The sequence below is a fragment of the Neobacillus cucumis genome (assembly GCF_016908975.1).
Lineage (GTDB): Bacteria > Bacillota > Bacilli > Bacillales > Cytobacillaceae > Neobacillus > Neobacillus cucumis.
Map to the genome: position 1 here is coordinate 1 of NZ_JAFBEX010000007.1, position 57,671 is coordinate 57,671.

Annotated in this window: 54 protein-coding genes, 1 pseudogene and 1 riboswitch (1 of these 56 running past the window's edge); of the genes and pseudogenes, 26 read left to right on the plus strand and 29 right to left on the minus strand. The window is 36.0% G+C overall.

Going from position 1 to position 57,671, the window contains the following annotated elements; translation table 11 throughout:
- Window positions 1-86: 86 nt before the first annotated feature.
- A complete protein-coding gene (locus JOC76_RS10365) occupies window positions 87-1,229 on the minus strand; it encodes a spore germination protein (protein WP_205177541.1) in 1,143 nt (380 codons plus the stop codon).
- 364 nt (window positions 1,230-1,593) lie between these two features.
- Here JOC76_RS10365 and JOC76_RS10370 point away from each other — a divergent pair, with 364 nt between their 5' ends.
- Window positions 1,594-2,085, plus strand: coding sequence for a hypothetical protein (locus JOC76_RS10370; protein WP_205177542.1), 492 nt, complete (start codon window positions 1,594-1,596; stop codon window positions 2,083-2,085).
- Between the two features lie 207 nt (window positions 2,086-2,292).
- Entirely contained in the window at window positions 2,293-3,738 is a 1,446-nt protein-coding gene (hpaB, locus tag JOC76_RS10375; RefSeq protein ID WP_205177543.1) for a 4-hydroxyphenylacetate 3-monooxygenase, oxygenase component, read from the plus strand.
- A gap of 143 nt (window positions 3,739-3,881) precedes the next feature.
- Here the strand turns inward: hpaB and JOC76_RS10380 are convergent, their stop codons facing one another.
- Window positions 3,882-4,202 (minus strand): hypothetical protein, encoded by a 321-nt coding sequence (locus JOC76_RS10380; RefSeq protein ID WP_205177814.1) that lies wholly within the window; start codon window positions 4,200-4,202, stop codon window positions 3,882-3,884.
- A 254-nt stretch (window positions 4,203-4,456) separates the two neighbouring features.
- A complete protein-coding gene (locus tag JOC76_RS10385) occupies window positions 4,457-5,308 on the minus strand; it encodes an aldo/keto reductase (RefSeq protein WP_205177544.1) in 852 nt (283 codons plus the stop codon).
- Between the two features lie 503 nt (window positions 5,309-5,811).
- On the opposite strand from JOC76_RS10385, the gene JOC76_RS10390 reads away from it, so the two are divergent.
- Window positions 5,812-7,089 (plus strand): ATP-binding protein, encoded by a 1,278-nt coding sequence (locus tag JOC76_RS10390; RefSeq protein WP_205177545.1) that lies wholly within the window; start codon window positions 5,812-5,814, stop codon window positions 7,087-7,089.
- A gap of 562 nt (window positions 7,090-7,651) precedes the next feature.
- Here JOC76_RS10390 and JOC76_RS10400 read toward each other — a convergent pair.
- Window positions 7,652-8,011 (minus strand): winged helix-turn-helix transcriptional regulator, encoded by a 360-nt coding sequence (locus JOC76_RS10400; protein ID WP_205177547.1) that lies wholly within the window; start codon window positions 8,009-8,011, stop codon window positions 7,652-7,654.
- 243 nt (window positions 8,012-8,254) lie between these two features.
- Between JOC76_RS10400 and JOC76_RS10405 the strand changes: the two genes are divergently transcribed.
- The 4 genes from JOC76_RS10405 to JOC76_RS10420 all read left to right on the plus strand — a co-directional run bounded on the left by JOC76_RS10405 (window position 8,255) and on the right by JOC76_RS10420 (window position 10,977).
- The gene (locus tag JOC76_RS10405; RefSeq protein ID WP_205177548.1) at window positions 8,255-9,001 is read left to right on the plus strand and encodes an NADPH-dependent F420 reductase; all 747 of its coding nucleotides are present in this window, start codon (window positions 8,255-8,257) and stop codon (window positions 8,999-9,001) included.
- A 635-nt stretch (window positions 9,002-9,636) separates the two neighbouring features.
- The gene (locus tag JOC76_RS10410; RefSeq protein ID WP_205177549.1) at window positions 9,637-9,978 is read left to right on the plus strand and encodes a PadR family transcriptional regulator; all 342 of its coding nucleotides are present in this window, start codon (window positions 9,637-9,639) and stop codon (window positions 9,976-9,978) included.
- Window positions 9,971-10,453 carry a hypothetical protein gene (locus tag JOC76_RS10415; RefSeq protein ID WP_205177550.1) on the plus strand — a complete coding sequence of 161 codons (483 nt, stop codon included), beginning with the start codon at window positions 9,971-9,973 and terminating at the stop codon, window positions 10,451-10,453. The genes JOC76_RS10410 and JOC76_RS10415 overlap by 8 nt, the downstream gene beginning before the upstream one ends.
- Window positions 10,450-10,977 (plus strand): permease, encoded by a 528-nt coding sequence (locus tag JOC76_RS10420; RefSeq protein WP_205177551.1) that lies wholly within the window; start codon window positions 10,450-10,452, stop codon window positions 10,975-10,977. The genes JOC76_RS10415 and JOC76_RS10420 overlap by 4 nt, the downstream gene beginning before the upstream one ends.
- 354 nt (window positions 10,978-11,331) lie before the next feature.
- On the opposite strand, the gene JOC76_RS10425 is transcribed toward JOC76_RS10420, so the two are convergent.
- From JOC76_RS10425 to JOC76_RS10440, 4 genes are all read right to left on the minus strand, one after another.
- Entirely contained in the window at window positions 11,332-11,769 is a 438-nt protein-coding gene (locus tag JOC76_RS10425) for a VOC family protein (RefSeq protein ID WP_205177552.1), read from the minus strand.
- A gap of 284 nt (window positions 11,770-12,053) precedes the next feature.
- Window positions 12,054-13,160 (minus strand): Ger(x)C family spore germination protein, encoded by a 1,107-nt coding sequence (locus JOC76_RS10430; RefSeq protein WP_205177553.1) that lies wholly within the window; start codon window positions 13,158-13,160, stop codon window positions 12,054-12,056.
- A 5-nt stretch (window positions 13,161-13,165) separates the two neighbouring features.
- Entirely contained in the window at window positions 13,166-14,620 is a 1,455-nt protein-coding gene (locus JOC76_RS10435) for a spore germination protein (RefSeq protein ID WP_205177554.1), read from the minus strand.
- Window positions 14,613-15,677, minus strand: a complete 1,065-nt coding sequence (locus JOC76_RS10440) for a GerAB/ArcD/ProY family transporter (RefSeq protein WP_205177555.1) — start codon at window positions 15,675-15,677, stop codon at window positions 14,613-14,615. Before JOC76_RS10440 ends, JOC76_RS10435 begins: the two co-directional genes overlap by 8 nt.
- A gap of 373 nt (window positions 15,678-16,050) precedes the next feature.
- On the opposite strand from JOC76_RS10440, the gene JOC76_RS10445 reads away from it, so the two are divergent.
- Complete coding sequence (locus JOC76_RS10445; protein WP_205177556.1) at window positions 16,051-16,563, plus strand: CBO0543 family protein; 513 nt, start codon at window positions 16,051-16,053, stop codon at window positions 16,561-16,563.
- Between the two features lie 1,370 nt (window positions 16,564-17,933).
- Window positions 17,934-19,607 carry a hydroxylamine reductase gene (gene hcp, locus JOC76_RS10450; protein ID WP_372441932.1) on the plus strand — a complete coding sequence of 558 codons (1,674 nt, stop codon included), beginning with the start codon at window positions 17,934-17,936 and terminating at the stop codon, window positions 19,605-19,607.
- Window positions 19,608-20,255: 648 nt separating this feature from the next.
- On the opposite strand, the gene JOC76_RS10455 is transcribed toward hcp, so the two are convergent.
- On the minus strand, window positions 20,256-21,566 hold the full coding sequence (locus tag JOC76_RS10455; protein WP_205177558.1) for an ammonium transporter: 1,311 nt from the start codon (window positions 21,564-21,566) through the stop codon (window positions 20,256-20,258).
- Window positions 21,557-21,931 carry a P-II family nitrogen regulator gene (locus JOC76_RS10460; RefSeq protein ID WP_205177559.1) on the minus strand — a complete coding sequence of 125 codons (375 nt, stop codon included), beginning with the start codon at window positions 21,929-21,931 and terminating at the stop codon, window positions 21,557-21,559. The genes JOC76_RS10455 and JOC76_RS10460 overlap by 10 nt, the downstream gene beginning before the upstream one ends.
- A gap of 182 nt (window positions 21,932-22,113) precedes the next feature.
- Here JOC76_RS10460 and JOC76_RS10465 point away from each other — a divergent pair, with 182 nt between their 5' ends.
- Window positions 22,114-23,184, plus strand: coding sequence for a pyruvate kinase (locus tag JOC76_RS10465; RefSeq protein ID WP_205177560.1), 1,071 nt, complete (start codon window positions 22,114-22,116; stop codon window positions 23,182-23,184).
- Between the two features lie 99 nt (window positions 23,185-23,283).
- On the opposite strand, the gene kimA is transcribed toward JOC76_RS10465, so the two are convergent.
- From kimA to JOC76_RS10480, 3 genes are all read right to left on the minus strand, one after another.
- The gene (gene kimA, locus JOC76_RS10470) at window positions 23,284-25,104 is read right to left on the minus strand and encodes a potassium transporter KimA (RefSeq protein WP_205177561.1); all 1,821 of its coding nucleotides are present in this window, start codon (window positions 25,102-25,104) and stop codon (window positions 23,284-23,286) included.
- 240 nt (window positions 25,105-25,344) lie between these two features.
- A riboswitch (cyclic di-AMP (ydaO/yuaA leader) is annotated at window positions 25,345-25,485 on the minus strand.
- A gap of 102 nt (window positions 25,486-25,587) precedes the next feature.
- The gene (locus JOC76_RS10475) at window positions 25,588-26,271 is read right to left on the minus strand and encodes a DUF554 domain-containing protein (RefSeq protein ID WP_205177562.1); all 684 of its coding nucleotides are present in this window, start codon (window positions 26,269-26,271) and stop codon (window positions 25,588-25,590) included.
- A gap of 62 nt (window positions 26,272-26,333) precedes the next feature.
- Entirely contained in the window at window positions 26,334-27,152 is an 819-nt protein-coding gene (locus JOC76_RS10480; protein ID WP_205177563.1) for a MerR family transcriptional regulator, read from the minus strand.
- 183 nt (window positions 27,153-27,335) lie between these two features.
- Between JOC76_RS10480 and JOC76_RS10485 the strand changes: the two genes are divergently transcribed.
- Window positions 27,336-27,779, plus strand: a complete 444-nt coding sequence (locus tag JOC76_RS10485; protein WP_205177564.1) for an exosporium protein C — start codon at window positions 27,336-27,338, stop codon at window positions 27,777-27,779.
- Window positions 27,780-27,898: 119 nt separating this feature from the next.
- On the opposite strand, the gene JOC76_RS10490 is transcribed toward JOC76_RS10485, so the two are convergent.
- The 4 genes and pseudogenes from JOC76_RS10490 to JOC76_RS10500 all read right to left on the minus strand — a co-directional run bounded on the left by JOC76_RS10490 (window position 27,899) and on the right by JOC76_RS10500 (window position 30,455).
- Window positions 27,899-28,675, minus strand: coding sequence for a Cof-type HAD-IIB family hydrolase (locus tag JOC76_RS10490; protein ID WP_205177565.1), 777 nt, complete (start codon window positions 28,673-28,675; stop codon window positions 27,899-27,901).
- Window positions 28,676-28,787: 112 nt separating this feature from the next.
- Window positions 28,788-29,378, minus strand: coding sequence for a DeoR/GlpR family DNA-binding transcription regulator (locus JOC76_RS10495; protein ID WP_239557686.1), 591 nt, complete (start codon window positions 29,376-29,378; stop codon window positions 28,788-28,790).
- Between the two features lie 6 nt (window positions 29,379-29,384).
- Window positions 29,385-29,555, minus strand: a pseudogene (locus JOC76_RS30460) (DeoR family transcriptional regulator); the annotation flags it as partial.
- Window positions 29,556-29,978: 423 nt separating this feature from the next.
- Window positions 29,979-30,455, minus strand: a complete 477-nt coding sequence (locus tag JOC76_RS10500) for a hypothetical protein (RefSeq protein ID WP_205177566.1) — start codon at window positions 30,453-30,455, stop codon at window positions 29,979-29,981.
- A 378-nt stretch (window positions 30,456-30,833) separates the two neighbouring features.
- Here JOC76_RS10500 and JOC76_RS10505 point away from each other — a divergent pair, with 378 nt between their 5' ends.
- On the plus strand, window positions 30,834-30,995 hold the full coding sequence (locus JOC76_RS10505; protein ID WP_205177567.1) for a hypothetical protein: 162 nt from the start codon (window positions 30,834-30,836) through the stop codon (window positions 30,993-30,995).
- An 89-nt stretch (window positions 30,996-31,084) separates the two neighbouring features.
- Here the strand turns inward: JOC76_RS10505 and JOC76_RS10510 are convergent, their stop codons facing one another.
- A complete protein-coding gene (locus JOC76_RS10510) occupies window positions 31,085-32,278 on the minus strand; it encodes an MFS transporter (RefSeq protein ID WP_205177568.1) in 1,194 nt (397 codons plus the stop codon).
- Between the two features lie 599 nt (window positions 32,279-32,877).
- Between JOC76_RS10510 and JOC76_RS10515 the strand changes: the two genes are divergently transcribed.
- The 6 genes from JOC76_RS10515 to JOC76_RS10540 all read left to right on the plus strand — a co-directional run bounded on the left by JOC76_RS10515 (window position 32,878) and on the right by JOC76_RS10540 (window position 36,304).
- Entirely contained in the window at window positions 32,878-33,024 is a 147-nt protein-coding gene (locus JOC76_RS10515; RefSeq protein ID WP_205177569.1) for a hypothetical protein, read from the plus strand.
- A gap of 236 nt (window positions 33,025-33,260) precedes the next feature.
- A complete protein-coding gene (locus JOC76_RS10520) occupies window positions 33,261-33,413 on the plus strand; it encodes a hypothetical protein (protein ID WP_205177570.1) in 153 nt (50 codons plus the stop codon).
- 199 nt (window positions 33,414-33,612) lie between these two features.
- On the plus strand, window positions 33,613-33,987 hold the full coding sequence (locus JOC76_RS10525) for a hypothetical protein (protein ID WP_205177571.1): 375 nt from the start codon (window positions 33,613-33,615) through the stop codon (window positions 33,985-33,987).
- 448 nt (window positions 33,988-34,435) lie between these two features.
- On the plus strand, window positions 34,436-34,579 hold the full coding sequence (locus JOC76_RS10530) for a hypothetical protein (protein WP_205177572.1): 144 nt from the start codon (window positions 34,436-34,438) through the stop codon (window positions 34,577-34,579).
- 204 nt (window positions 34,580-34,783) lie between these two features.
- Window positions 34,784-35,497, plus strand: coding sequence for a hypothetical protein (locus tag JOC76_RS10535; RefSeq protein WP_205177573.1), 714 nt, complete (start codon window positions 34,784-34,786; stop codon window positions 35,495-35,497).
- A 564-nt stretch (window positions 35,498-36,061) separates the two neighbouring features.
- The gene (locus JOC76_RS10540; RefSeq protein ID WP_205177574.1) at window positions 36,062-36,304 is read left to right on the plus strand and encodes a hypothetical protein; all 243 of its coding nucleotides are present in this window, start codon (window positions 36,062-36,064) and stop codon (window positions 36,302-36,304) included.
- 302 nt (window positions 36,305-36,606) lie between these two features.
- On the opposite strand, the gene JOC76_RS10545 is transcribed toward JOC76_RS10540, so the two are convergent.
- The 8 genes from JOC76_RS10545 to JOC76_RS10580 form a co-directional block, all read right to left on the minus strand.
- Window positions 36,607-37,479 (minus strand): YitT family protein, encoded by an 873-nt coding sequence (locus JOC76_RS10545; protein WP_205177575.1) that lies wholly within the window; start codon window positions 37,477-37,479, stop codon window positions 36,607-36,609.
- Window positions 37,480-37,548: 69 nt separating this feature from the next.
- Window positions 37,549-38,115 carry a tyrosine-type recombinase/integrase gene (locus tag JOC76_RS10550; protein ID WP_205177576.1) on the minus strand — a complete coding sequence of 189 codons (567 nt, stop codon included), beginning with the start codon at window positions 38,113-38,115 and terminating at the stop codon, window positions 37,549-37,551.
- 230 nt (window positions 38,116-38,345) lie between these two features.
- On the minus strand, window positions 38,346-39,140 hold the full coding sequence (locus JOC76_RS10555; RefSeq protein WP_205177577.1) for an XdhC family protein: 795 nt from the start codon (window positions 39,138-39,140) through the stop codon (window positions 38,346-38,348).
- Between the two features lie 25 nt (window positions 39,141-39,165).
- Entirely contained in the window at window positions 39,166-40,035 is an 870-nt protein-coding gene (locus JOC76_RS10560; protein WP_205177578.1) for an FAD binding domain-containing protein, read from the minus strand.
- Window positions 40,020-40,481: a (2Fe-2S)-binding protein gene (locus tag JOC76_RS10565; RefSeq protein WP_239557671.1), complete on the minus strand. Its 462-nt coding sequence runs from the start codon at window positions 40,479-40,481 to the stop codon at window positions 40,020-40,022. The genes JOC76_RS10560 and JOC76_RS10565 overlap by 16 nt, the downstream gene beginning before the upstream one ends.
- Window positions 40,482-40,492: 11 nt before the next feature.
- On the minus strand, window positions 40,493-42,649 hold the full coding sequence (locus JOC76_RS10570) for a xanthine dehydrogenase family protein molybdopterin-binding subunit (protein WP_205177580.1): 2,157 nt from the start codon (window positions 42,647-42,649) through the stop codon (window positions 40,493-40,495).
- A gap of 196 nt (window positions 42,650-42,845) precedes the next feature.
- On the minus strand, window positions 42,846-43,445 hold the full coding sequence (locus tag JOC76_RS10575) for a YitT family protein (protein WP_205177581.1): 600 nt from the start codon (window positions 43,443-43,445) through the stop codon (window positions 42,846-42,848).
- 93 nt (window positions 43,446-43,538) lie between these two features.
- Window positions 43,539-44,276 (minus strand): cation diffusion facilitator family transporter, encoded by a 738-nt coding sequence (locus tag JOC76_RS10580; RefSeq protein WP_205177582.1) that lies wholly within the window; start codon window positions 44,274-44,276, stop codon window positions 43,539-43,541.
- A 367-nt stretch (window positions 44,277-44,643) separates the two neighbouring features.
- Here JOC76_RS10580 and JOC76_RS10585 point away from each other — a divergent pair, with 367 nt between their 5' ends.
- The gene (locus JOC76_RS10585; protein WP_205177583.1) at window positions 44,644-45,072 is read left to right on the plus strand and encodes an acyltransferase family protein; all 429 of its coding nucleotides are present in this window, start codon (window positions 44,644-44,646) and stop codon (window positions 45,070-45,072) included.
- A 36-nt stretch (window positions 45,073-45,108) separates the two neighbouring features.
- On the opposite strand, the gene JOC76_RS10590 is transcribed toward JOC76_RS10585, so the two are convergent.
- The gene (locus JOC76_RS10590) at window positions 45,109-46,335 is read right to left on the minus strand and encodes a phospholipase D-like domain-containing protein (protein ID WP_205177584.1); all 1,227 of its coding nucleotides are present in this window, start codon (window positions 46,333-46,335) and stop codon (window positions 45,109-45,111) included.
- Window positions 46,336-46,651: 316 nt separating this feature from the next.
- Here JOC76_RS10590 and JOC76_RS10595 point away from each other — a divergent pair, with 316 nt between their 5' ends.
- A complete protein-coding gene (locus JOC76_RS10595; protein WP_205177585.1) occupies window positions 46,652-47,140 on the plus strand; it encodes a CBO0543 family protein in 489 nt (162 codons plus the stop codon).
- 131 nt (window positions 47,141-47,271) lie between these two features.
- Here the strand turns inward: JOC76_RS10595 and JOC76_RS10600 are convergent, their stop codons facing one another.
- The gene (locus JOC76_RS10600; protein WP_205177586.1) at window positions 47,272-48,429 is read right to left on the minus strand and encodes a PepSY-associated TM helix domain-containing protein; all 1,158 of its coding nucleotides are present in this window, start codon (window positions 48,427-48,429) and stop codon (window positions 47,272-47,274) included.
- Window positions 48,430-48,772: 343 nt separating this feature from the next.
- Here JOC76_RS10600 and JOC76_RS10605 point away from each other — a divergent pair, with 343 nt between their 5' ends.
- The 3 genes from JOC76_RS10605 (at window position 48,773) to JOC76_RS10615 (ending at window position 52,709) form a co-directional block, all read left to right on the plus strand.
- On the plus strand, window positions 48,773-49,870 hold the full coding sequence (locus JOC76_RS10605) for a molybdopterin-dependent oxidoreductase (protein ID WP_205177587.1): 1,098 nt from the start codon (window positions 48,773-48,775) through the stop codon (window positions 49,868-49,870).
- A gap of 407 nt (window positions 49,871-50,277) precedes the next feature.
- Window positions 50,278-50,937: an HlyD family secretion protein gene (locus tag JOC76_RS10610; RefSeq protein WP_205177588.1), complete on the plus strand. Its 660-nt coding sequence runs from the start codon at window positions 50,278-50,280 to the stop codon at window positions 50,935-50,937.
- A gap of 8 nt (window positions 50,938-50,945) precedes the next feature.
- A complete protein-coding gene (locus tag JOC76_RS10615) occupies window positions 50,946-52,709 on the plus strand; it encodes a DHA2 family efflux MFS transporter permease subunit (RefSeq protein ID WP_205177589.1) in 1,764 nt (587 codons plus the stop codon).
- Between the two features lie 439 nt (window positions 52,710-53,148).
- On the opposite strand, the gene JOC76_RS10620 is transcribed toward JOC76_RS10615, so the two are convergent.
- Entirely contained in the window at window positions 53,149-53,349 is a 201-nt protein-coding gene (locus tag JOC76_RS10620; protein WP_042463323.1) for a cold-shock protein, read from the minus strand.
- Between the two features lie 324 nt (window positions 53,350-53,673).
- Between JOC76_RS10620 and JOC76_RS10625 the strand changes: the two genes are divergently transcribed.
- The 3 genes from JOC76_RS10625 to JOC76_RS10635 all read left to right on the plus strand — a co-directional run.
- On the plus strand, window positions 53,674-54,513 hold the full coding sequence (locus JOC76_RS10625) for a hypothetical protein (protein WP_205177590.1): 840 nt from the start codon (window positions 53,674-53,676) through the stop codon (window positions 54,511-54,513).
- A gap of 437 nt (window positions 54,514-54,950) precedes the next feature.
- Entirely contained in the window at window positions 54,951-56,528 is a 1,578-nt protein-coding gene (locus JOC76_RS10630) for a spore germination protein (protein WP_239557688.1), read from the plus strand.
- Window positions 56,529-56,561: 33 nt separating this feature from the next.
- Window positions 56,562-57,671 carry the 5' portion of a Ger(x)C family spore germination protein gene (locus JOC76_RS10635; protein WP_205177592.1) on the plus strand. The gene runs 90 nt beyond the window's last position, so 1,110 of the gene's 1,200 nt are visible here — the first part of the coding sequence; its start codon is at window positions 56,562-56,564; its stop codon lies off the right edge, out of view.

A 57,671-nucleotide genomic window follows, 5' to 3' on the forward strand; every position in this document is an offset into this window, starting at 1 on the left:
CTCCCTTTTTTCAGAAATATGGTCGGACAGTAATTCCGTCAAACTACGGACACCTAATACCGTCAATTTATGGACTATATAATATATCAATAACAAATGATTTTGGCAAAAACGGCAGTCTCTCCGATAGTGATGGTCCCAATTAAAGTAACTAGTAAGGTGGTATTTTTCGGAATTCGTAAAGTGGCTTCAAGAAGAGATTGAAAAATAAATAAAATAAACAAAACCTCCATTACAAACGGCATTAATGTATCAGAACTTGACAATAACTTTTTGTCTAATGAAGAAGGAAACCAACTGCTATGGTATCGAGTAATAGCAATAAAAATAGCAGGCAATATGAGTGCTAAAATCCAACTGAATAAGCGGAATATTCGGCTCCCGAAACGTCCAGCCTTGGAATTATATTCATCTGGTTGCTGAAAATAATGGATAAAGAGACAAGGTACAATCAATACAAAAGGTAAACCATTTACAATAATGACGACTCGTCCCTCATATAATGCTGATACTGTTACATCAGGACGTTCAGACGTAAACACTAACGGAAATAACGTTTTTCTCTCCTCTAACGCATCTTCAATTACACGTGCTTCCAATAAATAAGTAACTTCGATACTTTTAATTTTCCTTTTCACTTCTTTTAGTACCTTTTCATCGACATATCCATCAATATAAAGTAATGCCACATCTGTTTTTGATTCGATTCCAATATGATACGATTCTATTTTTAGTTTCTGTGTCTGTATCAAGTTCTGTAAAAGGTTTAAATTCACCTTTAATTGTTCATTAAATCCAACCATGCTGCCTTTAATCGTTCGTTGCGTATCAGGTTCTGACAGGGACCTTGTTTGCCAATTTGAAACATCTGCAAGAATTCCCTGATTATACCCATCTATTAAAACGAGACATTTCCCTTTTGTCAGACCAGTTACAATCTCAACGATTGAGTCCTCAACGGTTACGTCAATATTAGATAGATGGTCTTTTATAACACTCTCTACATTTTCCATTTTCGTCATTTTTAATAAAGGATTTAAAATATTCTCTTGGATGTTTTGGGTATTTGTTATCCCATCTATATAAAAAATGGCAGCTTCAATTTTTGGATTAACACCGACATTTAAACTTCGTATTTTAAAATTCGATGGACCATTAAATTGTTCTGATAGAACTTTAAGGTTCCTATGTATGCTTATAGATAAGGTTGATCTATCTATTCTCGTCATAACTTGATTCCTTTTTTATCTTTAGTATCACCCACCTTTTCTAAAAATCTGCTTTATATATGATAAAATTCCTTCGCTTATTTAATGTCTTATTTCACTTCTGCAACGTTTGTTTAAAAGTGATTGCTCTCAGTAACAAACCTTGTTGACCTTGCAATATTGTTAGCTTTTGCAATGGTTTTTTCTACATTGACTTTATTTCCATTAGCCCTTACTCATCATCACGATATAAAACATATTCATAAACCTTATGGGCAGGCACACAGTCATATAGGTTTTCACCTACATAATGTACATAAAGTAATTCTGCTGTTTTTCGGGTGATAATTTGCCACCATCTGTATGAAAGAAACGGAGGTATTGTATGACAAATTTTTATTCTTTTCAGGGGACTGTCACCATGATTAGTGATTTTATTACAGGTCAAAATGCTGAAGGAGAAGGCTGTTATAAATTAATGTCTGTAGACAACGGATTGGGAGCAATAGTAAATTTCGTAGTGTCACCCAGAACTTACTTTGTAGATCATGTAATGGTGGCAGTTGGAGATCAAGTGACTGGATATTATGACGGGAATGCACCTACTCTACTTATTTATCCTCCACAATATCCCGCACTCGTTATGGTAAAGAAAGGCCCCTATCAAAATGTTAAAGTAGATCATTTTAATAGTCAGCTGGAAAGTAGTGATGGACGGTTGCGATTAAATCTTTCTCCCTATACCCAAATCGTATTAACAAATGGGCAACCCTTTACAAGAAACCCTGCAAATCGAGATCTCATTGTTATTTATGGTCCATCCACCAAAAGTATCCCTGCCCAAACCACCCCCTATAGAATCATCGTCTTGTGTTAAACGTTATTTTGTAAAAATGACTCTTACAAAAAGATCGTCGTCCATCGTAGGACGATTTTTTTATTTTTACCAGTGATGTGATATATCTTGCCCAATTTAAAAACAAGGCTTTTCCAACAAGAACAAGCAATTAAGTAATCCAATAAACTGATACTAGCTAAACTCGTACATTTCTTTGGACATTTAAAATAAGGAGACGGTAGAAACATGGGTATCATAGACGGCAAGGAATTTATTGAACGGTTAAATAAAATGAAAAATGAAATTTGGTTGGATGGTAAAAAAATTAAGGGGGAAATTTCAGAGCATCCTGCATTTAAAGGAGTTCTTAAGTCAAAGGCTTCCCTTTATGATTTGCAAAATTCTCAGGATATAAAAAATGAGATGACTTTCTTTTCTCAAGAAAATAAAGAACCTATTGGGCTATCTTACTTACAGCCCAAAACGAAAGAGGATTTAAAAAGAAGAAGAAAAATGATTGAACATTGGGCAAGACAGACTCATGGAATGATGGGAAGAAGTCCTGACTATATGAATACAGTAGTTATGAGCTTCGCCACCTCCGCCAACATTTTAAGAGGCAGGGAAAATTGTTTTCCCGAAAATATTCAATCTTTATATGAAAGGGCCATGAAACACGATTTATCGTTTACACATACCTTTATTACTCCGCAAGTAAATCGTTCACAAGTCTATTTGGGCTTTTCGAATGAACCGATTTCCGCAAAGGTGATTGATCGAAATGAAAAAGGATTGGTGATCAAAGGCGCTCGATTACTTGCCACTCAAGGTGGTTTAACGGATGAAGTTTTAGTTTTTTCTGCTCCAAGATTGTTTTTTGATCCTAACGAGGCGTTCGCCTTTTCCATTCCTTCTAATACGGAAGGGCTAAAATTTATTTGCAGGGAATCTTTTGTGGGAGGAGAGTCTGCTTTTAATTATCCGTTAAGTTCACAATATGAAGAAATGGATTGCATCGTCGTCTTTGACAATGTTTTAGTTCCGTGGGACTGCGTCTTTTATTACGATAATGTCGATGCAGCGACAGATTTCCTAGCCGAAAGCTCTTTTTACCAATTTGCCTATCATCAAGTCATAACCAGACAAATTGTAAAAACGGAATTTTTCCTTGGCGTTGCTCAGCTTCTTGTCGAAACCATCAATGTTGGTGAGTATCAACATATCCATGAAAAACTCTCCGAAATCATTATTGGTCTTGAAACCATGAAAGCACTTTTAGAGAAATCAGAAAATGATGCAGAATTGGATGAATGGGGATCAATGCGTCCTAGTCTGATTCCATTAAAAGTGGCTAGTAATATTTTCCCAAAAATATATCCCCGTTTCAGCGAAATTATCCAAATAATTGGGGCTAGCGGAATGATATCTATACCTACGGAAAGCGCGTTTGATTCTGAAATCCAGTTAGATCTCCACAAATATCTTCAAGCAGATGGGTTGAATGCCGAGAACCGTGTAAAACTCTTTCGGTTGGCATGGGATCTTACCATGAGTTCATTTGGTACAAGACAAACCCAATATGAAAGATACTTTTTTGGTGACCCCATTCGATTATCAAGTGCTTTATATAAAGACTATCAAAAAGATAACCATGTTAAAGAAATCAGTAAATTTTTAAATCTAAATAATTAAGAGTGTCTGGTCAAATTGGCATCATACTGTATCTTCCAGTCAAAACTCCGCAACCCTTTTCCTTTCTAACAAGAAACAGGTGTTTCTACAATTGTAGAAACATCCTGTTTCAGAATAACATCATCTGAAACTTTATCATAATTCTAATAATGGTGGTAATACGGGTAGTGGTGGTAGTACGGGTAGTGGTGTGGGTAGCCAAAACCAAGTCCTGGATAATAACCGAAACCTGATCCTGGTCCACCTAAGCCAAGTCCTGGAGAGAAACCAAAACCTGAGCCTGGTCCGCCTAAACCCATACCTGGATAAAAACCTGTTCCTACTCCTGGTCCACCAAATCCAAGTCCTGGTCCATAACCAAATCCTGAACCTGGTCCACCTAAGCCAAGTCCTGGAGAGAAACCAAAACCTGAGCCTGGTCCGCCTAAGCCAACCCTTTCATATGCATCATAATTAGGAAACATATTGATCCTCCTCTTTTATTTTTACAGTAGAGTTTATGCGTTTTTGGGTAAAAGTTCTTGGGCATTTATCATGAATCCAAATTTAAATTGGGTTAATATTTAATCAAATACCCAATTGAATGTTACACAATTAAAAAAAAGTCAATGTCCCTACTATCTTGTTCGAAATAGAAAAACCGAATTTCCTAATTGGAAAATCGGTTTTTTTGGTTCAAAAACGTCAAATATTGCCTAAACAAGTATTTCATAAATCATTATTCATGAATTTTCCATCCGTTTAACACCTTAGCTATATCGGCAGTAAAATGATCAACTATTTCACTTTTTCCTAAATCCATAGTAGCAATGGCTGACATATCTTCATCACTTAAAGTGAAATTCCATACATTAAAGTTTTCAACCATACGTTCTTTATGAACAGATTTTGGAATTGACACAACACCTCGTTGAATATGCCAACGTAAAATAACTTGTGCTACTGTCTTGCCATATTTTTCTCCAATACCAGCAAGTAATTTATTTTGGAAGATATTCTTCTGACCTTCTGCAAACGGTCCCCATGATTGAATTTGTACGCCATATTCTTCCATCACTTTCTTTGCAACTTTCTGCTGGAAGAATGGATGGGTTTCTACTTGGTTTACAGCCGGTACAACTTCATTGTTTAGAATTAAATCAACTAAACGATCCGGATAGAAATTAGATACGCCGATAGCACGAATTTTTCCTTCTTTATAAAGTTCCTCCATTGCCCGCCAAGAACCATAATAATCATTGAACGGTTGGTGAATGAGGTATAAATCAAGATAGTCAAGCCCTAGTTTCTTCAAGGAAACATCAAAGGCTTTTTTTGCATTTTCATACCCTGCATCCTGAACCCAAAGTTTTGTTGTGATAAAAAGTTCTTCCCTTGGAATCCCACTTTTTTTGATGGCTGCACCAACTGCCTCCTCATTCATATAGGCAGCAGCTGTATCAATTAGACGATACCCAGATTCAAGTGCCTCGGACACTGCCTGCTCGCATTGAGCTGGATCAGGAACTTGAAAGACACCGAAACCTAAAATTGGCATTTCGACACCATTGTTTAAAATTACTTTTTGCATATAAAATTCCTCCAGCATTATTAAAATTGTGACAAGTAATGCATGTTCCTGTTGTTTACCATAAAACATAAGCATCCTTGTGCTTGTATAAGCCTATCACCTTCGTGTAACACGAAGTCAACTGGTTTCAAGTAAATTTTATATACATTTTAAGTAGGTATTAAAGTACACATAGTAAAAGAAGTGGCAAAGATACGTTAAACTATTCTGCCCCTTCGCAGAAGCACCCTTATTTTCTACTTTAACAATAGGTCAAGCAAATTTTATATACCCAAATTTAACCAGATGCGACAATAATGCCACTAATCCTATAACAATTGCAATGCTTACTAAAGCAATCGAATCAGGACCCCATTTTTTAGAGTAATAGTATCAATATCTCCAAGCTTTAGAGATTAATTGCGATTGTTTTGAGTTTTTTGCATTAGAACCCATTTTTTTCCCCTGTTTTTATATTCAGTTTCCTTTTATACTAGAATAAGCTTAACAATGAGGTAAACTGTATGGAATATACTAAAAATTTGCTCTTACAAGTAATGATTATTTTGATTCCTGTCTTTTTTTATTCTATGTATTTAACCAATCGTCATCAATTCATCGAAACAAAACGTCAAAAATTAATTTTCAGTTTCTTGGCAATGATTACGTTAGTATTGTGCATGTCCTTCCCAATCTATTCGGATGTAAACGAGCGAAATGATCTACGGTTTGTAGCTCTCATGATAGGTATATTTTATGGAAGTGGATACGTAACAGGTATTGTTCTCACGATCATTTTATTGTTGTATCGTTGGTACTTTGGAGGGACTGGTTTTTATTCAACGGTATACGAAATCTTGTTCCTCTTACCCATGTTTTTTTTAGCATATCCACGTTTCGTCCAGCAGGATCGAGCAGGTCGAATGAAACTGACTTGGATGATAACATTGGGGATGTCCTTGATCTTCATCCTCGTGGATTTGCAGGAGATGGAATTTTTCAGCACACTTCAGGACGTTTTAACGATATGTGTTGCCACCATTGTAACTATATTTCTGATTGAAACCTTAAGGGAAAATACCCAGTTATACATGGAAGCTCAACAGGCGGAAAAATATAAGATACTCGGAGAATTGGCGAGTTCCTTTGCTCATGAAATTCGAAATCCTATGCAGACCAATCGAGGATTTCTCCAGTTACTTCTACAATCGCCAATTTCAGAGACGTATAAAGGGTATGTTGAAATTTGTATAGAAGAAGTGGATCGGGCGAATGACGTGATTACCGAATATCTTTCGCTTGCCAAGCCAGAAGCGGATATGAAAGAGTCAGTCGATGTTTGCGAAACAATACAAACGGTCGTCAATATTCTCTACTCCTATGCTTTAGAACGAAAAGTAAGCATAGACGTTCGACTCCCGGAGCAAGAGTGTGTGATATTGGGTCATCCCCAAAAAGTGAAACAAGCCTTCCTCAATATCATCAAAAATGGCATCGAGGCGATACATCAAGGTGGTACGGTTTCCATTCTCGTGAAACAGGAATCACAGCATGTGGTGATCCAAATCCAAGATGAGGGAGTGGGGATGAATGAAGACGAAGTGAAACGTCTTGGACAACCATTTTATTCTCTGAAAGAAAAAGGAACTGGCATAGGACTCATGGTGAGCTATCGCATTATCGACTCGCTTCATGGAAAAATCATCGTCCAAAGCCAAAAAGGAAAAGGAACCACGTTTACCATTCGGTTCCCTCTCCATAATTGTAAAAATACGCCATTAACTGACAAACATGAGCGTTAGCTAAAAATAAAAGTATATGAACCGACAGGACTTAAAGTGTATTGGATTGTAGATAATCGTACTGAGACAGTTGAAGTGCTTATCTTAAAGGAAAGTGGATATTTTCAACTTCAAGAGTTATATGTAAAGGGAAAGATCTAATAGAAGTAAGTATTTTTGAAGACTTTATCCTCGATTTAAAAAACATATTTCTATAATACAAATTCTAACCATCTATTAGCGTGTCATATCCAAACATGCGAGGCATTCCAATCCCTTGTTTTTCAAAGTATGAAACAAGTTTTCAATCTCGTTTTTCAGATTGGGATAGAGACAGGAAAATGCGGATTTGCAACGCTAAGGAGTTTCAACCTAAAAAAAGCCGATTTCCAATATAGAAATCGACTTTTTTATTTACGCTTCTTTTACTAAAGCACCCAGTTACTTTAAGTACATTTTTTCACAAACTTTTATCGTAAAAGAAAAAGTTGCCTTTGAACGATTTCTCGTCCCACAACTTTTACTTTATCCACCATTTAATTTTTCATTTCTGTGGGGGAAACGATAAATGTACCTCTTGAGTTTAATCTGCTTGCTCCCCAAACTTCTTTCCAAACACTTCCATCAGATCAATAATAGGAATGAATTCTATCCCTTTTGAGGTTAATGAATACTCTACACGAGGAGGAACCTCTGGATAAACATTGCGATTAATTAAGCCATCACTTTCTAGTTCTCGAAGTTGCTTTGTAAGAGAACCTTGTGAAATATCCCCTAAAAAAGCTTTGATTTCACTATATCGACGCTCTTTGGACTTTAAAAACCAAAGAATGAGATATTTCCACCGCCCAGAGAGTATGTTCTGGGTATAGGCAATGCCATATACTTCTCTTTGTTCCTTTATACACTCTTTGTCAAATCCATCCTTACATATTCTAGACACCATTTCACCTGATTTCTACTGTTAAGTACAAAAAAATGTACTACGTCAATTTTTATTGCCTTCTTCCAAAAGAAGAGAAATGATTTTATTCTAGTATATGTAATAAAGATACTCAATACGTTTAAAAAATATTTGATGCTTTGTTTACAGTTTAATAAGAGGTGAATGATTCAGCTGAAAATATGATCTTGTAACGTTAGCAGAGTCATTCTTTGATATACAAATTCTCTAGGAGGAACAATCATGCGATTTGGAATTATAGGTGCAGGACCAATTGGGTCCAATATTTCTAAAAAATTAGTTAAAAACGGGCATAATGTTAAAATTGCAGATGCACGAGGAATTGAACGTTTAGAAGGAAAAGAGCTTGCTGGAACGCCTGTGCTTGTAGAGGATGCAATTAAAAATATTGAAGTTCTTATACTATCTCTCCCTATAAAAGCACTGCCAAGCATTCGGCACATTATTGATCAAGTCGGGGAGGATGTAATCATTATAGATACTTCAAACTATTATCCTTTCAGAGACGGCAAAATTGAAGAAATCGAGAACGGGATTGTTGAAAGTGTCTGGGTTTCAAATCAATTAGGCAGACCTATCATTAAAGCTTTCAACAACTTATTAGCCTATACTTTAGAAAATGAAGGAACATCCGAAGATGCTAGTGGACGAATTGCGATGGCAGTTGCTGGTAATGACCAATCACAAAAACAAGTCGTTATGGACGTAGTAAACGAGCTAGGCTTCGACGTAGTAGATAGTGGTTCTTTAAGTGATTCTTGGAGACAACAGCCAGGAACTCCTGCTTACTGTACGGAGCTAACAAAAGATGAACTAACGAAAGCGTTGAAAAAGGCAAATAAAGAAAAAGCACCATTACTACGGGATAAGGTGATGAAAATGTTTGCAGAACTCCTTGCAGAAAAAAAGGAAGTTGAATTTTCCCATAAAGATATTGTTAATTTAAACAGAGAAATATACAATTCATAAAACAAAAGGTGGACTCGTTAGAGTGCACCTTTTTGTATATTCATATATCCTCATAAAGATATAAAGGTATGTCTTACCTTTTTCCGCCAATAAATCCTAAATAATATTAGTAATACTGAGTGCTTACAAAGGTCCTTCCAGAAGGATCTTATATTTAAAATAACCGAATAATATGTTTGTGTTTTAAAATCCGTCTTACACTAACCTCCAGTTAAAACAACAAGAAAAAAAGACCGCCGCAGCGATTATCATCCTTAACAAAAGCTACCCGTTACTTTAAGTGCAATCCTTCACATTCTAATTTCTTATTAAATCAGTAAAAGACAAAATTCTTAAACCATCAATGTGTTTCTGTCATTCTAAATTATAAGGGAGTTTATTTCAGAGGTGATAACTATGGATTCCTCTTAACAATATCCCCGCTTGTTCTGCCATCACACGAGATGGGACTGTAATTCCATTCTTAAGCTACCATCCAACTAACCCTACGAAAGTTGAACTGAAAAATTGAATAAAAAATTTTTTAAAAAAGACATACTGTTAGTGACATATTACTGTCGATAACAGTATACTGTTATTAACAGTAAATTGTTGCCAAAAAAATTTTACATTTAAATTAGGAGGTTATATATTTCATGAAACATACAGGGAGACATACAGGTGCATTTCTTCTGCTGTTTTTAACAGAAGGAGATAGCTATGGAGGGAAACTCCTGCAGAAATGTGAAGAAGAGCTTCCCATCAATCCAATTGATAGTGCCATTCTTTATCGCACATTAAAAACATTAGAGAAAGAAGGTGCTGTTGAGTCTTATTTGGACACATCTAATCAAGATAAGCTGATAAAAATGTACAAAATTACTACAATTGGAAAAAGAAAATTAGAAGATTTTCAAATAGATATAGAAGAAAAAATGAAGAACTTATCATTTTTCTTAAATAAATACAAAGAATGGAAGGAGTCTAATCATGATTAATGGTGCTATCCTTTACGCTATGGCTATTATTCTTCTCAGTATTTCATTTATCAAAGATCGAAATAAAACAAGAGATGCTCTATTAAAGTCATGGAAAAGCTTTCGTAATATTATACCTGACATGTTATCAATTATGCTTTTCGTTGGACTATCACTATCTATATTAACTCCAACCTTAATTTCTTCAATCATTGGAGAAAAATCTGGATTGACAGGTATTGTTTATTCGGCATTAATCGGTTCTATTGCACTAGTTCCAAGCTTTGTTGTATTTCCTCTTGGACACACATTAGTCCAAAATGGTGCAGGACTCCCTCAAGTGGCTGTATTAATGTCTACATTAATGTCCGTAGGAATCACAACTTTACCTATGGAACAAAAGATATTTGGGCGAAGTTTTGCCTATTCTCGCAACGTATCTGCAGTGGTAATGTCTCTAATATTTTCATATATTATTTGGGTGGTGATGGGATGAATAAATTAAAAGGGTATCGTCTCTTTTTCATTTTATTATTTGGGCTCATTATCCTTACCTTTATAAACCAATCGGTGGGATGGAACGCATTTCAATTAACAGGAAAAAGCATTTTAGATATGCTGTTTCTACTCCCTCCTGTCTTAATTTTCGTAGGTTTGCTTGACAAATGGGTGGAGAAAGAAACACTTATAAGATATATGGGAGAAAAATCCGGCATCTATGGCATTTTGTTCTCCCTATTATTAGGAGTAATTGCAGCTGGTCCCCTCTACGTAGCTTTTCCAATTGCAGCACTATTATTAAAAAAAGGAGCAAGCATACGCTATATTGTATTTTTTTTAGGAGTTTGGACAACTGCAAAATTACCGGTTATTGTATATGAATTTGCTTCATTTGGAGTTAAATTTACACTCATTCACATTTGTTTTGGTTTTTTATTTTTCTATTTAATGGGTATTATTTTTGATAAATTTTATAAGCATCGACAATTGTTAAAGTATGATATAACTAAAGACGTTTAGATTTAGATCGATAAATCTTTAACCACTCAATCCCAGACTATTTTGTAGATGCACCTACAACGGACTATACTGCGTGCAGCAAAAGATTAGAAGATACAGTTTGCACTGATCCTATCTTTGATTCCTCTCTTTGATTCCTTTCTTCAACTAACCTGCCCGTTACTTAAATAAGAAAAAAGCGATTCTTCCTTATTGAAGAATCGCCTCCGTTATTTTTTTAAGTGTAATAAATCACATTCTTGCTAATCTTTTTTTCAGTGTTAACCAATCTTCAGCTTATTTTCAGCCTTACATATCAATTTGTAATACCCTAATAATTCTTTAAAGTTAGGTATTTAAAGTCCCATTCAATATTTATCTGATTTTCTCTGCCAACTCTAAAATAATTCCCTCTGGACCACGCACGTAGCATAACTTATAACTTTCTTCATATTGCTGTATCTCACTGAAGATTTCCGTTCCCTTCTTTTTCAATTTTGCAACAATAGCTTCAATATCTTCAACAGCAAAGCAAATATGTCGGATACCCAGTGTATTTGCAAAAGGTTGCTGAAGATCTTTTTCATCTGACGGCGAATAAAATTTGACTAACTCTATCCATACCTGACCATCTGGCATCCCCAATCCTACACATGCCGTTTTAACATTATTAAGTCCCACTATTCTGTCCAACTGTTCTCCATGCAATTCCCATTCCGCTTGCACTTCCAGTCCTAAATCAAGAAAAAACGCTTTAGCCTCTGAAAGATCATTTACGTTTATACTCACATGATCTAATCTATGGATCTTCATATCTCATACCTCCTATGTTCCTGTTATTATTAATACCTGTATTCGTGTAAGGTTTGTTTGAAATTCTAATTCGCTGAAAACGGTAAAATATCCTTCTTCCACAAATCTGCCCTGTTAGCAGAACAAGAAAAGCGACTGTCCTTATTGAACAATCGTACCAGTTACTTAATAAGCCTTTACGAATCGGAGCTGCCACGTTAATTCAATAACGGCAAGGAAAAGAGACTGCCGAAAAACAGTCCCTTTGTTAGATGCGACTAATGCTGTATCTTTATTGGATTTCATTATTTGTATTTTCCCGATTCTATTATCTTAATATCCACCTTTATATCTTTTACAGCATCCAGATTAAATCTTCTTATCGTACCGATATCCCAATGATTTAAATGATATTTAAAAGACTTTTCACTGATATTCAAGATATCGGTATTCAATTTGTCGCCTTTTTCTAGGGTCGATAGAATATCTTTTTTAATTTTTTTACTTAGTTCGCTTTGCAACTCCCGGTTTGTTTTGTTATCCGAATTTTGGAACAAAGTAGCCTGTCCTTTTATCGCTATCCGATAGGAGGGTGGGTTCCCTTTTAAAACCACAATTTTGGTTTTGGGATTTTTTAATTTTACCGATACTTTTTTCGTTCCAACCCGGACAGAAAATCCTTGGATGCCTTTAGAGAACCACCTGATTCCGCTAAGGTCCTTTTTATTTAACCAGCCTTTGAACTTCTGCTGAGACATGATATACTCTCCGTTTATAATCGCAATCTGTTTTTGTGTTCCTTCAGAAAAATGAGACTTATTAATGGATAAAGTTGGGATCATAATGGTTCCAATCGGTCGGTAATAACGGGAAGTAAATTCATGGTACCTCAGAATAGGCAGCGAATAGTTTTGCTGGATCAACGGTTCTGGTACATGGATAATCGAATACAATTGCGAATAATTAAAAAAGCTCTCCGTTTGGAACAAATCCTTAATATTCTCCTTTGTGCCGAAAACGAATAGGTTATACCGAAGATTTGGCGATTCTCCCATGATATCCATTACATCCGCCATTTTTTCTTTTAGGATCCTTTCGGTTAAGATGATGGCTTGTACATGTCCCAAACTCAATGGCATAGCGGTAGTTTGTTCTAATTCACCATATGCTGTTAAGAGGCTTTCATCCTTCGCTTCCCCGACCAATATCGGCAAATCTTCTATATTGGCTCCTTCCTGTTTAGCAATGTTCCCAAAATTCAATCCTTGAGAAAACACTTCGAATTTCCCATTTTTATAATCAAACCCCAGTGCAGTAATATAGACTTCCCCTTCCAATCTTTTTGCCCCAAAACATCCTGTCACAAGAAGTGACAAGTTAATTAGAATAATGAAAATGATTAGGTTCTTCATAAATACTACTCCTTTTGCCTGGAACGATCCTCAGGCTGATAGGCCTGATTGCGTTTTTTTAACTGCTTATAGGGAAACCTTAGATAGGCTTTTAAGATTTCAGGCAAATTAGGATGGAAAAAGTGGGGAACATATGGCTGTCCAAAACTCTCAAGCGAAAAAACTAAAGTTATAATGGTAAATAAGGATATAAAAAATCCATACATCCCAAAGATAGATGACAGAAATAGGACAAAATACCGCAGAATGACAATATTACCCCCTATATTTTGGTTCACCAATGTATAACCTGAAATCACTGTAATCGATATGATTACCAGCATGGCTGGGGACGTTAATCCAGCCCGGATTGCTGCGTCACCGATAATCAATCCACCTAAAACAGCGACTGTTTGCCCGACAGCTTTGGGAAGCCTAAGACCCGCTTCTTTAAACAGTTCAAACAAGGTAAGCATTATAAATTCTTCCATTGGACTTGATAAAGGAAGCCCGACTCTCGACATGGAAATCGTTGCAAGCAGGGTGTAAGGCAGCTGGTCCGTTTGGAACGTTATCAAAGCAATGAAAAATCCCGGTAAAAATATCGTAGTGAATAATGCCAGGATTCTTAAAATCCGGACAAAACTGATATAAAAAAAGCTAGTGTTCGAATCTTCCGGAGAATATGACAATTGATTCACACTTGTCGGACCAAGCAAGCAGCTAGGACTTCCCTCCACTAGGATGGCAAATCTCCCTTGATTCAAGGAATCCACAACAAAATCCGGTCTGCCAATGTAATCCATTAACGGAAAAATGGAATAGGTTCGGTCATATAGCATTTCTTCCAATTGATTACTGCTGTTTAGAATATCTATTTTTAAGGATCCAAGCCGTTTTTGTACTTCCTCCAAAATGGATGGATTAAGTATATCCTCAATAAAAAGCAATAAAATTTTCGTTTTGCTTCTTTCTCCGATGGTATACTCGATACTTTTTAAGGAAGATGATTTTAATCGTTGACGGATTAAGGCCATATTATCAGAGATATTTTCCACGAACCCGTCTCTTGGTCCTCTTACGGAGGTCTCCAAACTGGATTCTTCCGGGCTCCTCTTTGGTGGATTTGAGACGGAAATAAAATATACATCCTTTGAATCTTCATTAAAAATGACCAATTCTCCGGAAAAAAGCTTTTTCTCTATTTCATTTTTGATAGGTCCATCAACTTTTAGTTCAGTGATTCCCAGGAAGCTGTTTAAACGTTCAATCGTAAACCTTTGTTCCTTCTCCATTACCTCCGTTATTTTAGGGAGGATGGTTTCGTTTATCATATTTGTATTGACGATATTAGGGCAATACAAAAAGGTAAGAGAATGGAAAGAACCGCTCCCTTTATAGGATTTTGTAATGATCACAATATCGGATGAGTTCTTAAACCACTCTTTTAATACGAATGTCGTCAGTTCCTTTTTATTCATGAGCATCACCTTTGATTCGGCTCAAAAGGAGCAATAGTCCAAACGAAAAAAGCAGAAAAACCAGGCTAGCAGGGAAATAGATCGAATACAGAAACGAATAAAAGGACTCGAAATCCCATGGGATGACCACGCTGAACGTTAGCAGGGCATAAAGAAAAGGCAGAAACCAGCGATTCTTTTTGCGAAAAAACAGCTGGTTTACGAGGAACATGCTTAAACATACCCGTATGAAGGCTCCAGAGAACCACTGGTAGATTGACAAAAAATCAAGTCGGGTGATATGGGTGCCAAGTGTCAATAACTTCCACTGTTCATATGCAAGAACTTTCATCTTTGCTGCCTCCTCAGCACCAAATTCAGCGATGCCTCCAATCAATGGACCAAGCGTTAAAAGGAAGATAATGATCGCAACAATCAAGAACATTTTCATTTTGATTCTGTTCTTCAGATAGGGCGTAATGAAAAGAAAATAGATCGTTTCGAAAAGACTAGCACACGTATACACCATTCCGTGAAGGACATGTCTATACCCATGTTCAAAAATTGGAAAGAGCAAGCTATAATCCTTATTTTTCATATTTCCAATTCCCACTAAAAAGCCAAAAATCAAAACAAAAGGCAATAAGAAAAATGCGATAGCACTAATGACTTCAATTCCTTTATGTGTAGCATAATAGCAAAGAATAGCGAATAAAAGCGCGATCATAAAATTGGGGATGTTAAACGTGTAATTCGCATTAGCCCAGTAGATTGTATATTTGAAAGAGATAAACGAAGTCAGAAAGAAATAAATACCAAATATAATACTTATGCTATAGGATATCCAGGGAGGAAATGAAAATATTAAAGTAAAAATGTTTTTTTGTTCGTACTTTTTGTACAGAAAATAAATAAGAATCGTCCAAATGATGAAAGGGACAAAGCTCCCGATAACCGATACCCATGCGTCCCGTTTGGCTGAAGTTAAAACAACAGGATGCAGCAATACATGGACCATAAATCCAGTAGACAGGATGAGTAGAATATACATATGTACTGAATAAATCACCTTTTGCATCACTATAATCCCCTTCGTTGAATGCAACTGTAAAAGGTTAAATTTTAGTAACTTTTCTTTTTAGGCGGACTCCCCTAATTGTATATATCTCAAGGCGGTTACAAAAACCAAATTGCCTATTACGTATCCAAATTATCTTCCCAATCTTAATGAAATTTTATCCATAATAATCAATTCCCGAAGAGGTTTTATTTATTTTCTGAATGCTCTTTCACTAATATGCCCGATAGTCAATAACTGATGGTTAACATTTTTAATCCATTCATCTTTATCGTCTGCAAGTAAAGTATTCCAACCTAAATTTCATGCTTCAATCAAATAATCCTATTTGGGCATACTAAAAAAAAACTAACTTATTTTTTAGGAGATGTGAATGCAAACTTCATTTTCTATCTTTTTTATAATTATAAGTTTATTTTTTGGTGTCTGGAATCGTTGGAAGGAATTTTATCCAACATTATTATTTTGGATTATTGGTCACCTGCTTTACGGCACCTTGCTCAATCATTACAAGTTTTGGGAATTTCGTCCTGTTGGAATTGATAAATTAATTTTCCCTACACATACAATCATTGGTTTAAAAATTGCTTTTTTAACATACCCATTCATAATTCCCGTCTTTTTAGGAAGGCTTCCTAAGTTACTATCCTTTAAAATATTGTGGATTATTTTTTGGTCACTCATTTTTGAAGGAGTAGAGTTTATAGCATATCTTAACAAAAGTATTACTTACAATTACGGATGGTCACTACTTTGGTCTTTTGTATTTAATTTAGTCACCTACATTTTATTAACTATACACCATTGGAAACCTTGGATAGCTTGGTCATTGTCTTTTATAACAATTATTATTTTATTCATTATTTTCCAACCTCCTTTTCCATAATAAATAAAAAAAGCATTTAAATGAATGCTTTTTTCGTTTGCGTAATTCTTTTTCCTGATTCCCTCTATTAAAAATAAAAAGTTCAACAAAAAGGACTGCCAGCAACCCACACTTAAACTCAAGCAATCTTTAGTTGAATAAGGATATGTTAAAGTTTTAATCCCTTGAGATTATTCTCAAAAACAAAGCCTTTTGACCAAGTACCAACAAGAAAATAAGTATCTTCTTCGCTAAATTCTGCAAAACAGGCATATTCCAGTTCTTCAATTTGGATAGGAGTTAAGTCTTCAAATCCTAATATAAGGAACCTATTATTTGAAGTGAGAACAATGTAATTATCATTTGATAAGCGATATGGACAAAATACTCATCGGTACTTTGAACTCCATTTTCGGTTAAATTTGCTCTTTTTAAGACGGTTTTTAATTCAGCGTCCATAATTGTTAATTCATAGTCCTATGAACAAAAATATAAACTTGATGAATTTGCTCATAATATACCAAATCCCAATTTGTTAATCCTAAATTTTCCACAATAGAATAAGAGCGTTCTACCGAAGGGTCTAAAACCTTAACTAACTTATATTTTAAATAATCTTTTACCCCTTCCAAATAACTTAAGGTAAATAAATAGGAATTATCATATGGTATAAACTGATTAAATTCAATATGTGTTCCCTCAAGTTATGTTAAGATCTCATAAATCCCTGTTTCGATGTTAAGAACACAAACCTGTTTTCGATTGTTAATTTTAAGGAAGAAGAAGGGAATTTTGCACTGTTAAATAAACCATTTACTTCTTTACATAAAAAACACAGTTGGCACAATTTGTGTTTACGAGACTAAAAATTTCCAACTTATTAAGACCATTAAATCTACAAAGTCTTTTCAGATAAGTTCGTCGTTTTTTGAAAATTGTAGAGTGTCTGGATTATTTGGCTTTGTAAGCTCTATAACTTTTTCCCAAGTCTCTGTTTCAAATATGACTGTTTTCCCCCCCCATTGCACTCCCCCCTTTATTTTAAATACAGATAATCATAAGCTCATATTTATTTTCAATTAAGGTCCTAAATCTTACTGTTAGCTCCATTAAAACCAAATATTTTGTATTCAACTAAATTTAATTCAAAGCTCCCCCACTTTTCCTTTTTGACACGAAGTGTTCAAATCTTTTTGACTTCTTTTTGAACAGATTCATAAAGAACTCCAAATTTAAAAATCAATGAATCTATAATGACAATGTAAACAAGATGATTAAATTGTTAAGTGCTTTTGATACTTATTCAATTATTCAAACTAAATAAGACAAATGTGTTTAATGTAGAAAAATTAGAAATCGAAAATCATTTACTGGAGAATTTATAAATGAGTATGTTTTGTTTTCAATGTCAAGAAACCGCAAAAGGAACAGGTTGTACAGTTGTTGGAGTATGTGGAAAAAAAGATGATTTAGCAAATATGCAAGATTTATTGATTTACACGGTTAAGGGATTAGCGATTGTGAATACAATGGCTCGTGAAATCGGGATTAATCAAAAGAAAACAGATGAGTTTATCATAAATGGTCTTTTTATGACGATTACAAATGCAAATTGGGATAAAAACGAATTTTTTAATACAGTAAGAGAAGGATTAAATCACCGGGAAGAAATAAAATCTGCAATCCAAAATGCAGGCTACACTTTAGATAACAATAGCGATTTTGTCACATGGTATGGTGAAACAAATCATCAGCTTGAAATGAAATCTACTTCTCAAGAAGTTAGTGTTTTAGCTACAAGAGATGAAGATATTCGTTCATTAAGAGAGTTAGTGACTTACGGTTTGAAAGGAATGGCTGCCTATTTAGAGCATGCGGGAAATCTTAGCTATGAAAATGATGAGCTAAATGCGTTTATGCAAAAAGCTCTTGCAATGATCACAGATGATTCAGTAAGTATGCAACAATTGATTGAACTTTCCATGGAATGTGGAAAATACGGCGTTCATGCCATGGAGCTTTTAGATACAGCCAATACCTCCACGTATGGTCATCCTGAAATGACGAAAGTAAACATTGGTGTACGTCAAAATCCAGGAATTTTAGTTAGCGGTCATGACCTGAAAGATATGGAACAGTTATTAAAACAAACAGAAGGCACGGGAGTAGATGTGTATACACATAGCGAAATGCTTCCAGCGCACTATTATCCAGCATTCAAAAAATATGATCACTTTGTGGGGAACTACGGAAATGCATGGTGGGAACAAACTCGTGAATTCGAGAGCTTTAACGGTCCGATTTTAATGACAACAAACTGTATTGTACCACCAAAGGAATCTTATAAAGGTAGAATGTATACAACTGGGGCAACGGCTGCCCCGGGTGTAACCTATATTCCTAAAAATGAAGATGGTACAAAAGATTTCTCGCGTTTGATTGAGCATGCAAAGAAATGTCAACCGCCAGTAGAAATGGAAACAGGTGAAATTATTGGAGGATTTGCGCATAATCAAGTGGCGCAAGTAGCTGATCAAGTGGTAGAAGCGGTGAAAAACGGTGATATTAAACGATTCTTTGTCATGGCTGGCTGTGATGGTCGCCATAAGAGCAGAACTTATTATAAAGAGTTTGCCGAAGAGCTTCCAAAAGATACAATCATTTTAACAGCAGGTTGTGCAAAATATCGTTACAATAAGCTAGAATTAGGTGATATCAACGGAATTCCAAGAGTACTGGATGCCGGTCAATGTAACGATTCTTACTCTCTAGTCATGACTGCATTGAAGTTGAAAGAAGCTTTCGGATTAGATAGTGTAAATGAATTACCGTTATCTTACAATATCGCATGGTATGAGCAAAAAGCAGTGATCGTTTTCTTATCTTTACTTTACTTAGGCGTGAAAAATATTCACGTTGGACCAACATTACCAGCTTTCTTATCACCAAACGTAACGAACTTCTTAATTGAGAATTTTGGTGTAGGCGGCATTTCCAATACAAAAGCCGACATTGACATGTTCATGAACAACTCAATTGAAATTCAAGGAAGTCCATTAGTTTAATCATAGACTAGGGTCCCGAATGGGATGAACGATAAAATCCAGGGAGAGTCTCAGTGGCTCCTTGGATTTTATCAGTTTATATTAAAGCAACATCCTCTACTGACAACAATTATATAAAACCTCACCTACTTGTGATACGATTCACCTTAAAACATCAAAATGAGGTTCTTTTGGATTATTGAGATAACACTCACTCCCTTTTCAATATGTTGTCTTGTCCTTAATCTAGTAATCTTCAAAAGTAAAATAAGCGGAAATTTTTCGGTTAGATGCAGCATGGAGCTTGTTTCGGGCTAAATAAGCGGAAAATTTCCGGTTATGCAAAGCAAAATTCCCTATTTTCGCATTTTTCAAGTCAATAGGCGGAATCTATCCGTCTATTTAAGCTTTTTTTAATAATAATTCCTGATTAAGCGGAATTTTTCCGTCTATTATCAGATCGGGTGCTTAACCCTGATTCCCTAATCAATAAGTACGGCCCCACTCGATCCTAGATGCGGAAATCAGTAGCTTTTTATCGACCAGCTTATAAAAATCAATAAAGATTTTTAATAACATAATAGTTAACCGAAGAATAAAAAAGTGTAAGACCGTTGCTAAAAACGGCTTACACTTTGAAGTGAATTAACTTATACTTTTGATAAAAAATTACACTATTTCGTTGGCTGTTTGTTTGCTTGTTGGAGCAATCGATATTCCTGTTGTTTCTTCAAAATTATATAAGCTTGTAGGCAAATCTGTGAATCTTTCTAATTCATTGTAGGCCGGAATTCCGTGGTATGACATATCCAATCCCTCTTCTTCCTCACGTTCACTTGCTCGGAAGCCAACTGTCTTTTCACATACCTTAGCCATAAATGCACCACCCACAAGTCCCCAAACAATTACTACAACTGCACCGAGTAACTGAACACCTAAAAGATGATAATGACCAGTAGTTAATAAACCTTGTGATTGGTCAAATAATCCAACAGCAATTGTTCCAAAAACCCCATTAAAACCGTGAACAGCAACCGCCCCTACTGGGTCATCAACCTTTAGATTATCCACTAATAATGTTGCATATATCACAATTAGACCACTGATGACTCCAATTATAATAGCACTCCATTGGGAAACAAAGGCACATCCAGCTGTAATAGCTACCAACCCTGCTAATACACCATTAATCGTCATACTTGGGTCAGCTTTCCCAAACTTCTTCATCGTCATAAACAAAGCTGCTGTACCACCACTTGCTCCCGCAAGCATTGTGTTAATGGCTATTGGTGCTAAGGCTCCATTTGAGGCGTCCAATGTACTTCCTGCATTAAAAGCAAACCAACCAAACCATAAAACAAACGCACCAGCGGATGCTAAAGGAATATTACTAGGTGCAAATACATTGGTACTTCCATCCGAGTTAAATCTTCCTTTTCTGGGTCCTAACATTTTTGCCATGGCAAAAGCAACAAAACCACCTACTGCATGAATTGCAGCAGAACCTGCAAAATCCTTCATACCTAATTTCGCCAACCAACCATTACTGTTCCAAATCCAATGCCCAGTAACTGGATAAATAACGATACAGATAAGGGCTGCTGTTACAACATATGCTTTAAAGTTCATCCGTTCGGCAACCGCACCTGAAACAATTGAAATACATGCTACTGCAAATCCCATTTGAAACAATACAAAGGCTGCACTAGGCAAATCAGTAGAAAGTGCAATCTTTTCCGGACTCCCGAATAATGTAGTACCAATGATTCCGAAAGTATCTTTTCCAAACATAATGCCAAAACCGATGATCCAAAAACTTAAAGCCCCAACAGTTAAATCTACGAAGATTTTCATCGTAACATTTACCGCATTTTTAGTTCGAACAAAACCAGCCTCGAGTAAACTAAATCCACCTTCCATAAATAACACCATTGCCGCAGCCAACACAACCCATACGGTATTTATATACATTAGTTCCACGAAAGTGATTCCTCCTGATTGACAAGTTCATCAATATCTAAGTCTGCTTTGCCAGTTCGAATATTATAAGCTTCAAAAATAGGATAAACGTAAATCTTTCCATCTCCATCTTCGCCAGTTTGAGCAGAATCTACAATCGTCTTTATTGTACGTTCCACCATAAAATCCGACAGAACGATCTCTAATTTTACTTTTGGATGGAGAGTCACGTTATAATTCTTTCCACGATAAACTCCCTTTGTATCCTTTTGTTTCCCTCTGCCGACAACTTGGGAAACAGTAAAGCCAGTAACTCCTATAACATTTAATCCCTTAATAGTCTCCGTGAGCTTTTCTGGTCTTATAATGGCTTCAACTTTTTTCATTATTTACACCGCCTATTTGATGTAAACTTTCCTAACATGATATGAATAAATAATATAACATGCGAACTTCGAGGTCAATGTCAATAAAATGAAATTAATGAACATTTCAGAAACTTTTTTTGTATTTAAAAAAAATCACCAATTGGGCACAATAATCACGACTATAAGATTGAGGTGATACATTGTCTATTGATCGTGTTTGTACAATTGGACCTGCAAGTAATGATAAAAATGTGCTCACTGAACTGATTAACCATGGAATGACCGTTGCACGATTGAATTTATCTCATGGGACTCACAAGAGCCACAGTAAAGTTATACGATTAATTAAATCACTTATCGAAGAGACAGGGCATCAAATTAAAATATTAGGTGACCTTCAAGGTCCAAAAATACGATTAGGTAAAGTTGAAAATGAAAAAGTTACTCTTAAAACCGGACAACCCTTTACCCTTCATATTGATCAAGTATTAGGAAACGAAAATCAGGCAAGCGTTGATTATGAATGGTTAGTTAAAGATGTGCAACCGGGCACTCGAATTTTGATCAATGATGGTGCAGTGGAATTAATCGTTATGCAAGTAGATCAAACTAAAGTTGTCACCACAGTCAAAACAGGTGGTGACATAGCCTCCCATAAAGGAGTAAATCTTCCAGGTGTTGTGACGAGTTTACCTGCCATTACTGAAAAAGATAAATTAGATATTCAATTCCTTTTAGAAGAAGAAGTTGATTTCATTGCTTGCTCATTTGTCCGCCGGGCTTCGCATCTTAAAGAAGTTCGGAGTTTTATGGAAAGTTTGAAAGGACATTGTCCTAAGTTGGTGGCAAAGATTGAAACGGTTGAGGCAATCCAACATTTCCAAGAAATCTGCGAAGAGACAGATGCCGTGATGATTGCTCGTGGTGATCTTGGTGTGGAGCTACCCTACCAATGGATTCCACTGTTGCAAAAAGCCATGATAAGAGAATGTAATCGGTTAGATACCTATGTCATTACGGCTACGCAGATGCTGCAATCAATGGTGGATAACCCATTACCCACAAGGGCGGAAGTTATGGATGTATTCCAGAGCGTACTAGATGGTACAAACGCTGTCATGTTGTCAGCTGAAAGCGCTGCAGGGCACTATCCTATTCAGAGTATAGAAACATTGAAACTTGTGTCCCAGTTTGCAGAATGTGTAAGGAAAGAAAATCCTTTCGACTTTTCCGATATACTGAAATTATTAAATAATACAAATAAATGTTAATAATGAAAAGAGCTTCCAACATCAAAATGGCAGCTCTTTTTTAATCATTTAAAAGCCCAATAATATAATCATTGGACTCTTCCATTTTGCTATTGCATATCAATCTTTTAAATGAAACGGGACAGTTGAAACAACCACGTCTTTTCGATTCAAAAGTAATGTACGAATACGAAATGCGGATTGGTTGTGCAGAAGACGGTGCCACCACTTATGGGTTATAAATTCAGGTAATAGCACTGTTACTTTCTTTTCATGATAGTGGTGGTCGATACGCTCAATAAATTCAATTAATGGCTTTATTAATGTACGATAACGGGAAGTGACTACAACTAATCGAACGCCTGGATTCCATTCTTCCCATCTTTGCTCCATCTTTTTAGCATCTTCAGGCGTAAAAGCTACATAAAAAGCAACAATATTTGGGGTAAGTGATTTTGCATAAGAAATGGTTGAAACAACTACTTTATGAATACCAGCAACAGGTATAATAATAATTGTATCTGTACTTGGAATTGGCTCCGCTAAATCAATTTTTAATTGTTTCCCTACACTGTCGTAATGTTTACTAATTCTTGTGATTACCCACAACATGATAGGAGTAATCACTACAACAATCCAAGCTCCTTCTTCAAATTTGGTTATACTAAAAATAATGACTACAAAAAATGTTACGACTGCGCCTATTCCATTGATAATCGCTTTTCGTTGCCATCCAAGTGATTTCTCTCTACGCCACTTTAAGACAAGTCCTACTTGTGCCATGGTAAAGGATAAGAAAACACCAATAGCATAAAGGGGAATTAACGCCTCCGTTCTCCCATGAAATACAATAAGTAAAATACTTGCTAAGACTCCCAATGTGATGATTCCATAGTTAAAAGCTAAACGATCTCCCCGATTAGCAAACATTCTAGGCAAATTTTTATCTTGTGCCATTAAAGATCCTAATATTGGGAAACCATTAAAGGCTGTATTAGCAGCCAGTATTAATATCGTCATCGTAGCAAACTGAATAATATAATAAAATATTCCTCGACCAAAGGCATCTTCTGCTACCAATGACAATACGGTTTTAGTTCCTGTGGGGTCTGGGTGAATATCATAGGCTCTTGAGATGATGGTTACTCCACCAAAAATAATAGATAGTAGTACACCTAATGTAACCATAGTCCGTTTCGCATTCTTTTGAGCAGGGTTCCTAAAGTGGGGCACTGCATTCGAAATAGCTTCAATACCCGTTACTGCTGAACACCCTGAAGAGAACGCTTTTAGCAAAACAAACCATGTAAGGCTTGCTGGTAATTCTGTAGGAATTGTAACATGATGAGTTGCCTGACTTGCACCAGTTAACCAGTCAAATAACCCTTTTCCTACCAGGGTTAACATGCAAAAGATAAATAAATAAGTTGGAAATGCAAATACGTTACCCGCTTCTGATAATCCTCTAAGATTCATCCATACCATAAACCAAATAAATACAAGCCCAATCGGAACGATATATGGCAAAGCTGTAGGAAAAGCAGAAGTGATAGCTAGTACACCAGCCGATATAGATACTGCTACAGTTAACGTATAATCAATAAGTAATGATACTCCTGCTAACCGTCCCCACATCATTCCAAGGTTTTCTTTTGCCACCATATAGGCCCCTCCGCCTTGTGGATACGCATCGATAACTTGTCTATAACTTATAATGAGAATCGAAATCAGTAATATAATTGTAATAGCAACGGGTAACGAAAAAGCAAAGGCAAATGCCCCAACAGTAGCAAGTTCTATTAAAATCATCTCTGTGCCGTACGCTACCGAAGAGAGTGCGTCCGATGATAAAATGGGTAGTGCCTTCCAAATTGGCATTTTCTCAGCCTCTGCTTCGCTCGTTTTTAATGGACGACCAAAAAGCAACCTTTTAAATGTCATTACAGTTTCCTCCTGTATGAATTGCAATTAAGTTTTAGTTTTTTAAATAAATTCGACTTTCATAGTTTCATATTGTTCATAATCTATGTAAAATTACGCTTTTCCACCATTAGATTCTAGTAACACCCCCACACCTTTTCATTGATTTCCCTATTTTTAAGCACACAAAAAGGACCACAAAATTGAAAGCTAACTTTTTTGTAAAAACACAAAAAAGCACCTTTCATAAGGTGGTCTCTAGACCTCCTTCGCTTTAGCCGACGAAGTTAGCTGACGGGTTAGGATGGCGAAAGAGATAGCATCCCTTCTACTAATTTGTAGAATTCACCCCAAAATAAATTGGGTCCTCCGTTCCCAGACGGGACTAGGCAATATTAAATTGTTTTCTCCTATGAACATGATACTACTCCGAAAGAAATTAATTGTAAAGGGGCAAAATAGTTCAAAAAAAGATATATTAGTTACTATTGTGGCAATAAAACTTTATAAATGGGCTAAATGAATAATTAAAAATATAAAAGGAGGAATGATTAATGATGGCAGCAGATTTAGGGTATTACTTTTCTTAATGCCCAAAATACTTAAACCAGATCCTAGTATCAATATACCCCCTACAATCGTCAATTCATTTAGAAGATCATTATTTATGGAGTTCTCCATTAGAATAGTAATTAAATAAATGGAACCTTGCCATACAAATAACACAATTCCTGCAATAGCTATCCCAATACCAAAGTTGGATGCTAAAACAATCGAAGTAATTCCGTCCAACATACCATTTGCAAGCAGATACGAATAATCTCCATTTAAGGCAGCCTCAACAGGACCTAATATAGATAACGTTCCAATACAAAATAAAAGAATTGCAGTCGATAACCCTTCAGCTAAATTACCCTTAGAATATTTATTAACTAAAGCCTTAAATTTTGATTCCAAATTAAGTCTTTGTCCGAGTAATCCCCCTACAGCTAAACTTACAATAAAAAGTACCGGATATTTGCTGGAAGGTAAATGTTGTACTAGTGCATTTATTCCTAATCCCATAGCTACTAATCCCATTGCCTGCATTAGGATATTATGATATTCATCTTTTATCCCCTTTTTAAAGATGCTTCCGATAATACTTCCAACTATTATCATCATGGTATTAAATATCGTTCCAAACATAATCATTTCTCCTTTTACTAATGTTCTTACCCAAAAATATAGACCCTCCTGTAAGGGGAGAGTCAATACTTTACTGGTATTTGTATTTCTGTCAGGTAGTCTTCCTTGCTTTTTGAAATATAATGGTCAATTATCGTCCTTTCAATGGAATCGCCAATAATTTTAAGACCATTTTCTTGGATGCAGGTCAGTAGGACTTTGTAATATTGAGGTGAATCATTATGATTCCCCCTATAATAAATACAGGCATACTTTCCTTCCTGTAGAGATGTCACTAAAGGACTTTTAATATCTTCTTCCTCGGCAAAAATAAAAATGGAGTTATATTCATCGAACTTGGTTTCCTTTATGTTATTCATACTTACCGTAAGCCCAACACCTCCGATAAATATAGAAGAATTCATATTAGACATATTTTCTAATTGCCGCAGGGAAACCTCCAGCTCTGATTCTGAACTGATTTTTTCCAATAACCTTACTATTTTTCTCTCCTTAAAATCCTCTATGGATGCAATTCCTAATTCCACTATTCTGCGTGCTAGTTTAATGTCATTAATTCGATTTTGAAATCTACGGTTAACACGTTCTAATTCCCTCATTTTAATTTCTGTTAATTCTTTTTGTTTTTCTAACAAATCCAAAAAACTATCAATGTCCCTTTGTTCTAAGTGCTCCTTGATTTCCTTTAAAGAAAAACCTAACTCCTTTAAATAATGAATGGTGTTCAGCTGTTCAAATTGCTCAGTTGAATAGTATCTATATCCGTTGTTTATATTAATTTGAATAGGTTTCAACAATCCAATTTCATCATAATATCGTAAAGTTTTTATAGTCGTATTATGAAGCTTAGCCATTTCTCCTACCGAAAATCGATTCTTCACTTTAATCTTCCTTTACTCATATGACAGATTTTAATTAATAATATTAACATAATAATTGGTTTTCCCTTTTGAAAAAATTTTTTATCCTTTAAGGCAATAAAACTCAAGATTATTAACTGTTTGTCCAATCTAACTCTCACTTAACTACATATCTTATACCATAATCATCAAGGGGGTGAGACAATGTTTCGTATTTTTGATTATCAGGCAACAGAACCAATTCGTAAAGTTAACAATAATAACCCAGTTTCTATTCCTCATTCTCCTAGACTTATTGTACTAACTACTATCCGTATAACTGTACCTCGAAGACATGCAAATAATAATAGTGTAGAATTAATTGCGACAGTTGGCGTTCGAGGGGTAAGTGATACATCTCAAATTTTATTTAAGATCTTTCGTGATGGAAAAGAAATCTTTAGAGCTCAAGAGGGAATAGAAGCGGATCCTACATCAGAGGTTAATTATATTGTGACATTCCAAGCTATTGATATGAATTTAGGACAGGGAACACACCTTTATGAATTAACCGCTGAAAATATTACAAATGGCACAGAAGCAGCTGTTGTAGGACCAATCTCTTTTAGTGGTTTAGCAGTAGCTCCTGATGACTGTGATTGTGATTAATAGTTCAAACACAGCTTAGATTTCTAATAATCGTAAGGCTATTCTATATCCCTTTTGTTAAGGGGTATAGTTTTTTATTTAAGTCTCTTAATCGATTGGATACTTGAAATATTAAATTGTCATAATAGACCGACCATCTGAAGACCATAATAGATTCCATTGTTTTCAACTGATTTTGTAACGTATTTTGCTGCACCCTTTACTTTCTCTTCTGCATTGCCCATTGCCACACTGTGTTTTATTGTTGAAAGCATCTCAATATCATTTAGTCCGTCTCCAAAAGCATATTGACATTCTTCTGGAAATCCTAGTCTTTCAATAATTTTCTCAATTCCTTTTGCTTTAGAGCCACCCTTCGGAATAACATCAACTGAAAATGGCAGTGCTCTAACAAAATCTAAATCTATAAATCTCTCATCATATTGTTTCTCTTCCCCATCTGGGCAAAATAGAAGGGTTTGATACAGTTCACGCCCATGATAATAATGAGGATCATGGGTGGGACTATCCATTTTTAATGACTCAAAACTGTTCTTGATATAGATATGTTCTGGCACATTCGATTTCATATCTTCATGATCCATGTAAACCACTGGATGATGATTACTAAGAGCTGTTTCTGTTAATTTTTTTATGGATGTAAGGTTTAATGGATTGGTATAAAGGACTTTTCCATCTAAAACTACATATTGACCGTTATAACTTACATAAGTATTTATATCTAATTCTCTTCGCAGATTTTCAAACATAAACGGAGCTCTGCCTGTTGCAATTCCCACTTCATGCCCCCTTTCTTTTAATTTATAAATCGCATCCTTTGTGGTAGTAGGTAACTTTTTATCTTGCGTAAGCAATGTTCCATCAATATCAAAAAAGATAATTTTTTGTTCTGTCAATGTCATTCCCCTCTTTCCGCTGGTTTTAAATGAACAAACCCGCCATTTTGACTAACACAATGACTCTACATATCTATCTGTCGATTGATTTCTTGAAGACCCTCTACATCCCTCATTTAGCGATAATAACCTTAATGTCGTAATCACTCAGAACCTGGGTCATTGCTTCATCTGGCTTTTTGTCGGTAATGACCATATCAATCGATTCCAACCCGGAAATTCTATGGAACAAGCGTTTTCCAAACTTTGTACTATCTGCTAACACAATAACCTGATCTGCATGGCGTATCATTTCCCGCTTGACGGCTCCATCTTCTTCATACGGGTACGAGATACCATCAGCAGTAATTCCGCATGCTCCAAGAAACAGTTTGTCGACTTGATATTCCGACAGCTTTTGAAGCGTCGCTGCCCCGAACAAAAAGCGATGTTTGCCATTGAGAGTTCCGCCCAACAAATGCACAGTAACATTTTCATTATCGGCGAGAACACTCGCTACGTCGATTGCGTTGGTTACGACCGTAACATCCTCCGCCTCCAAACATTGTGCAGCGAAATGTACGGTGGTTGACGCATCAAAAATCACATAGTCCCCGTCTTTGACGAGATCTGCGGCGATTTGACCAATCTCCTGCTTTCCAGAAGATTCTAGGATAAGTCTCTCCTTATAACCGGACACTTCCTTTGTCAATCGTGGTAACATCACCCCACCACGTGTACGTATAACATTCCCGCTCTCAACAAGCTTCACTATGTCTCGTCTGGCAGTATCACGCGACACATTAAACAACTCACAGATCGTTCCAGCTGTTACTCGTTGATGTTGTTGTAAATATTCCATTAAACGAACGAGTCTCTCCTCTTGGCTAAGTGATTCCAAGCAATACCACCTCCTGATGTAAGTATTTTATACGTATATGTAAGTTATAGTCAAGTGATTGTAAGTTTATATAAGTGTTTTTAATTCTATGTACCTCTAAATACAACGCTTATTCAACCAGCCAGTTAGCAGAACAAAAAAAAGAGCCACACAGCTACGACTCCTTGCAAAGTTCAATCCCCAATTAGTTAAATTTCCTATTTTTCAATGGTCCGAAAAAAGGATATTTATAAGAATCACCTCATTTTAGTGTTCCCTGAGATGATTTCTTATTCAAATGCCACTTTTCAATAAGAAAAGGGGATCGCCGCAGCCATCCCATTCTTTAACTCTTGCACCTGTTTAAGTAAATCCTTCACAATCTCTTCTCCCTAAAGTATTGTTCCAGCCTCCATACAAAGGAAACAAATAACATTTCTTCTTCTAATATTTCTTTACCTCTTTTACAATAGTTCGTTCGACTAATAATTGATAAATATAAATAACGATTGCTGTTACAACTGACAATATGAAAAAATGTTTTGGTCGCATTTTCTTGAACTCGAATACTCCAACCTTAGCGAAAAATTTTGCGATAGGGAACGCGAGAATATAATCTAGTACAGCATTTAATGATATGTACTTTATAAAGCTACCGTACGTTAATTTAAATACCCAAATAGTAGTTATAAAAAATAAACCTAAAAGGTAAGAGAAATCTAAACGATAATTTGGAAATAAAGCATTTTTTACTTTCCACCACTTACGTCTATCAGCAATTTCACCTAACAAACTAAAGATATAACCAATAAATGTTGCTACTGGAAGAAAGCGAACAAAAGAATTTTTTCCTAGCAATGGAGTAGTTAACCAAGGAATAACTAATGTACTAAATGATAAAGCCTTTCTTTTATTAATCATAGGAGCCCCCACAAAATACAATTTATCATTTAATATCCCCTTTTGTTCAGTAGTTTTATTCCATTAAATGGACCAGTGTTTAACACAAGTTAAACAACGTTTTTCAACTAAACTGCTTCGATAGTTGAACGGGGTTGCTGCAGCACCCCTGTACCGTTACTATAAATCTAAGTATAAGAAGTAAATGTGCGGAATTATTTATGTTGTACAAGAATTTATAACCATCAAACCCTGAACTACTCAAATAGGCAGAAGGTAGTTTTTTGTCACAAAAATTATTTAAAATTGTCAAAATAGTATATTTTTTGTTAAAATAAGGCGTATTCAAAAAATTAAAAATAAAATATTTCCATACTAAAATGAGGAGGCTTTTTTTTAATGAGTACACTTGAAAAAACAATTGATCGTATAAAATCGGAAGGTTTTTCTTCAATAGATGTACAAAAAGCCATATCGAAAATGAGAGAAGAATCTACGAAGGAAACGTCGAAAACAGGTAGTTTGGATAAATATCATTACTCGTTCTGGGATGAAGAATAGTTCATTAATTAAATTTCAAAAAAATAATACATAGAATAAGACACGAAACCAACTCGTGTCTTTTTTTTATATTCATAGTTTTATATTAATCATAAACCTGAAGCATTTAATTGATTGCGTATTATTCGCAAACTAATATATATGATTAAAAAGAAAACTAACAGAACCAAAGAAAAAATAAAAATGATCCACAATACTTGGCTTGGTAAATACCGATCCATAGCGTATCCAATAACAAAAGGAAACATCGCTCCTCCAATTCCAGCAAATGCTGTGATGGCACTTGTAACAGTACGCTCCATTCCTGGAAAAGTATGATTGGCATAAACCATTGTGATGGAATAAATAGCTGACATCCCCAATCCCAGTCCAAATACAGTAAGGTATGAAGTACCCAGTGTTTTATTCTGAGTTAGAAGAAAAATAAAGACTAGTCCTACTACAATACTCCCTAATAAATAACGTTCGTAGCTGACGCGGCGGACTATCAAACCAATGACAAGACGACCACAAAGCATGGCTATCCAAAATACGGATGTACTAAGGGAGGCGAAGTAGGGACTGCTGTTTAAATTTTTTGAGAAAATACTTGGAAGGAAGCTATTTATGCTGCCCTCTATCCCCACATAAATAAAAATGATGAAAAGAAACAACATTAGGATACTATATTTTGGAATCCGCCCCTTAAAAATAGGTGCTGCAGCTGAACCTGCATCCATAGGTCCCTCTTCCTCTGAAGTTTGTAATGAAATGGACACAAATTGCCACACAATGGCTAAAGTAAGCGCAAATAAAGCAATTAACAATGGTGAAAAACGCCACAAGTGGCCAGCGATAAGAATACTAGCAAGCAATGGCATAATTAATGCCCCAGCGCCAAATGCTACTTCCAATCGGCTCATAAATATGGCTTGTCTCCCTTTAAACAGTTCCATAACATACGAGGCAACAGCCGTCTCAAGTGACGATGCTCCAATCCCATTCACAACAACAAGAAATCCTAGTAAATAAAACTTAGGCAAAAATAAAATACCTGTCTGTGCAACAACTACCGCAAGTGCAGCTCCAGTAAGGATAAGCCGGTAATGATACCTTTTCATAAAACTTGCAGTAATAGGGACACCAATAATAAATCCAAGGGATTGGAGAAGTATAAGAAGTCCTCCAAAGGTATAAGAAGTATGATAATACGACAGTAACTCAGGCATGATTGCCCCAAAAAACACACTGGTTATCCCACCCAAAAAATACATGCCATAAGAAGCCCACAGAAATCGACTCAAAAAAACTCCCCCATAATTCAATTTGCTTAAATTGCCAACCCTAGCATAAACTCCGGATTATATGTATATCTATTTGCTCTTCTAAGAGATTTTCTCCCTTATTGATTTTGGAGTAGTAATCATAAGGGCCTCCGCCTATTTAAATATACTTTTTAAAGGACTTTAATAAGTATCGAACAAAAAACTTATTAAATATCTTTAATAAGTGACGATGATAATATATCATATATAATTACAGAATACAATGAAGACTTTAAATTGAATAATTCTTTTTCAATGGAAACTTTTTCAATTCAACCCCCTCTAAATTATTGATTTTTTCCTCTATCCCATGATATTCATCATTTACTAATGCCTGATAATAATCAGATTTAGTATTCCTAAAGACACACCTTCACAATCTCTCAAAAGTAAAAAACAATAGAAAAACTAGGAAATACATATTCTCCATTCTGTTTTTTCCACATAAATTAATATTAATTATAACTGTAATGAACTTCTGTATTATTTAAAGATGGAAATTTAGGACAACCACTTTTCAACTCCCTTTTTTTATTTCCTGTATCTAATCGATTATAAACTATTTAGGAGGTGATATATTGGAGCAATTAAGCAATGAACCGTATGAAGACAACATTTTTTGTGTACACTGTGGACTTCCGATTGACCCAAATGAACCTTATTTTATATATGCAGAAAAAGATTTAAAAGGTCATAATGTTTATTGCTGCGATGAGTGTACTTAAGGATAAATGCTGAACAGTCAACGCTTAATATTTCTTTTTCTTCCTCAGTTGTCTCCCCGTCAAAATGACCTTTCCAATACACGTTTCGTTTTCTAATTTTACCGTTAGTCCTCTTATGGACAGCCTATTTTTCTAAACCCATGACATCCGTTTAGGTTGTCCATTATTTTCAGCATAGTATACTTTTGTAAGATTCCTCTTACGATACTCTTCGTACCAAGAAAGGGGGGACACAAATGCCAACTACACCACTTTCCAATCTTCTAGTATGCTTAGGAGTGCTACTTGTGATCATTTTATTAGCAATTGCACTTTTTGTTGGTGGAATTTTAGGCGTTGATACTAGCTCGTTTAGTGGAGCATTTAACGCAATTGCTGCACAATGCTAATCGAATTCTAACATTAGGCTCATTTTAAAGTTCCTATAAAATGGACAAGCGAACTTAGAAGAACATTAATCTTCTAAGTTCATTTTCTATGTTTGGATTAACGGATTTCGAAAGCAATTATTTGTGTGTAAGATTATAGTCCCTTCAAGATTCACTTTATACCGTTTAAAAAACATTTTTAGAATAGGGTGTTGAAATAGTGAGTGAGAATCAAGAGAAAAAAAACAAATCAATTTTGGGAGATAATCTCAACCTTGATACTTTATTTAATACTACTTCACAATCAACCAATAACAATGATGCATTAATGAATTTGGCTGGGAGCTTAATGCAAAATCCAGATACAATGAATTCACTAATGAAGGTGGCAAGCAGTTTGTTTACAAATGATACAATTGATCATTCTGTAAATGATATGAATAAGCCTAAGCAAGACGGACCTACTCCTGACACTGCTTCCGCACAAGAGAATAAAGAACTTAGTTTAATTTCTTTACAGCTAGAAAAAATCGCCAATGAATTATCCGAAATAAAAGCTCAATTAAAAGCAATGAAAAAACAAAATAAGAAGTGAAAACGAGATATTTTATAAAAGCAAACTCTGTAAGCAATTTTGCTGCAAGATTCGCCATCTCAGGCACCAAAAAGATGCGCTGAGCAAGAACTGGGACTCCTAAAAAATAAATAACAGCAAATTTAAATACGTAAAAAAGCCAAAAATACGCAAGTAGTGTATAAAACCTGCATAATTTAGACCCTTTAATTTTATTCCTTATTATGTTAAAGCACCCTTTTTATTTTCACATTATTCTCGAAATGCAATTAAGTATGGATCAAGTATCGATTAGTGTAATTTTTTTGTTATTGGTTAAGCATCTATTACTTTTTTACACTTGTAAAATTGAAGCCTATTTTTTCTAAACCCAAGACATCCGTTTATGTTTGTCCATTATTTACAGCATAATATGTTTTTGTAAGATCTCTCTTACGATACTCTTCGTACCAAGAAAGGGGGGACACAAATGCCAATTTCCAATCTTTTAGTATGCTTAGGAGTGCTACTTGTGATCATTTTATTAGCAATTGCAGTTTTTGTTGGAGGAATTTTAGGTGTTGATACTAGCTCGTTTAATGACGCATTTAATGCAATTGCTGCCCAATGCTAATCGAATTCTAAGATTAGGCTCAATATAAAGTTCTTATGAAATGGGCAAATGAACTTAGAAGATCCTAGAATTGATCTTCTAGGTTCATTTTATATGATAGATACAAAGCGGATTTCAAATACATTTATTTTTATATAAGATTATGTCCCTTCAAGATTCACTTTATAGCGTTTTAAAAAATTTTTTGAATAGGGTGACCAAATAATGAGTGAGAATCAAAAGAAAGTGAATAGATCAATTTTGGGAGATAATCTCAACCTTGATACTTTATTTAATACCACTTCACCATCAAACAATAACAGTGATGCATTAATGAATTTGGCTGGGAGTTTAATGCAAAATCCAAATACATTGAATTTGGCTGGAAGCTTAATGCAAAATCCAAATACATTGAATTTGGCTGGGAGCTTAATGCAAAATCCAAATACATTGAATTCACTAATGAAGGTAGCAGGCAGTTTGTTCAAAAATGATGCAATTGATAATTCTGTAAATGAAACGAATACGCCTAAACAAGATCAACCCGCTCCTGACAATGCTCCCGCACAAGAGAATACAGAACTTAGTTTAAGTTCTTCACAGTTAGAAAACCTTGCCAATGAATTATCCGAAATAAAAGCTCAATTAGATGATTTATCCGATGTAAAAGATCAATTAAATGATTTATTAGAAGTAAAAGATCAATTAAATGATTTATTAGATGTAAAAGATCAATTAAATGATTTATTAGATATAAAAGATCAATTAAATGATTTATTAGATGTAAAAGATCAATTATTATCTGATTTATCCAAAGTAAAAGCTCAATTATTATATGATTTATCCGAAGTAAAAGGTCAATTAAAAAAATTGAAAAAACAAAATAAGAAATTAATTAAATACACCTCAAACACGAATCAGAATTCAAAAAAGAAATAATCAATTATTAAACCTTGAGAAATCAAGGTTTTTCTATTAAAAAAGCAAGTAACAGGAAAGCTTTAATTATTCGTTTCTTCTATCTAAAACCATAAGATAAAAAGATTTTAAGTTAATAAGACCAATTCTATCAAATGGGTTGAATACGGCGAAGCACCGGATCGAATTACGGCAACGGCGCGCGGCGTGGGCAATCCGGGCGGTGTCAACCCAGATGTGCCATCCACCTAGGCACCAGACCGGTCCCGTCCTTTGTGCCCTTACCCGCTTGTAGCCCGCTATACAAAGGGCGATCCGGAAGTGGCCAGCAGCTTCCAGTGTAAACCAAGTTCCGGGGGTCCTGGTTTGAACCAATAGCACTCCAGAACAGATAGGGGCATGCCAGGTTTTCACCGTGCATGCCCCTCTTTTGCTGTTCTTAGGTCTGTCTGCTCCCTCTTGTTAACATAAGCAAACCGCCTATTAGTTCTACAGGAGTACACAGCCGTTTGCGCAATTAAACTTTTTTTCCCATTTTATTATTCATCTAACGAGCAGTTGAATAATAAAATGGGAGAAAGGTTGGTGAATAAAATGATGGGATCGTTATTTCTAATCATAATTGGATGTGTAATCATCTATCTGGGGTATCTCCTATGGAATTATGGGGATGAATATTCTTTTTACGCAGCACCAGTTTGTGGGATTGTTGGTGTTTTATTGATTCCAATCGGTATCGTAACTTTATTTAATCATGCAATCTTGAATGATGTTCTTCAATCATTAGCTCTATTTCTTCATCATTTGGCACAACAAAACCAGAATTAATAAGTACTAAATATCTAAATAGTTCCAAATATTCCCTCAATACGTTAATTTAAAAAGAATTCTGTAAACAAAGCTACAAAAAAAGCTAAGACTTTTTCGAAAATAATCCCTAGAAATATAACCCCATAGTGAGGAATGTGTAATACTCTAAGAAAAAAACTAATTGCTAAAACTAAAAAAAGGATTATCAATGCTTGTGGTAATGAAATTTTACCATGCATAAGTATCTACCTCAAAAAATAGATTTTTGCTAAATATATATGATTTCTAACGCTTTTTGATAATCCCTTTTTATATTTAGCCTAATGAATATTATGCTTTCTGAAATTCCCGCCTTTCACTTCAGCAACGTCGTATACGGTAACAAAGGCTTTTGGATCCATTTCATTGATGATTTCCTTTAATTTGGTTTCTTCTAAGCGGTTTATAACACAGGTGATTTCTTTAAATTTTTCATGGGAAAAACCGCCATAAGCTTCTTTATACGTTGCACTTCGACCTAGACGATCACGAATCGTCTCTACCATGATTTCGGGTTGAGTGGTAATAATTTGGAAGGTTTTAGAACCACTTAGACCTTCTTCTACAATGTGAATGACTTTCGAAGCAATAAAGTACGCAATGGCCGAAAGGATCGCCCCTTGTAGACCAAATACTATTGAAACGAAAATGAAAACAAAGATGTTTAAGAAAAGAATGAGATCACTTGTACCAAACGGTAATTTTCGAGATAGGAGTACGGCAAGCATATCAATTCCGTCTAATGCCCCGCCATTACGCAAGGCTAAACCCATCCCAAATCCAATGATAATCCCGCCAACAACGGTAATTAACAACGTATCCCCTTCAATAATAGCTGGAGTATGGTGCAAAAGGCTTGTACCAACCGCAAGTGACACAATTCCAATGATCGAAAAAAAGGCGAAACTTTTTCCAATTTGTTGATATCCTAGCCAAATAAAAGGAAGGTTTATAATGGCAATTAGAACCCCTAATGGTAAATCAAATAGTTCTGAACCAACGATACTAAGACCCGTCACTCCCCCATCTGATACGTTGTTTGGGATTAAGACCGTTTCTAATCCATATGCAGCGATAAATCCACCGATAATCACCATTAATCCTCGTAAAATAAATTTTAGTTTATTAGGTTTATGTATTTTGATTGTATTCATATAAATCCTCTCTTCCCTTTCCTTTTAAGCACTAATCTTTCATCAAATCCCCCTGTGAATTTTATGAACTTATAAATTTACATCAATCTGAGTGGCAATGATTTCATCCTTATTTATTCCGATAAATTTGAGTGTTTCCGATGGTGTTGAATGATTAAAGTGTTTTTGTAAAAGTGCAATGGAGACCCCTTGTTTAAACGCATGAAATCCAAAGGTCTTTGCTAGTGAATTGGTCCCTATCTTCCCTTCAATGCCTACCTTAATCGCTGCATCATGGATAATTCGATAGGCCTGTTGTCGAGTAATTGGTTGTTTAAATTTTCGAGATTGAAATAAATAAATCTGTTCCTCTATGTTGACATGGTCTAAGTATGACTTGACAGCTTCTTTCACTTTTTTGTTTAAAAACACGGACTTCCTCCTTTCACTCTCCATTTCAGCGTAAGAATAAAAATCCTTCATTTCTCCCTCGGTATTAAAAAGTTCTTTTACCTTAATCAAAAGTAGTTCGGAAATTTTAAGGCCTGTATTGATCCCAAAAACAAACAATAAGTAATCCCGATAGGATTGTTTTTTAAGGTGATCTTTTAGGGAATTTATTTGTTCTAGGTCTCTAAGTGCATCGACGGTTTCCAACTCATCATTACTCCTTCAATGTTACTAATTTAAGGATAATTGATAATTGAGTAACATTCAAACCTTCTGCCTGTGACTGATTTATTTATCTTCTGAAAATGGAAGAACAAGTATACTTGTCATCCAAAAATGACAAAACGGCTTCAGCCCTATCATTTCTAGAGCTCAAGCCGCTTATCGACATTGATTATTTCCCTGTCTAGTTGATGGGATCCGTTTCTTCTTTTAACTTATCTACTTAACTGTTTCACTTTGATTGGCTTTTTTTCCTTGCTCACTTTGATGATTTCACCGATAATACTGATGGCAATTTCTTCTGTTGTTTCCGAGCCCATTTCCAATCCAATCGGAGAATGAACCTGCTCCAACAGTTCTTGTCTGACTCCTTGACTTTTTAATTTTTCAAAAATTCTTATCACCTTGCGTTTGCTGGCAACCATGCCAACATAAGCAATCGGAAATTGCAGGGCGGTTTTTAAGACCCTATCATCACCGTCTTTTGTCACAATGATCACATAGGACTTTTCATTTAAGTTGGCTGCTTGTAACGCCTTTCCAATATCCTCGTTCACAAAAAGGTTTGAGGCATTAGGAAAGCGTTCCTTTGTACAAAACCCTAGGCGATCATCGACAATGCAATAAGGTAATTCAAGGAAATCAGCAAGCTTTGCCAACGCAGAGCCTAAATGACCTGCACCAGCTATAACGAGTTCAGGTCTGCTTGTATACACTTCTATAAAGACCCGAAGCGTGCCGCCACAATTCATTTCAATCCCGTCTTTGGCCTGTTTATTCAATTTATATTCAACGGTTTTCGATTGACCATTTTGGATCGCCTTTACACTGTCTTCGATAATATAGTGTTCAGCCAGGCCACCTCCGACAGTGCCTTCAATCGTCCCATCACGGTATACAATCATTTTTCCAACATGCCTAGGAGTCGAGCCCTTTGATTCAATGATCATAGCTAGAGCAAAGGTTTCGTTTCGACGTGTCAGCATGGCCACTTTTTCCATCAATAGCATAAATTGCTCTCCCCCTTTTTAGCCATTAATTCGATTGATATTGATTCTTGCTAAGAAAATAACGTAATAGATTTAAGGCGACTGTTTTTCGGTAAGTCGCCGTGGAGCGCTGATCGTCAATAGGATGAATGATCTGATCGAAGGCTGTCACAACTTGAGCGATGTCTGCTTTTGCTAATGGTATGATCTTCCCCAGCAGCTTCTTCTCAATATCAACTGAACGAACCATCGTAGGTCCGACCGCCCCGAAGGCAAAGCGAACATCATCGATTTGAGTATCCTTTATCCGGATATAGCCTGCAAATGATACTTTGGCAATGGCATCGGCATTACGGTTGCCGACTTTCTCAAAAACGACATGGGCATCTTCTTCGAATATGGATGGCAAGATAATTTCTGCTAGAATTTCATTTTGATTTCGCTCGACCCTTCGTGGTCCTTGAATAAAATCACTAATCGCTACGACACGGTCACCGTTAACGGAGCGCAGCAAAAGTTTTGCGTTGTAGACATATAATAATGGCAGTGTGTCACCAGCCGGCGAAGCATTGCAAATATTTCCGCCCAATGTTCCTCTGTTTCGAATGGCAGGTGCCGCAATCGTTTGGATGGCGTTCTTTAATGGAAGCGGAATAAGCGGATTCTCCAGTAATTCGCTATACGTACAGCAAGCCCCGATGTGGAGATCGTTTTGAATTTGATACACCTGCTTTAGTTCGGATAGATGATCGATAAACATAATCGGTTTCGAGATTTTCGGGGGGACACCCCGTCGATTTTTGTGCAGGACCATTACATCGGTGCCACCGGCCATGATGGTACAGTCTTCTTGGTTCAATTGGCTTAATGTTTGGTCTAATCGATTGAAACGATACGCCATTATTTTCTCTGCCATAAGCCGTCCCCTTTTTTAGCTGCCAGATTAATCGCATCCACAATCATATTGTAGCCCGTACATCGGCACAGATTTCCGGAAATCCCTTCTCGAATTTCAGCCTCTGAAGGATGAGGGTTTTTGGATAATAAGGCGGCACTAGCCATGACCATCCCCGGAATGCAGTAACCGCATTGAACGCCTCCGGCAACGGAATAGCTTTCATCTAAAATCTTAAACTGTTCCGTTTCCATGATTCCTTCAATTGTTTGAATATCAGCTCCCTCAATGGACCCAACTGGAATCAGGCAGCTGTTTTGCAGGAGACTATTCACAAACACGCTGCAGGCTCCGCACTCGCCTTCACCACAGCCTTCCTTGGTACCAATTAAATCAAACTCATCTCGTACTAAATCTAGTAATCTTGTTGTAGGCGGGGCGTCCGTTTCTACTGTTCTTCCATTCAAGGTAAATTTAATCAACCTTTTTCACCTTCTTTTATCCAAAGACTTTCCATTATGACTTCCGGTGTAATGGGAATTTGCTGAAATGACGTTTGCAGTGCAGATTCAATCGCCGCTTGAACGGCTGGAGCGCCGCCGATTAACGTTAATTCACCTGCCCCCTTCGCACCATATGGACCATCCGCATAGGGATTATCAAAGACCTTGCTTTCGATTGTAACAACGTCCAATGAAGTCGGCGGTCCATAATCCGAGATGCTTTTTTGTTGGATTCGGCCTTGCTTGGTCGTCATTTTTTCAAGATAACCGTAGGCTAATCCTTGAGCTAAACCACCGTCTATTTGCCCTTTCATAATCCGGTCATCGATGACCTTGCCGACTTCATAATTGGCGTACACTTTTTCCAGCTTTACATTTCCTGTTAAGGTATCTACTTCTACTTCCACGATATTCACGCCCCATGAATAAGCCGGGTAGGCGTCTCCCGTGAAGGTTTTTTCATCCCAAGGAATCATTTCACGGTGAACATAGTTCTCCACTACTTCCTGTTCCACCCCTTGTTGCCACTGGGTCTTCAGTTTTTTGGCGGCCCGTTCGAGCAACTTTCCGACAATCATCGTCGTCCTAGAAGCAACGGTCGGACCGGAGTCGGGAACCTCTTTGCTATCGGGATAAGGGTACAACACTTCTTCGTACGGAAGGTCTAATTCCTTGGCGACAATTTTACTTAGTGAGGTATATATGCCTTGTCCCATATCAGAATTGGAGATTTTTAACGATACCTTGCCATCCTTGGACTTACTGAGCTTCACCGTTGCTTTAATATGATCTCGTTCACCACTGCCTGTAAATCCACAGCCGTGAAGGAACAACGACGTTCCGATTCCTTTTTTATAGCGAGGATTTTGTTGATTAAAGCTATGAAACTCCTCTTTTTTCTTTTTGTATTGTGACGTGTTGAGTAAATCTTCTATCATATCTTCCATTAATATCGGGTCTCTGAATTTTCCTTTGGTGATGGTGGAGTCTCCTTGTTTGACGAGGTATTTGCGTTTATATTGAAGTGGGTCGATGTTTGCTAGTTTACTAAGATGTCCCATATGGCTTTCGATTCCGGCAAAGCTTTGTGGCGCACCAAAGCCTCTAAAGGCCCCGTTCGGAACAGTATTCGTTTTTAAGACATACCCCTTTGCATGGAAATGCGGAATTTTATACACACCGGCACTGTTGATTAAGGCACGCTGCAGTACAACAGAGCTTAAGCCCGCATTCGCTCCGCCATCCAGAAAAACGTCCACACACATGCTTAAAATATTTCCTTCCTTATCAAGGGCCGTTCGATAGGTGAGTTTGGCCGGATGCCTTTTGGTCGTCACCACCATATCCTCCGAACGGTCAAACACGAGCATCACCGATTTTTGGACTGCTTTTGCCGCAACGGCAACGTGGCACGCCATCATCGATGGAAACTCTTCTTTGCCTCCAAACCCTCCGCCGGTCGGGCTTTGCACCACTCTGACTTCATCGTCACCACAGGCTAAGGCACTTAGCAAGGCATTTTTTATATAATAAAGACATTGCATTGAACCCTGAACGATAATTTCATCTTCCTTATAAATGGCGAGCATTCCTTGCGGCTCAAGGTAGACATGCTCCTGATAACCCGTTTCGTATTCTTCCTCAATGATTTGATGGGCTCCCTGCTCGATCGCTGAAATGGTTTCTAAGCTTTCGCCAAATTCATAGCTCGCTAAACTTGTAGATGATTTTTGTTGGATTGCCTCGTTCAATGTATAAATAGCCTGATGTTCCTCCACTTCAATTTTCACTTCATTTAACAAACGGTATAGGATATCAAGGTCCCTTCCCACAAGCATAAATATCGGCTCTCCAATATAATTGACCCATTCATTGGCAAAAATGGGCTGATCTTCTTTTATAATTTTGACATAATTCGGTCCCGGGATATCCCCTGCTCCAACGGCTTCATATCCTTCCGGAAGCTTTGGTAATTGAATAGATTTGATTTTTCCATAAGCAACCGGCGACCGATACAAAACACCATAAACCATGTTTTCCACTTTCACATCACTTATATAGGCTAACTGACCCGATACTTTGCCACTATGGTCCTTTTTAGGCACTGAAGTGCTTATGTCTTTAAGATTCATTGTTCAACACCCTTCGACTGATTATTTAAAGGGGACAAATAGTAAATAGAATCCTCTTCCTATGATTTTATAATTGATAATGATATTTTATGATTGATTTCATACAAGTATTTCGGTGTTTTTCATTGAGGAAGTAAAAAAGTAGTGGTTATCATGTCGATAATCACTACTTTTTTGATTTTATTTATAGTTATAATTAACTGGTTTTTAGTTTTGTACGTTCATCATTCCAGGTACATAGACTTGTAAATAAAGCAACAACTGTAATTGTAAGACTTGATAAGATAAAAGTCTCCTTAGAAATTAACAATCCTCCTAGACAAATGACCAATGCATCAATGATAAATATCATGATTCCAACATTAATTTTAAAAATCTTCGATAAAAATTGTGCTAATAAGTCTGTACCTCCTGTACTTGTTTCATAGCGAAGCATGATACCAATACCTAAACCAACAAATATACCACCGAATACAGAGCTAACAACAGGAGGAATTTGTAACTGTATATAACCTCGTGAAAAAGATAACAAATCAATAACAAAAGAAGAAAACAACATACCAAAGAGACTATTATAAAAATAACTCTTGTTATAAAACCAAGCTAGGGCAAATATAGGAATACTCAAACATATAATTGCTAGCCCTGGTTTCATTCCTGTTAAATACTTAATAATCAGACCTACACCAATTATTCCTCCATCAAGTAATTCAAATGGAACTAAAAAGAAATTGATGCCAATCGATAACAAAATACTGCCAAACAATATGACAAGTCCTTTTTTTAGAATATGCATGGGTAAAATCACTCCATAAATAATGGAACATAAAAGGTATATTAATTTTTAGGATGATCTTTTCCAAAAGCTTCATGAAAAAGATTTTTCTTTTTAATCAATGGATTGGTCATCGATAATCGGAGATTTTCCTATTTTTAGTTCAACAATATTGTCGTAGGCAACCCGAATAGATACACCAATCATTAATAAACCAATAATCAGGGTAAAAACTCCATCTAAAATATGAATTTTAGTAATGGACGTAATTACTACTGCAAACAAGGCTAATATTGCACTGGATACTGAAACAAGATCCTCGTAAAAGACAAACCTTGTTGGCGGAGTCGCTTTACTCACATATTTAAATGATTGAAGCACAATACCCATTCCTTTTACGACTACTCCCGCATCCTGATTTATTTCCTTCATAGCTTTTAATAATACCGCTCCATCTATAACCAGGTTTAGAACCAAAATCAAGACGTTCAAGAGTACACCTCTACTTGGTTCAGAAGGGTGCTTTATTAAACGACATCCCTCATGAATAGTTTCATATCCCATAGAAAAAACAACCAATGCGGCAATTATGCTAAAAATTTGATTCAAAGATTCAAAACCGTTTGGAAATCTTTTTGTCGGTTTTTTCTGGGATAAAACACTACCCATAAAAATGAAACCTTGGTTCACTGCATCTCCTAAAGAGTGCATAGCTGCTGCAAACATGGCTCCACTACCGCTAATTATTCCAGCTATAAACTCTGTAATAGCAATAAGCGTATTTCCCATCATGGCTAACGCTGAAGATTGGTTACCTTTTTTTACACACTCAAACACCTGTTTAATTCCCACATGCTTACCTCCCCCACTTCTTTTCCTTATAGTGTCCCAAAGAAAATGGGAAATATTGATAAAAACAACTTTTTATTAATTTTCTAAAAATCGAAAAATTCTATAAAATTAAAAGGTATTTTTACGGAAAAGACCACTTCCATAATGGTCATGATTATGACAGCATGTTTTTGAATGTAAAAAGCCGAAAATATGCATGAAATGATTTCGCATATCTTCGGCTTCGTCTTAATTTTGAATATTGAATTTGCCCAAAAGAAGCAGGGTACATGAAGTTAAATTAAATGAATACATACCTTTTAACTATAATTTATTAATAATCTTGTAACAATTTAAAGGTATACTTACATGGACTAAAAGATTTAGATTGCAGATTCTCATTGGGTTTTTGGTTCTCTTAAGTACAATGTTTTTAATTTGTACGTTCTTTCCAAAGGATGCTATACCATGGTTACTTGGAGATACTTCCTATGCTGATATGGGTTCGAAGGTAATAACAGATGGAATTATACGTGCTTCTCAATATGTAGTAACAATAATTGTTATTTACGGTTTCTTGTCCATTGTTCCTTCACAAGGATTTAAAATGACAGTGATTGGTCAAAGGACCTTATACGTTTACCTTCTTCATGGATTTATTATTAAAACCATTCAAACAATCGTCTCTGACGATACCTTGAGTGGTATATCCAATCATTATTTAACATTAATGGTATTTTCTTTAGGGGTCTGTGTATTATTAGGTAATTATTTAATACAAAAATATACACGTCCATTGATTGAATTAAGACTATGAGAGTTGGTGAACCCAACTCTCTTTTTATTCGTTTTCTTACAAATAATACTCAATCATTTGTGCAACCATCTCTTTTATTTTTTCTTTTATAGATAATTGATTGACGTCAGAGGATGTTACTCGCTTTGAGTTTTGAATGTCTTCATTGATGACTGGTTTTATTTTAGAAATATAGACAGGGTCATGGATATAACAGTTCATTTCCTCATTTAAATGAAACGAGCGCGAATCAAAATTTACGGTCCCAACCATCAATACGTTTTCATCAATTAAGAATACTTTACCGTGTAGCACTCCCTTTTTATAACCGTATACCTCCATTCCCTGTTTTAATGCTTTTCGGATATATGGATAGGCTGCTTCTTCAACTAACAATGCATCCGAATGAGGTGAGAACAGAAATTTAACACGAACTCCTCTTTTTCTAGCATCCACTAATGAGTTCCATATAGTTCTGTCATTTAGTATAAAATAAGGTGTTATTATAATGATGGACTCCTTTGCTTGTTGAAACAGCCTTGCATAATCTTGACCAAGTTTTACTCCGCTATAATAGGCAGTAAATCGATGTAAGGTTGCTCCCTTTTCCTTTGTTGCGCTGTGGATAGGAATCTGTTGCTCTGTGTTTTTCTTCCAGTCTAATACAAATTGATGCATTAGATCTTGAACTCCTTCACCTCGTATTTGAAGGTGATAATCTCTCCAGTGACCGAGTTTTACTTTTTCTCCCAAATACTTCTTGCCGATGTTAAATCCGCCAATGTATCCAATCCTTCCATCAATAATAGAAATACGGCGATGATTCCGATGATCCAAAGAAGAAAAAAGATAAGGAAAAGCAGGCTTATTGTAATACGTAAAATGCACTCCTGCTTTAACCAATGATTCTCTTTCCTTTTTCTTTAGTAAAATTCCACCTAGCCTGTCCACTGCAAAATATACTTCTAATCCTTCCTGGCTTTTTTGCCTCAATATACCTAGAAACTGATGGCTTACTTTATCATCAGCAATCGAGAAAAAGTTAATATACACGTAATGATTTGCTTTCCTTATATCTGAGAATAATTGCTTGTTAAACTGTTTCCCGTCCGTATACAAAGTAATATTACTTTGACGAATCGGGTATTGGATGGGCTGCTGGTCAAATACCATTCTTTTTTCGGCTGTTGTTTTGTCAATTTTACCCCAAACAAACAAAACCAAACATGCACCGATAAACACAAATAGGATTACACGAAGGATTTTCTTTACCTTTTTTAGCATATGTAATCTCCTTTAAATATTATCGTTTTCATTCTGTTAGTTTTTGTTTTTGTGGACAAAACTATCCTGTTAGCCCTTCATAGAGCATCTGCCTTTGTTGGTCGAAGGTTTTATTAATTTATTAAAAAGAGGATTTTACAGCCTTGGTTACTGCGGATATGGATATGGTTATCGCCTTATTTCAGTCCATTCATTTACTTCACTCATTTTGATTCTTATTTAAGGGTGCTTTAGTTGAACAAGCACCATCAATTAACACTTTTATCTTAAATATTTCCACTGTCGAATTGGGCATACTTACCTATGAGGTGAAATAATGAAACACACATTAGAGAAAAATATATTAAGGGCTTTATTAATTTTTGGAATAATCTCATTCATAAATTTGATTAGAAAACCACCCGCAAAAGATTGGTTACTTATCTTTCTTTTTAAAGGATTTTTATCTTCCATTTTAGATAATATAGTTGTGAAAAAGGGATATATCAAATATCCGATAAAATTATTTAAATCATTTGATTTTAGCTTCATTTTTGATTATTTACTTTATCCTATAACTTGTGTTTACTATAACCAAGTTACTAAGAAATCCAATATTTTAGGTATAGTTGTTAAAACATTCTATTTTAGTATTCCAATGGCTGTAACAGAGCATCTCTTAGAAAAGAAAACGTCTTTACTTAAATTTAAAAAGGGATGGAATTCCTTCACTAGCTTCTGGACTTTAAGTATAACTTTTCTTATTTCTCGTGCTTTCATCGCTATAGTCCGAAAAGCAAATAATAGTCCTGTTCCAAAAAATTAATTTTCTTTGAGTACAGGATTTTTTAATGAAAAACACTTTTAAATTGATGCTAAGAATTTAAATTATTTAAAAAAGGGTTCAAAACCTTATTTCATTATACTGCCCCGTTAGCTCAACAAGAAAAAATCCACCTAGTTTACAGATGGATTTTCACAATTTGATAATGTAAACAAGCTTTTTATTATGCTGCTTGAAATGCTCTCTTTACTTTTGTTCTTTTTCTTAAACAACCACATATAAGTCCCCGTAAACATTAGAATGGTTGGAGTAAGGCCACCAATTGCGTATAAAATTTTTGTAAATATTCCTCCAAAAGTTCCTGTATGTAAAGGATGATGCCATATTTGATAGAGTAGACCACTGTTTATTTCTGGATCTAACTTGCCTACTATTTTTCCACTATATTGATCCACCCAAACCCGTATGTTTCCATTCCCAGGATCGTAAGAGCGACTAAGCCGAATTTCTACTGCTCCTTCCGCCATTCCTTCCTTCATCATTCCGGGCATTCTAACTTGAGTGATAATACCCTTAGGTACTTCTTTTTCAGCTTTACTTAATAATAGATCCAGAGGAAGCTTTCCAGTTGGAAGAGGTTTAGATATAAGGTTCTCTTCTGGAGGTGTTACTTTTGCCTTTCCACCAAACCAACCGAAAATGGTCTCATCATATGTAAAAAGGGCTCCTGTTAATGAAACAATTAATAAAAATGGTATTGACACTGCCCCGAGGACCTTATGTAAATCATAATTTTTCACAAAAACGTTTTTATTGCGTCTCATTTTAAAACCATTTTTCCATTTTTTTATTCCTGGCCACCATAAATATATTCCCGACAATGTAATAAGAAAGAAAAACATTCCGATTATTCCAACTATTTCTTCTCCTTTAAAATCTTTCAGTAGGAGCGATCGATGAAAATCAAGGATCATATTAAACATTGTTTTATCCCCTAATGCTCCATTTATCTGTCCTGTTCCAGGATCAACATATATTGATTGCTGCTTTTCACCTTCTTTAAGTCGAAATAAGTAAACTCCTTTCGCCTCTGGTTCATTTGGTGTATATACACGTTGAATTTCTCCTTTTGGATATGTGTTTCTAACAGTTTCCAATGCCTGTTGATACATTACTTTTTTGCTTTCTGTTACTTTAAACAAATCAGGATGTATGAAATGGTTTATATCTGGTTCAAAGACAAGTAAACTTCCAGTTATTCCAATTAGAACAATAAATATCCCCACCAGCATGCTCAACCATAAATGAATTTTTCCAATTACTTTTCTCATATCATAAATACCTACTCTCCTAAAAATAAGATTAAAGCTCAAAATAAATAATTGAAATCGATTATCATTATCAATTAATATTCTAAATGATAATGATAATCAAAGTCAATTTAATTTAGTCCTTATAAAGAAATAAAAAAAGGTAGCTAGTTGCAGAAACTATGACTACCCTTTTAGTGCATCAAAATTTGAAATTCATTCTTAATTTGCTTTAATAGAGTTATAATCATGGACACCTAAGTATAAAAACCTTGGACAACGCTTTTGAGGTATTTTTTAAGACTTCCTTCAGTTTTTCATGTTATAATTTTTAAAAATTTTCAGGAGATTGTGAGGGCTAAAAATGAAGAAATGGTTTCCTCATGGGAAATGGTCGAAATATTATGTATGGCTTCACCATTATTCAATTGTATCCTTTTTAGCTCTTATGGTAACAGGACTTGTGCTTTATATTCCATTTTTTCATGTAAGGCTTATAAAGTATTTATCCTTTTTTTACGATGCGCATATTTTTCTTGGCATCGTGTTCTTTCTGTCGTTATTTTCTCCTTTCGTGAAGAAATTGCCAAAGGTGAACCGCATACGAAAGATTGATTGGTTTATGCCCATCTTTTTTGGGACGGCAATCGTTTTAACCGGATTTTCGTTATGGAAGGTCAATTGGTTTCCCTCCAAGCTAAGAGAGGCAGCCTTCCCTTGGCATGGGAATTTGTCTTATCTTTTAGGCATTTGGTTTATCTTGCATGGTTTCTTTAAAGCAACCGGAACCCAATATCCCCAAACATTCGTAACGAGAAAAATGGATTCAGAACGAAGGCATTTTCTACAATGGGGATTATCAGGTTTAGTCATTGGTGCCATTACCATGACTCCGTTTTCGAAGCTTTTCACAACAAGCGGAAAAATATCTTCAAATTCGGCACCTGGTGTACATGAGTTTCCGGAATATTTTACTGTGACGGACAACTATCCAAACGTCTTGCTCGACAAGTACCGATTGGTGGTTGATGGTCTAGTGACGACTAAACAATCAATGACCTTTGAACAATTGACGTCTTTACCTGTCACCAAACAGATCAAAGATTTTCAATGCGTAACAGGATGGACGGTTTCGGATGTGGAATGGGAAGGCATTCATATTCGCGAGCTTGTTTCATTGGTTAAACCCACTTCAGAAGCTACCTTCATCACCTTCTATTCTGCAGACGGTGCCTATACCGAAAGCTTGTCCTTAAATGAAGCGATGGAATCCGATGTTCTTCTTGCTTTTAAGATGGACCAACAGCCGCTTCGCGTCGAACAAGGTTATCCGATTCGATTAGTGGTGCCAAGAATGTACGGTTACAAATCAATCAAATGGGTAAATCGTGTAGAATTTGCATCCACCCGTATTCAGGGATATTGGGAACAACGAGGCTATCCGGCTGAAGCAACGTTTTGACGAGTATTCTAACATTCCATAATTAAGTTTTGATTTTTAAAGAGGCACTCATTTCGGGTGCCCTTTCCTGTTTCAACAATATCTACGATAAACTTGTTTTGAACTGTTTGTTCAAGTGAGTAATAGCTACAAATCTCCATTCAGATATTCAAAACCTTTGATTAAGGTATGTACCCTTTCAGAATGACATACAAAAGCTGATTTTTTTTCGTGAATAAATAATTCGCATACGAAATATGATGATGGTAATCATTTGATTACCAAAACAAGGAGGCTATGTGTACATCCTGAATAATGAAATTCTCGAATTCTAAAATCAAATACTCAATATGCCTGAGGTAGATTTTAAACAATTATTTGCATTTACACATCAATCTATAATCAATCCTTTATATTGGGGAGGAAAAATGATGAAGTTTGAAAAAATGATTATATTAAATGTGATCATTTTACTGATTCTGGTTGGTGGAGGATTTGGAGTATATGCATATTTCAATAATTCTACTAATTATTTGAGTACAGATAATGCTTCCATAGCCGGTCAACCAGTGTCAATTGTTGCTCCAGCATCAGGTAAATTAACAAATTGGAATGGAAACGTGGGAAGTTCATTTTCAAAAGATCAACAAATCGGAACAATTCTTTCCTCTGGAACGGGAACCGCAGCAAATACAAACATTCCAGTTAATATTCCTACCAACGGAACGGTTGTCCAGAATAACGCAGTCAGTGATTCCTTTGTTGCTGCCGGCACTCCTTTGGCTACAGCCTATGATATGAAGAATTTATGGGTAACAGCCAACATTGATGAAACAGCTATTAGTGATGTTACTTCAAATCAAGATGTTGATATTTATGTGGATGCTTTCCCTGACACTCCATTAAAAGGAAAAGTAGATTCAATCGGTCTTGCATCCGCAGGAACTTTTTCATTATTGCCTGCAAGTAATACCACCAGTAACTATACAAAAGTTACTCAGGAAATTCCTGTTAAGATCATCATTGAGGATACAAAAGGACTCCATCTTGTTCCTGGTATGAACGTGACCGTGAAAATCCATAAGTAGGTGATATGATGGTTCTATTAATCACGGTTTATGTTATTTTAGCTATTTTACTGTTGTTATTTATCAATTTCAGGATACTGAAACAAAAACTGCCGAATATTGATCAAGCACTATTGGTTCAAGAGAAAAGGATGAATGAAGAGGTCCGGGAAAATATTACTCAACCTGAACGAAGGGATACAGAACTTAAGAAACATTCGTCTGAATCATTGTATGAAATAGACCGGATTAAGTCCCCTGTTTTACAGATGACGATCATTATTCTTGGAGTGTTTATGGCTATTTTGGACACCAGTGTGGTCAATGTAGCGATTCCCAAAATGGAGACTGCTCTGAACGCTAGTACAGAGCAAATTCAATGGGTTGTAACAGGATACATGCTTGTACTCGGTATGCTCATTCCCATTTCCGGATGGTTGACGGATAAATTTGGAGCCAAAAGACTATTCCTATTTTCATTAGCCACATTCACCATAGGATCAGCATTATGTGGAATTGCATGGAATCTTGAAAGCATCATCATATTCCGCATCGTTCAAGCCCTTGGTGGTGCTTTGATGCAGCCAGTTGCCATGTCGATGATCTTCCGTATATACCCGCCAGAACGTCGGGGGACCGTTATGGGCATCTTCGGGATTGCCATGATGGCGGCTCCTGCCTTTGGGCCAGCACTAAGTGGATATTTAGTCGAATATTGGTCATGGCGGTATATTTTCTACATCAATGTCCCCATTGGGATTGTAGCTGTGATTCTTGGAGTTCTAATGATGCACGACTTTCCCCATGAGTCGAAGGGTAAGTTTGATCTTTTTGGTTTTATCTTTTCGATTATCGGCTTTGGAAGTCTTTTATATGGATTTAATGAGGTTTCTTCTAAAGGATGGGGTTCCTCCGAAGTAGAGCTATTTCTTTCAGTGGGTGTAGTATGTTTAATCATTTTGGTCATTATTGAACTTAAAGTAAAAGAACCGATGATCCAGTTGCGGGTTTTTAAAAACTATCAATTTAACATGAGTCTTATCATCGTTTCCATTGTGAGTGTTTCAATGTTTGCAGGTATTTTCTTTCTTCCGCTGTATCTTCAAGATGTCCGAGGTTTTTCAGCTGTTCGAACAGGACTTTTCATGACACCAGCAGCACTGGCTTCTGCTGTCATCATGCCAATCAGTGGTCGATTATTTGATCGCATTGGAGCCCGTCCGCTAGGTATTGTCGGATTGGCTATTGTTACACTAGCTACGCTGGGATTTACAAATTTGGGCGTTGATACAAGCTCGAGCACCATTCAGTGGTTATACATTCTACGCAACGCAGGAGTGTCAATGGCGATGATGCCTCTCATAACAGCCGGTATGAATGCCATTCCGTTTGAAATGACGAATCAGGGTACGGCGATGAACAACACCGTTCGGCAGGTTGCTGCCTCCTTAGGAACGGCAATCCTTACGACTTTCATGACCACTCAAGCAAAAATTGCCGCTGCCCATATGTCTTGGCAAGTGACGGAAACCTCACTTACCGGTCAATTTTTGACGGAGATGCAACAAATATTGCATATTCACGGCATGGGGGCTACTGGTTCAAAACAGGATTCCGTATCCATGATGAATGGAATGATTCAGCAGAAAGCTTTTGTAACTGGAATGAATGCTGCCTTTATGGTGGCAGCCCTTTTAACCATGGTCGGAATAATACTGATCATCTTTTATGGAAGAAAAAAAACAAATAAAGAAAGTACGCCTACAAACGCACAAGCAGCAGTAATGGATTAGATTATTTAAAAGTAATTAGGAGAATTCGTGATTATGTGTTACACTTTGTTTACCATTTGATTTACTTGTTTACATGTGCCCTACTCATTCGTGAGTGGGGCTCCTTTTTTTTAAAGAAAAGGCTCTATTATTATTCATTGTTGATTTTTGTGTAAGTATTAGAATACATAGGCGGAGAATTTCCGGCTAATGTATATTGAGAAAGCTTAAGAAGCAGATATAAGCGGAGATATTCCGGTTAACCGCTCAAAATAAGACTAAATCCAAAGATTTGGATAAAATAAACGGAAAAACTTCCTTTATTTTTAAGGAAATAGGGGTATTTCCCAATTTAAACGGAATTTTTCCGTTTATTTTTCGAATACAGTGAAATCAAGTTTATAACAGCCAAAGAAAAAAACAGACTCTCTAAAGAGCCTGCTTTCATTGGTTCTAATTATTAAGCTTTACGAACGTTAGCTGCTTGAGCTCCACGTTGACCTTGCTCAACGTCAAAAGTAACTGTTTGACCTTCGTCTAAAGATTTGAAACCTTCGCCTTGGATCGCTGAGAAATGAACGAATACGTCTTCTCCGCCTTCACGCTCGATGAATCCGAAACCTTTTTCTGCGTTAAACCATTTTACTTTACCTTGTTCCATTTTTGTTTCCTCCTGCTGTGTGCTCTGCACACAATGTGTTACTATCCTTGCACTCAGTGATCATCAAGACGAAAAGTTAATCTTATACTATCCTTTACACCGAACAAAAATAATTCTTCTAAAGCTTAACATGTTTTAAAAGTAATTGCAAGTAGACATAAACCCAACCCATTTTTCACTCATGGATTTTCACAACTAGAGAGTCCCAAAAAATATATTTGTTACATCCTTATTGAAGCTTCTTTACATGATTCATTATTAATAAATATTTCACTTTAATTGAACAATAATAAAACTAAATGTAAAAAAAAGCCGGTGTAAAGAATGAGACAACATAAGAAAAAACTTCTCAATAAGAACTCAATTCCTTTTTTGTTGTTAGCAGTTATTCATTTAATTATGTTTATAATATTGTCAAAACGCAGTAAACAAAAGGGTACTTGGATTTTACTATTATCAAATATTGGTTTTGCTTATTTATTTGAGTATCCGACCCTGAATTTATTTAATGGTTATCGATACAAACCGTCCATTATGAAAAAGAGAGTGTTTGATTCAATTTTAGGAGGCATTTTCTCTCAAGGATTTTATGTTCCCATTACAGCTACGATTCTAACTCTACTTAACAAAAACTTTAAGTGGAAGATCAGTTTCAGCATTCTTTATTATTGTATTGAGAAATTATTTTTACGAATAAATATTTATAAAGTAAATTGGTGGAAGCCTATTTATACTTTAGTTTTATTAAATGGATATTTTTATATTAGTGATTGGTTTCATAAAGCACTTGCAACCCAAAAAAGATGGGCAATGGGAATTGCTCATTTTATGGCTATTGAAGTAGTTTGGATTACTATCATGTATATTTCAGCAGTAAAAGGTTATATTCGATTTGGCCGTGGTTATTTTCACACATGGACTCAACATTTTAAAATAGTGCCTTTATACAGTTTGATCCTCTCTTTGATCGCTATCTATACTTCTTCAAAGACTGAGTTATTTTATAAGATATTACTACCATTAAGCCAACTTTTGATTGATTTGACTTTGATAAAATTAAAAATTTTTAAGGTGAGGATCAAATCACTTTTTTTTACTAGTTCTCGATACTTACTAATGCCCTTTATTTCAAAATTTTTGTATAAAACCATTTACAAAAAATAAAATAAAGGAATAATTTATCCTTACCGGTACCCCCCCTTTTATTCCATCATCTTGCAGAACCATTATTACGAAAATAATTAGACAGCCTTACCGGTGTCATTAGAGCTAAGTAAGTAATTGCGAGAGACCTCTATTTCTAATAGAGGTTTTTTGAAAAGTCTATTTTAAGGAATGCCATGAATGTATTCTGGTAATTCCGTTTTCTCACCAGAACCTATCAATTTCCATCATCATTTACCTCTGTTATAACACGCTTTCATGCTTCCGTTACTCTCTCACAAGCCTACTCTCTTTCCCTCAAACCGTAGCATTTTCACATTGTTATCATTCATTTCCAAATACATGGACGTTTTATTTGTGCCATTCTGTATACTTCCTAATTAATTGTACCATAATGAAATTTGAATAAAATCCGTTTAATGGAGACTATGAGCGTGATGAATATGATGAAAAAAATGAAGGGATTCATCAAATTTTTCTATAACACCCAACGTTCACTTGAAAATGAACAGAATTCATTAAAAAACGAAGTACTAACCGGAGATTTAAAGCACGATACCAAAAAATTAAAAATAATTTTCGAACGTTCCTCCGATATTGTGTTTCGCGAATTTCAAGTAGGCAGACAACACGGAACGCTTATCTTTTTAGATGGACTTGTCAATATCGAATTAATTGATTCAGATGTTTTAAAGCCGTTGTTAAACTATGGAAATGATCAAGGACCCTTACTGATTAAGCAATTAGTTATGGATCAAGTCATTACCGCAGCACAAGTAAAAGAAGGACAATCTGTTCAGGATGTTATTGATCATGTTTTATCTGGTGACACGGTCGTACTTATCGATGGTCTACAACAAGCCTTATTCATCAGTTTACAACAATGGGATAAACGAAGTGTAGAGGAATCGTCAACAGAACCTGTGGTTCGAGGACCCAGGGAAGGATTTACAGAAAGCTTACGAACCAATACCGTTTTAATACGGCGAAGACTGAAAACCCCTAAACTAAAGATGGAAGCACTAACCGTTGGACGATTATCGAAAACGAAAATCGTCATTACCTATCTCGAAGGCATTGCAGATGACTCATTAGTAGAAGAAGTCCGTAAAAGAATTAATCGAATTGATATTGATGCCATATTGGAAAGCGGTTATATGGAGGAGTTAATCTCAGACCATCCATATTCTATTTTTCCTCAAATGGCTTATACGGAACGACCTGATAAAGTAGCGGGAAATTTATTAGAAGGACAGATCGGTATTTTGGTTGATACCACACCTTTTTGTCTCATTGCTCCGCAAACATTTTTTCAATTTCTTCAAGGCACGGAAGATTATTATCTGCGTTATCCTGTAGCTTCGTTTATTCGCATCATTCGGTATTTGTTTTTAATTATCTCTTTGCTTTTGCCATCCCTTTATATTGCGGTCACAACATTCCATCAGGAGATGATACCGACGAGTTTGCTCCTTAGCGTGGCGGCATCACGTGAGACTGTTCCGTTTCCGGCGTTTGTAGAGGCGTTAATCATGGAAATCTCCTTTGAAGGATTACGGGAGGCTGGTGTTCGTATGCCACGACCTGTTGGACAGGCTGTCAGTATTGTAGGTGCCTTAGTCATCGGTCAAGCAGCTGTACAAGCAGGAATTGTTTCAAATCCAATGGTTATGATTGTAGCACTAACTGGTATCGCTTCATTTATTAATCCAAGCTATAACCTAGGGAATTCTATCCGCATCCTTCGGTTTCCTATGATGATACTGGCGGGGGTCATGGGATTGTACGGAATTCTATTAGGAGCAATCGCCATTCAAATTCATATTTCCCGTCTTCGCTCCTTTGGGGTGCCGTATTTTTCACCTGTAGCTCCTATGGATACCGATAGCATCCTGAAAGACGTGATCATTCGCGCACCGCGCTGGGCAATGACGAAACGACCAGGGCTAGGAGTTAATAAAAAGACTACTCGAATGAATGATACACTGCGTCCTGGACCTCATCAGAATAAGTAAGCATCTAGACTAAAAATAAGATGAGGAGTGCATATGAAACGAATAATGACGTTACTTATCGTTATAGCACCTTTGCTGACTGGTTGTTGGAGCAGACATGAAATCAATGATGTCGCTATCGTACTCGGTGTAGCCATAGACAAGGCAGACGGTGGAAAACTTCGACTTGCTCTGCAAATTGCCGTGCCAAAGGCATCTGGAGGAGCTAGCGGAGCTAGTCAGGGCTCTAGTTCGACAAAATCAACCATGATGGTGTCAGCAGAAGGAGAATCTATCATGGAAGCCTATCGAATTATTCAAGAGAAAATCCCGCGTGAGATTTTCTTTGCTCATTGTCGTGTGATTATTGTGGGGGAAGCACTGGCAAGGGATGGAGTTTCTTCTGTTCTTGACTTCTTTTCAAGACATCGACAGTCTCACTTACGTTATTACCTTCTTTTTACGAAAGGAGAAGCTGTTGATATCTTACATTCATCACCTCAGTTTGAATCGGCTTTGGCAGAAGAAATTAGAGAAAAGGAAAAAACAGGAACTGGCGTTCGAGTTCGGGTTCGGGAGTTTTGGGAAAGAATGCTGTCGGATGGAGAAGAACCCGTTGCAGCCCAAGTTTCAAACTTACCCATAGAAAAAGGAAACCAGAACGAAAAAAATGGATCTGGAACATCGAAAAGAATTCCTAGTACTATTGGAGCTGCGGTGTTCCGAGGGGATCGATTGGTTGGCTGGTTAAATGATGAAGAAACTCGCGGGATCTTGTGGATTCGGAATGAATTCGAATCTGGAGTGATAGCAGTATCGATACCAAAGAAAAAAGGCGGCGGAAGGATATCAGCTCAAATATGGAAAGTATCCACTAAGATCAAACCAATAATTCATAATGGCAAGCTCAAAATCAAGATAGAAACTTATGGAGGAATAGAAATCTTTGAAAACTCTTCCAAGTTAGATTTAGGTAATCCAACAGTACTCGATACACTCCAATCGATGTATGAGAAGGATGTAGAAACAAGAATTCAGCTAACACTTGATAAGGCACAAAAAAAATTGAAGTCAGATATATTTGGTTTTGGACAAGCTGTAAATCGATCATACCCGAAGATGTGGGAAACGGATTATAAAATAAGATGGAATAATATTTTTCCA

What these genes read in the sequence shown, in the direction of transcription:
- JOC76_RS10365 (WP_205177541.1), bottom strand. Translation starts at nt 1,229, where the DNA reads ATGACGAGAATAGATAGATCAACCTTATCTATAAGCATACATAGGAAC.
- JOC76_RS10370 (WP_205177542.1), top strand. Translation starts at nt 1,594, where the DNA reads ATGACAAATTTTTATTCTTTTCAGGGGACTGTCACCATGATTAGTGAT.
- hpaB (WP_205177543.1), top strand. Translation starts at nt 2,293, where the DNA reads ATGGGTATCATAGACGGCAAGGAATTTATTGAACGGTTAAATAAAATG.
- JOC76_RS10380 (WP_205177814.1), bottom strand. Translation starts at nt 4,202, where the DNA reads ATGTTTCCTAATTATGATGCATATGAAAGGGTTGGCTTAGGCGGACCA.
- JOC76_RS10385 (WP_205177544.1), bottom strand. Translation starts at nt 5,308, where the DNA reads ATGCAAAAAGTAATTTTAAACAATGGTGTCGAAATGCCAATTTTAGGT.
- JOC76_RS10390 (WP_205177545.1), top strand. Translation starts at nt 5,812, where the DNA reads ATGGAATATACTAAAAATTTGCTCTTACAAGTAATGATTATTTTGATT.
- JOC76_RS10405 (WP_205177548.1), top strand. Translation starts at nt 8,255, where the DNA reads ATGCGATTTGGAATTATAGGTGCAGGACCAATTGGGTCCAATATTTCT.
- JOC76_RS10410 (WP_205177549.1), top strand. Translation starts at nt 9,637, where the DNA reads ATGAAACATACAGGGAGACATACAGGTGCATTTCTTCTGCTGTTTTTA.
- JOC76_RS10415 (WP_205177550.1), top strand. Translation starts at nt 9,971, where the DNA reads ATGATTAATGGTGCTATCCTTTACGCTATGGCTATTATTCTTCTCAGT.
- JOC76_RS10420 (WP_205177551.1), top strand. Translation starts at nt 10,450, where the DNA reads ATGAATAAATTAAAAGGGTATCGTCTCTTTTTCATTTTATTATTTGGG.
- JOC76_RS10425 (WP_205177552.1), bottom strand. Translation starts at nt 11,769, where the DNA reads ATGAAGATCCATAGATTAGATCATGTGAGTATAAACGTAAATGATCTT.
- JOC76_RS10430 (WP_205177553.1), bottom strand. Translation starts at nt 13,160, where the DNA reads ATGAAGAACCTAATCATTTTCATTATTCTAATTAACTTGTCACTTCTT.
- JOC76_RS10435 (WP_205177554.1), bottom strand. Translation starts at nt 14,620, where the DNA reads ATGAATAAAAAGGAACTGACGACATTCGTATTAAAAGAGTGGTTTAAG.
- JOC76_RS10440 (WP_205177555.1), bottom strand. Translation starts at nt 15,677, where the DNA reads ATGCAAAAGGTGATTTATTCAGTACATATGTATATTCTACTCATCCTG.
- JOC76_RS10445 (WP_205177556.1), top strand. Translation starts at nt 16,051, where the DNA reads ATGCAAACTTCATTTTCTATCTTTTTTATAATTATAAGTTTATTTTTT.
- hcp (WP_372441932.1), top strand. Translation starts at nt 17,934, where the DNA reads ATGTTTTGTTTTCAATGTCAAGAAACCGCAAAAGGAACAGGTTGTACA.
- JOC76_RS10460 (WP_205177559.1), bottom strand. Translation starts at nt 21,931, where the DNA reads ATGAAAAAAGTTGAAGCCATTATAAGACCAGAAAAGCTCACGGAGACT.
- kimA (WP_205177561.1), bottom strand. Translation starts at nt 25,104, where the DNA reads ATGACATTTAAAAGGTTGCTTTTTGGTCGTCCATTAAAAACGAGCGAA.
- JOC76_RS10475 (WP_205177562.1), bottom strand. Translation starts at nt 26,271, where the DNA reads ATGTTTGGAACGATATTTAATACCATGATGATAATAGTTGGAAGTATT.
- JOC76_RS10485 (WP_205177564.1), top strand. Translation starts at nt 27,336, where the DNA reads ATGTTTCGTATTTTTGATTATCAGGCAACAGAACCAATTCGTAAAGTT.
- JOC76_RS10495 (WP_239557686.1), bottom strand. Translation starts at nt 29,378, where the DNA reads ATGTTACCACGATTGACAAAGGAAGTGTCCGGTTATAAGGAGAGACTT.
- JOC76_RS10500 (WP_205177566.1), bottom strand. Translation starts at nt 30,455, where the DNA reads ATGATTAATAAAAGAAAGGCTTTATCATTTAGTACATTAGTTATTCCT.
- JOC76_RS10505 (WP_205177567.1), top strand. Translation starts at nt 30,834, where the DNA reads ATGAGTACACTTGAAAAAACAATTGATCGTATAAAATCGGAAGGTTTT.
- JOC76_RS10520 (WP_205177570.1), top strand. Translation starts at nt 33,261, where the DNA reads ATGCCAACTACACCACTTTCCAATCTTCTAGTATGCTTAGGAGTGCTA.
- JOC76_RS10530 (WP_205177572.1), top strand. Translation starts at nt 34,436, where the DNA reads ATGCCAATTTCCAATCTTTTAGTATGCTTAGGAGTGCTACTTGTGATC.
- JOC76_RS10535 (WP_205177573.1), top strand. Translation starts at nt 34,784, where the DNA reads ATGAGTGAGAATCAAAAGAAAGTGAATAGATCAATTTTGGGAGATAAT.
- JOC76_RS10545 (WP_205177575.1), bottom strand. Translation starts at nt 37,479, where the DNA reads ATGAATACAATCAAAATACATAAACCTAATAAACTAAAATTTATTTTA.
- JOC76_RS10555 (WP_205177577.1), bottom strand. Translation starts at nt 39,140, where the DNA reads ATGCTATTGATGGAAAAAGTGGCCATGCTGACACGTCGAAACGAAACC.
- JOC76_RS10560 (WP_205177578.1), bottom strand. Translation starts at nt 40,035, where the DNA reads ATGGCAGAGAAAATAATGGCGTATCGTTTCAATCGATTAGACCAAACA.
- JOC76_RS10570 (WP_205177580.1), bottom strand. Translation starts at nt 42,649, where the DNA reads ATGAATCTTAAAGACATAAGCACTTCAGTGCCTAAAAAGGACCATAGT.
- JOC76_RS10575 (WP_205177581.1), bottom strand. Translation starts at nt 43,445, where the DNA reads ATGCATATTCTAAAAAAAGGACTTGTCATATTGTTTGGCAGTATTTTG.
- JOC76_RS10590 (WP_205177584.1), bottom strand. Translation starts at nt 46,335, where the DNA reads ATGCTAAAAAAGGTAAAGAAAATCCTTCGTGTAATCCTATTTGTGTTT.
- JOC76_RS10595 (WP_205177585.1), top strand. Translation starts at nt 46,652, where the DNA reads ATGAAACACACATTAGAGAAAAATATATTAAGGGCTTTATTAATTTTT.
- JOC76_RS10600 (WP_205177586.1), bottom strand. Translation starts at nt 48,429, where the DNA reads ATGAGAAAAGTAATTGGAAAAATTCATTTATGGTTGAGCATGCTGGTG.
- JOC76_RS10605 (WP_205177587.1), top strand. Translation starts at nt 48,773, where the DNA reads ATGAAGAAATGGTTTCCTCATGGGAAATGGTCGAAATATTATGTATGG.
- JOC76_RS10610 (WP_205177588.1), top strand. Translation starts at nt 50,278, where the DNA reads ATGATGAAGTTTGAAAAAATGATTATATTAAATGTGATCATTTTACTG.
- JOC76_RS10615 (WP_205177589.1), top strand. Translation starts at nt 50,946, where the DNA reads ATGGTTCTATTAATCACGGTTTATGTTATTTTAGCTATTTTACTGTTG.
- JOC76_RS10620 (WP_042463323.1), bottom strand. Translation starts at nt 53,349, where the DNA reads ATGGAACAAGGTAAAGTAAAATGGTTTAACGCAGAAAAAGGTTTCGGA.
- JOC76_RS10625 (WP_205177590.1), top strand. Translation starts at nt 53,674, where the DNA reads ATGAGACAACATAAGAAAAAACTTCTCAATAAGAACTCAATTCCTTTT.
- JOC76_RS10630 (WP_239557688.1), top strand. Translation starts at nt 54,951, where the DNA reads ATGAATATGATGAAAAAAATGAAGGGATTCATCAAATTTTTCTATAAC.